The sequence below is a fragment of the Paludifilum halophilum genome (assembly GCF_002245355.1).
Lineage (GTDB): Bacteria > Bacillota > Bacilli > Thermoactinomycetales > DSM-45169 > Paludifilum > Paludifilum halophilum.
This window is the reverse complement of sequence record NZ_NOWF01000009.1, coordinates 115,344-173,014: the sequence shown is the minus strand read 5'-3', so window position 1 is coordinate 173,014 and position 57,671 is coordinate 115,344. Positions and strand designations below refer to the sequence as shown.

At 50.6% G+C, this 57,671-nt stretch carries 50 protein-coding genes, 8 tRNA genes and 1 pseudogene (2 of these 59 cut by a window edge); 41 read left to right on the top strand and 18 right to left on the bottom strand.

All coding sequences use genetic code 11. The features are described from left to right. The 26 genes from CHM34_RS14960 to CHM34_RS14830 form a co-directional block, all read left to right on the top strand. A tRNA-Thr gene (locus CHM34_RS14960) sits at positions 1–75 on the top strand (it extends 1 nt beyond the left edge of the window). 3 nt (positions 76–78) lie between these two features. Next, positions 79–154: transfer RNA gene (locus CHM34_RS14955), tRNA-Glu, on the top strand. 8 nt (positions 155–162) lie between these two features. After that, a tRNA-Val gene (locus tag CHM34_RS14950) sits at positions 163–238 on the top strand. Between the two features lie 14 nt (positions 239–252). Continuing rightward, positions 253–337 (top strand) — tRNA-Tyr (locus tag CHM34_RS14945). A gap of 3 nt (positions 338–340) precedes the next feature. Next, a tRNA-Gln gene (locus tag CHM34_RS14940) sits at positions 341–415 on the top strand. A gap of 4 nt (positions 416–419) precedes the next feature. After that, positions 420–495 (top strand) — tRNA-Lys (locus tag CHM34_RS14935). 26 nt (positions 496–521) lie between these two features. Next, positions 522–597 (top strand) — tRNA-Lys (locus CHM34_RS14930). An 18-nt stretch (positions 598–615) separates the two neighbouring features. Continuing rightward, positions 616–690: transfer RNA gene (locus CHM34_RS14925), tRNA-Gly, on the top strand. Between the two features lie 400 nt (positions 691–1,090). After that, positions 1,091–1,972 carry an arginase gene (rocF, locus tag CHM34_RS14920; protein WP_094265420.1) on the top strand — a complete coding sequence of 294 codons (882 nt, stop codon included), beginning with the start codon at positions 1,091–1,093 and terminating at the stop codon, positions 1,970–1,972. Between the two features lie 421 nt (positions 1,973–2,393). Further along, complete coding sequence (gene ppc, locus CHM34_RS14915) at positions 2,394–5,183, top strand: phosphoenolpyruvate carboxylase (protein ID WP_094265400.1); 2,790 nt, start codon at positions 2,394–2,396, stop codon at positions 5,181–5,183. A 413-nt stretch (positions 5,184–5,596) separates the two neighbouring features. Next, positions 5,597–6,097 carry a sigma-70 family RNA polymerase sigma factor gene (locus CHM34_RS14910; protein WP_094265399.1) on the top strand — a complete coding sequence of 167 codons (501 nt, stop codon included), beginning with the start codon at positions 5,597–5,599 and terminating at the stop codon, positions 6,095–6,097. A gap of 416 nt (positions 6,098–6,513) precedes the next feature. After that, positions 6,514–7,317, top strand: a complete 804-nt coding sequence (gene cdaA / locus CHM34_RS14900; protein WP_094265419.1) for a diadenylate cyclase CdaA — start codon at positions 6,514–6,516, stop codon at positions 7,315–7,317. Next, positions 7,310–8,506 (top strand): CdaR family protein, encoded by a 1,197-nt coding sequence (locus tag CHM34_RS14895; protein ID WP_094265397.1) that lies wholly within the window; start codon positions 7,310–7,312, stop codon positions 8,504–8,506. The genes cdaA and CHM34_RS14895 overlap by 8 nt, the downstream gene beginning before the upstream one ends. 24 nt (positions 8,507–8,530) lie before the next feature. Then, complete coding sequence (gene glmM, locus CHM34_RS14890; protein WP_094265396.1) at positions 8,531–9,892, top strand: phosphoglucosamine mutase; 1,362 nt, start codon at positions 8,531–8,533, stop codon at positions 9,890–9,892. Positions 9,893–10,446: 554 nt separating this feature from the next. Continuing rightward, positions 10,447–12,273: a glutamine--fructose-6-phosphate transaminase (isomerizing) gene (gene glmS, locus CHM34_RS14880; protein WP_094265394.1), complete on the top strand. Its 1,827-nt coding sequence runs from the start codon at positions 10,447–10,449 to the stop codon at positions 12,271–12,273. A gap of 217 nt (positions 12,274–12,490) precedes the next feature. After that, positions 12,491–12,886 (top strand): VOC family protein, encoded by a 396-nt coding sequence (locus CHM34_RS14875; protein WP_094265393.1) that lies wholly within the window; start codon positions 12,491–12,493, stop codon positions 12,884–12,886. Positions 12,887–13,085: 199 nt separating this feature from the next. Beyond that, a complete protein-coding gene (locus tag CHM34_RS14870; protein ID WP_240512044.1) occupies positions 13,086–13,925 on the top strand; it encodes a M23 family metallopeptidase in 840 nt (279 codons plus the stop codon). Between the two features lie 363 nt (positions 13,926–14,288). Further along, complete coding sequence (locus tag CHM34_RS14865; RefSeq protein ID WP_094265392.1) at positions 14,289–15,230, top strand: aminoglycoside phosphotransferase family protein; 942 nt, start codon at positions 14,289–14,291, stop codon at positions 15,228–15,230. Between the two features lie 195 nt (positions 15,231–15,425). Further along, complete coding sequence (locus tag CHM34_RS14860; RefSeq protein ID WP_094265391.1) at positions 15,426–17,549, top strand: MMPL family transporter; 2,124 nt, start codon at positions 15,426–15,428, stop codon at positions 17,547–17,549. A 211-nt stretch (positions 17,550–17,760) separates the two neighbouring features. Then, entirely contained in the window at positions 17,761–19,821 is a 2,061-nt protein-coding gene (locus CHM34_RS14855; RefSeq protein ID WP_169713764.1) for a BglG family transcription antiterminator, read from the top strand. Positions 19,822–19,835: 14 nt separating this feature from the next. Then, entirely contained in the window at positions 19,836–20,324 is a 489-nt protein-coding gene (locus CHM34_RS14850; RefSeq protein ID WP_094265389.1) for a PTS sugar transporter subunit IIA, read from the top strand. Further along, positions 20,321–20,602: a PTS sugar transporter subunit IIB gene (locus CHM34_RS14845; protein WP_094265388.1), complete on the top strand. Its 282-nt coding sequence runs from the start codon at positions 20,321–20,323 to the stop codon at positions 20,600–20,602. Before CHM34_RS14850 ends, CHM34_RS14845 begins: the two co-directional genes overlap by 4 nt. A gap of 52 nt (positions 20,603–20,654) precedes the next feature. After that, the gene (locus CHM34_RS14840; RefSeq protein WP_094265387.1) at positions 20,655–21,920 is read left to right on the top strand and encodes a PTS galactitol transporter subunit IIC; all 1,266 of its coding nucleotides are present in this window, start codon (positions 20,655–20,657) and stop codon (positions 21,918–21,920) included. A 33-nt stretch (positions 21,921–21,953) separates the two neighbouring features. Beyond that, positions 21,954–23,003 (top strand): zinc-binding dehydrogenase, encoded by a 1,050-nt coding sequence (locus CHM34_RS14835; protein ID WP_094265386.1) that lies wholly within the window; start codon positions 21,954–21,956, stop codon positions 23,001–23,003. A 43-nt stretch (positions 23,004–23,046) separates the two neighbouring features. Next, a complete protein-coding gene (locus CHM34_RS19390; protein WP_169713763.1) occupies positions 23,047–23,202 on the top strand; it encodes a hypothetical protein in 156 nt (51 codons plus the stop codon). A gap of 23 nt (positions 23,203–23,225) precedes the next feature. Continuing rightward, complete coding sequence (locus tag CHM34_RS14830) at positions 23,226–24,272, top strand: galactitol-1-phosphate 5-dehydrogenase (RefSeq protein ID WP_094265385.1); 1,047 nt, start codon at positions 23,226–23,228, stop codon at positions 24,270–24,272. A gap of 144 nt (positions 24,273–24,416) precedes the next feature. Here the strand turns inward: CHM34_RS14830 and CHM34_RS14825 are convergent, their stop codons facing one another. Beyond that, positions 24,417–26,336 (bottom strand): FtsX-like permease family protein, encoded by a 1,920-nt coding sequence (locus CHM34_RS14825; protein WP_094265384.1) that lies wholly within the window; start codon positions 26,334–26,336, stop codon positions 24,417–24,419. After that, positions 26,311–27,080 (bottom strand): annotated as a pseudogene (locus CHM34_RS14820) (ABC transporter ATP-binding protein). The gene CHM34_RS14825 and the pseudogene CHM34_RS14820 overlap by 26 nt, the downstream one beginning before the upstream one ends. A 175-nt stretch (positions 27,081–27,255) precedes the next feature. On the opposite strand from CHM34_RS14820, the gene CHM34_RS14815 reads away from it, so the two are divergent. Continuing rightward, positions 27,256–27,525: a DUF3951 domain-containing protein gene (locus CHM34_RS14815; protein WP_094265383.1), complete on the top strand. Its 270-nt coding sequence runs from the start codon at positions 27,256–27,258 to the stop codon at positions 27,523–27,525. On the opposite strand, the gene CHM34_RS14810 is transcribed toward CHM34_RS14815, so the two are convergent. Next, positions 27,480–29,006: an SAVED domain-containing protein gene (locus CHM34_RS14810; RefSeq protein WP_169713762.1), complete on the bottom strand. Its 1,527-nt coding sequence runs from the start codon at positions 29,004–29,006 to the stop codon at positions 27,480–27,482. The genes CHM34_RS14815 and CHM34_RS14810 overlap by 46 nt on opposite strands. 287 nt (positions 29,007–29,293) lie before the next feature. Between CHM34_RS14810 and CHM34_RS14805 the strand changes: the two genes are divergently transcribed. The 4 genes from CHM34_RS14805 to CHM34_RS14790 are packed head-to-tail and all read left to right on the top strand — an operon-like array spanning position 29,294 to position 32,749. After that, on the top strand, positions 29,294–29,758 hold the full coding sequence (locus tag CHM34_RS14805) for a MarR family winged helix-turn-helix transcriptional regulator (protein WP_094265381.1): 465 nt from the start codon (positions 29,294–29,296) through the stop codon (positions 29,756–29,758). After that, the gene (locus tag CHM34_RS14800; RefSeq protein ID WP_094265380.1) at positions 29,755–30,426 is read left to right on the top strand and encodes an HlyD family secretion protein; all 672 of its coding nucleotides are present in this window, start codon (positions 29,755–29,757) and stop codon (positions 30,424–30,426) included. Before CHM34_RS14805 ends, CHM34_RS14800 begins: the two co-directional genes overlap by 4 nt. 29 nt (positions 30,427–30,455) lie before the next feature. Beyond that, positions 30,456–31,094 (top strand): biotin/lipoyl-containing protein, encoded by a 639-nt coding sequence (locus tag CHM34_RS14795; RefSeq protein WP_094265379.1) that lies wholly within the window; start codon positions 30,456–30,458, stop codon positions 31,092–31,094. Between the two features lie 47 nt (positions 31,095–31,141). Further along, positions 31,142–32,749: a DHA2 family efflux MFS transporter permease subunit gene (locus CHM34_RS14790; protein ID WP_240512043.1), complete on the top strand. Its 1,608-nt coding sequence runs from the start codon at positions 31,142–31,144 to the stop codon at positions 32,747–32,749. 146 nt (positions 32,750–32,895) lie between these two features. Here the strand turns inward: CHM34_RS14790 and CHM34_RS14785 are convergent, their stop codons facing one another. The 8 genes from CHM34_RS14785 to yhfZ all read right to left on the bottom strand — a co-directional run bounded on the left by CHM34_RS14785 (position 32,896) and on the right by yhfZ (position 40,510). Beyond that, a complete protein-coding gene (locus CHM34_RS14785) occupies positions 32,896–34,119 on the bottom strand; it encodes a phosphopentomutase (RefSeq protein ID WP_094265378.1) in 1,224 nt (407 codons plus the stop codon). A 17-nt stretch (positions 34,120–34,136) separates the two neighbouring features. Next, positions 34,137–35,303, bottom strand: coding sequence for an alanine racemase (locus CHM34_RS14780; protein WP_094265377.1), 1,167 nt, complete (start codon positions 35,301–35,303; stop codon positions 34,137–34,139). Position 35,304: 1 nt separating this feature from the next. After that, complete coding sequence (locus CHM34_RS14775; RefSeq protein ID WP_094265416.1) at positions 35,305–36,414, bottom strand: aminotransferase class I/II-fold pyridoxal phosphate-dependent enzyme; 1,110 nt, start codon at positions 36,412–36,414, stop codon at positions 35,305–35,307. 18 nt (positions 36,415–36,432) lie between these two features. Then, positions 36,433–37,350: a phosphotriesterase family protein gene (locus tag CHM34_RS14770; protein ID WP_094265376.1), complete on the bottom strand. Its 918-nt coding sequence runs from the start codon at positions 37,348–37,350 to the stop codon at positions 36,433–36,435. Between the two features lie 34 nt (positions 37,351–37,384). Further along, the gene (locus CHM34_RS14765) at positions 37,385–38,701 is read right to left on the bottom strand and encodes a YhfT family protein (protein ID WP_094265375.1); all 1,317 of its coding nucleotides are present in this window, start codon (positions 38,699–38,701) and stop codon (positions 37,385–37,387) included. A gap of 23 nt (positions 38,702–38,724) precedes the next feature. Further along, entirely contained in the window at positions 38,725–39,096 is a 372-nt protein-coding gene (locus CHM34_RS14760) for a DUF2620 domain-containing protein (protein WP_094265374.1), read from the bottom strand. Positions 39,097–39,187: 91 nt separating this feature from the next. Beyond that, positions 39,188–39,559 carry a PRD domain-containing protein gene (locus CHM34_RS14755; protein ID WP_094265373.1) on the bottom strand — a complete coding sequence of 124 codons (372 nt, stop codon included), beginning with the start codon at positions 39,557–39,559 and terminating at the stop codon, positions 39,188–39,190. Positions 39,560–39,577: 18 nt separating this feature from the next. Next, entirely contained in the window at positions 39,578–40,510 is a 933-nt protein-coding gene (gene yhfZ, locus CHM34_RS14750; protein WP_094265372.1) for a GntR family transcriptional regulator YhfZ, read from the bottom strand. 416 nt (positions 40,511–40,926) lie between these two features. On the opposite strand from yhfZ, the gene CHM34_RS14740 reads away from it, so the two are divergent. Continuing rightward, positions 40,927–41,763, top strand: coding sequence for a YihY/virulence factor BrkB family protein (locus tag CHM34_RS14740; protein WP_094265370.1), 837 nt, complete (start codon positions 40,927–40,929; stop codon positions 41,761–41,763). 38 nt (positions 41,764–41,801) lie between these two features. After that, the gene (gene pcp, locus CHM34_RS14735) at positions 41,802–42,449 is read left to right on the top strand and encodes a pyroglutamyl-peptidase I (protein ID WP_094265369.1); all 648 of its coding nucleotides are present in this window, start codon (positions 41,802–41,804) and stop codon (positions 42,447–42,449) included. Positions 42,450–42,508: 59 nt separating this feature from the next. On the opposite strand, the gene CHM34_RS14730 is transcribed toward pcp, so the two are convergent. Beyond that, complete coding sequence (locus CHM34_RS14730; RefSeq protein WP_094265368.1) at positions 42,509–42,880, bottom strand: DUF423 domain-containing protein; 372 nt, start codon at positions 42,878–42,880, stop codon at positions 42,509–42,511. Positions 42,881–43,318: 438 nt separating this feature from the next. Between CHM34_RS14730 and CHM34_RS14725 the strand changes: the two genes are divergently transcribed. Then, a complete protein-coding gene (locus tag CHM34_RS14725) occupies positions 43,319–45,256 on the top strand; it encodes a heavy metal translocating P-type ATPase (protein ID WP_240512042.1) in 1,938 nt (645 codons plus the stop codon). 162 nt (positions 45,257–45,418) lie between these two features. Here the strand turns inward: CHM34_RS14725 and CHM34_RS14720 are convergent, their stop codons facing one another. Next, on the bottom strand, positions 45,419–46,222 hold the full coding sequence (locus CHM34_RS14720; RefSeq protein WP_094265366.1) for a M23 family metallopeptidase: 804 nt from the start codon (positions 46,220–46,222) through the stop codon (positions 45,419–45,421). Positions 46,223–46,707: 485 nt separating this feature from the next. On the opposite strand from CHM34_RS14720, the gene CHM34_RS14715 reads away from it, so the two are divergent. Then, positions 46,708–46,920, top strand: a complete 213-nt coding sequence (locus CHM34_RS14715; RefSeq protein ID WP_169713761.1) for a CBS domain-containing protein — start codon at positions 46,708–46,710, stop codon at positions 46,918–46,920. A gap of 171 nt (positions 46,921–47,091) precedes the next feature. Here the strand turns inward: CHM34_RS14715 and CHM34_RS14710 are convergent, their stop codons facing one another. The 3 genes from CHM34_RS14710 to CHM34_RS14695 form a co-directional block, all read right to left on the bottom strand. Continuing rightward, complete coding sequence (locus CHM34_RS14710) at positions 47,092–47,466, bottom strand: hypothetical protein (RefSeq protein ID WP_094265364.1); 375 nt, start codon at positions 47,464–47,466, stop codon at positions 47,092–47,094. 1,142 nt (positions 47,467–48,608) lie between these two features. Further along, a complete protein-coding gene (locus tag CHM34_RS14700; RefSeq protein ID WP_094265362.1) occupies positions 48,609–49,949 on the bottom strand; it encodes a 6-phospho-beta-glucosidase in 1,341 nt (446 codons plus the stop codon). Between the two features lie 37 nt (positions 49,950–49,986). Next, the gene (locus CHM34_RS14695) at positions 49,987–51,276 is read right to left on the bottom strand and encodes a PTS sugar transporter subunit IIC (protein ID WP_094265361.1); all 1,290 of its coding nucleotides are present in this window, start codon (positions 51,274–51,276) and stop codon (positions 49,987–49,989) included. A 127-nt stretch (positions 51,277–51,403) separates the two neighbouring features. On the opposite strand from CHM34_RS14695, the gene CHM34_RS14690 reads away from it, so the two are divergent. The 5 genes from CHM34_RS14690 to CHM34_RS14670 all read left to right on the top strand — a co-directional run bounded on the left by CHM34_RS14690 (position 51,404) and on the right by CHM34_RS14670 (position 55,006). Then, positions 51,404–52,147 (top strand): GntR family transcriptional regulator, encoded by a 744-nt coding sequence (locus CHM34_RS14690; protein WP_094265360.1) that lies wholly within the window; start codon positions 51,404–51,406, stop codon positions 52,145–52,147. A 132-nt stretch (positions 52,148–52,279) separates the two neighbouring features. Next, complete coding sequence (locus CHM34_RS14685) at positions 52,280–52,582, top strand: PTS sugar transporter subunit IIB (RefSeq protein ID WP_094265359.1); 303 nt, start codon at positions 52,280–52,282, stop codon at positions 52,580–52,582. 49 nt (positions 52,583–52,631) lie between these two features. Further along, on the top strand, positions 52,632–52,955 hold the full coding sequence (locus CHM34_RS14680; protein ID WP_094265358.1) for a PTS lactose/cellobiose transporter subunit IIA: 324 nt from the start codon (positions 52,632–52,634) through the stop codon (positions 52,953–52,955). Between the two features lie 47 nt (positions 52,956–53,002). After that, positions 53,003–54,091, top strand: a complete 1,089-nt coding sequence (locus CHM34_RS14675) for a DUF871 domain-containing protein (RefSeq protein ID WP_094265357.1) — start codon at positions 53,003–53,005, stop codon at positions 54,089–54,091. A gap of 9 nt (positions 54,092–54,100) precedes the next feature. Further along, a complete protein-coding gene (locus CHM34_RS14670) occupies positions 54,101–55,006 on the top strand; it encodes a BadF/BadG/BcrA/BcrD ATPase family protein (protein WP_169713760.1) in 906 nt (301 codons plus the stop codon). A 188-nt stretch (positions 55,007–55,194) separates the two neighbouring features. On the opposite strand, the gene CHM34_RS14665 is transcribed toward CHM34_RS14670, so the two are convergent. Both CHM34_RS14665 and CHM34_RS14660 read right to left on the bottom strand, forming a co-directional pair. Beyond that, positions 55,195–55,986, bottom strand: a complete 792-nt coding sequence (locus CHM34_RS14665) for a 5'-nucleotidase, lipoprotein e(P4) family (RefSeq protein WP_094265355.1) — start codon at positions 55,984–55,986, stop codon at positions 55,195–55,197. A gap of 270 nt (positions 55,987–56,256) precedes the next feature. Next, positions 56,257–56,718, bottom strand: coding sequence for a hypothetical protein (locus CHM34_RS14660; RefSeq protein ID WP_169713759.1), 462 nt, complete (start codon positions 56,716–56,718; stop codon positions 56,257–56,259). 465 nt (positions 56,719–57,183) lie between these two features. On the opposite strand from CHM34_RS14660, the gene CHM34_RS14650 reads away from it, so the two are divergent. Continuing rightward, positions 57,184–57,671 carry the beginning of an ABC transporter ATP-binding protein gene (locus CHM34_RS14650; protein WP_094265415.1) on the top strand. 586 nt of this gene lie beyond the right edge of the window, so only the first 488 of its 1,074 coding nucleotides appear in the window; the start codon lies at positions 57,184–57,186; its stop codon lies off the right edge, out of view.

Genomic DNA, 57,671 nt, shown 5'->3' with positions numbered 1-57,671 from the left:
CTCCCATAGCTCAGTCGGCAGAGCGCTTCCATGGTAAGGAAGAGGTCACCAGTTCGAGCCTGGTTGGGAGCTCCACACGGCCCGTTGGTGAAGCGGTTAACACACCAGCCTTTCACGCTGGCATGCAGGGGTTCGAATCCCCTACGGGTCACCAGATTGATTGGACGGTTAGCTCAGTTGGGAGAGCACCTGCCTTACAAGCAGGGGGTCGCAGGTTCGAGCCCTGCACCGTCCACCATTATAAAAACATTCGGAGGGATAGCGAAGTGGCCAAACGCAGCAGACTGTAAATCTGCCGGCTCTGCCTTCGTAGGTTCGAATCCTACTCCCTCCACCACAATGGGGCGTAGCCAAGCGGTAAGGCAACGGACTTTGACTCCGTGATGCGCAGGTTCGATCCCTGCCGCCCCAGCCAATACGAGCCATTAGCTCAGTTGGCAGAGCACCTGACTTTTAATCAGGGTGTCGCAGGTTCGAATCCTGCATGGCTCACCATGTTTTCCTTTATGCACCCGTGATTCGGGTCATTAGCTCAGCTGGCAGAGCACCTGACTCTTAATCAGGATGTCGCAGGTTCGAATCCTGCATGACCCACCATCCTGTACATATAAACATGCGGAAGTGGCTCAGGGGTAGAGCATCGCCTTGCCAAGGCGAGGGTCGCGGGTTCGAATCCCGTCTTCCGCTCCAAGGCAAAACACCTGTCATAAGACAGGTGTTTTTTGTTGTGACAGATTTTCCCCGTATTCCATCCCTGACGATGTTGTAAAGGGATCGTGTAAGCACGTCCATCCTGAATATCCATACATCTCTTCGTTGGAGGTAAAAGGGAAAAACCGTTCTTCGGTGAGCAAATGGGCCGATTTGTACTGGTTGTCATCATCAATCAAATCCTTTATCTTTCTATATATTCATTATTCCTTAATATTAATCAGTTTTACTTATATGAATGAGAAATTAGCTATTTTGGTGTGAAATATAGCTTTTTTGCCGAAAAATAGCGAGTTCCTATGATAAAATGAAGAGAGAAAGAATCAAGTTTAAGTAGGAAGAGGGATTCAACGTGGAGAAGAATCACCAGCCGATTTCGATGATCGGGGTACCGATGGACATGGGAGCGGATCGACGGGGTGTGGATATGGGCCCCAGCGCCATCCGTTATGCTTCGGTCAAAGAAAAACTGAACTCCCTGGGTTATGAAGTGGAAGACTTGGGGAATCTTCAAGTCCCCACACCTGAATCGTATTCCGTGGGACAGCAACAGCTCAAATATCTACGGGAGATTGCTTCGGTTAATCGGGAATTGGCCGATCAAGTATCCGAAATTAAAAACCGGAGGCGTTTTCCCCTGATTCTCGGTGGGGACCACAGTATCGCGATCGGAACGGTCGCCGGTGTCGCCAAACATCACAAAAAAATGGGCTTGATCTGGTTTGACGCCCATGGTGATTTGAATACGGCGGAAACTTCCCCTTCCGGAAATATTCACGGTATGCCTCTTTCAGTCAGCCTTGGACTAGGCCATCCGGATCTGGTAGAGATCGGCGGATTTCAGCCCAAAGTACAGCCGGAAAATATCGTTATCATCGGTGCTCGTCAACTGGACGAGGGTGAACGAAAACTCATCCGGGATCGGGGAATCAAAGTCTTTACGATGCATGATATCGACCGTTTGGGCATGGGACCCATCATGGAGGAGACGCTTAAAATCGTATCCGACGGAACGGACGGTGTCCATCTTAGTTTGGATTTGGACGGGATCGACCCCAATGAAGCACCGGGAGTCGGAACTCCGGTGGCAGGTGGCATGACTTACCGGGAAAGCCATCTGGCAATGGAATTATTGGCAGAATCGGAAGTGCTTACTTCGGCCGAATTTGTTGAAGTCAATCCGATTCTGGATACGGAAAATAAAACGGCCAATATGGCTGTCGCCCTGATCGGATCCGTGTTTGGGGAAAAGACCTTATAACACTCGTCCTTGTAAAGGGAGAGGAAAGCGTTTTCGTAGGAGGCTTTTGACACGAAAGAGAACATCTCTCTTTGGTACCGTTCGTCGATGAGCTGAGCGATTTGCGGCTTCAGTGTGACCGCAAATCGCTCAGCTTTTTGATAGACCCTTTAAATCGACTGAAAAGGTCGGTTTTTAAGTATTCAACCGTTGTAAGCGCATCCATAGGGACAGATCGTTCGAGAAGGCCGTATTCCGTACTGTTGACTGGATTTCTTCACTTTTCATATCTGATATAATCAACCGAAAGGCATGTTTATTCCGGTACTCGTTTTTTCATCCGTTTCGTCGGAGATCAGACCTTATTTCGCGAATCGATGGAATTTTCGGATCAAAGGAAAAGATCGGTTGGAAAAATCAATGGAAGAGGTGATCTTCTTACATGAGTAACAATCTACGTACTCCCGAGTTGGAAAAAGATCTCCCACTGCGAAAGGATGTCCGTTTTCTGGGGAATATCCTGGGTGAAGTCCTAGTAAAGCAGGGCGGCCAGGAATTATTGGATCGGGTCGAAGAGATCCGCGAGTGCACCAAACAGATTCGCCATTCTTACGAGCCAGAACAACTGGATCGGTTCAAAAAACGGATCCGAGAGTTGTCCCCGAAAATGAGGCGGGATGTGATCCGGGCCTTTGCCCTTTATTTCCAACTGGTCAACATTGCCGAGCAAAATCACCGAATCCGTCGACATCGGGAATACCGACGGGCCGGGAGCGACCGCGCACAACCCTATTCCATTGAAATTGCGGTCCGCGGCATGAAAGAGCAAGGGATGACTGCCGATGAAGTGGAACAGATCTTGCAACATCTTTCGCTGGAATTGGTGATTACGGCTCATCCCACCGAAGCCATGCGCCGGACAACCCTGGATATTCACCACCGCATCGCGGAGGATGTCGCCCGTTTGGATCATCCGTTGCTGACTGAAGAAGAGAAGGAAGACATCCGGGATCAGCTCCTGGGCGAGGTTCTTACCCTGTGGCAGAGCGATGAACTGCGTCATCGGAAGCCGACAGTAACCGATGAGGTCCGAAACGGTCTTTATTATTTGGATGAAACGCTGTTCGATGTTCTGCCGGAGGTTCACCGGGAAATGGAAAATGCTTTGTCCCGTCATTTTCCGGAACGGGATTGGCATGTTCCCAGCTATTTGAAATTCGGTTCCTGGATCGGGGGAGACCGGGACGGAAACCCCTGGGTGACTCCTGAAGTGACCTGGAAGACCCTGGAGATGCAACGGAACCTGGTTATTTGTAAATACGAACAGTCACTGGAAAACTTGATTAAAAAGCTGAGTCACTCCACCCGGATTGTCGATGTTTCCGAAGAACTGCTTCAGTCTCTGGAACGGGATGAGACAGAAGTGATTCTTCGGGAGGATGCCGGTGAAGGGGAATGGAGAAATGATGATGAGCCCTATCGCAAAAAATGCACCTATATATGGGCGCGGTTGCGGCACACCCGCCTCGGACAAAAAGAACGTGGAATCTATGTAAATGTGGAGGATTTCCTAGAGGACCTGCGGGTTATCGACCGGAGCCTTCGAACCCATCAAGCCCAAGCAATCGCTGATTCCGACCTGGCTTTGTTGATTCGGCAGGTGGAGCTGTTCGGCTTTCATCTGGTTACCCTGGATATTCGTCAGGACAGCGGGGAGCATGAGAGTGCCCTGACGGAAATTCTCGCTTCCTTAGGGATTTCTGACAACTATGCCGAACTGTCGGAGGAGGAGAAAATCGCCCTTCTCACAGAACTGTTGGCGGATCCTCGTCCTTTAACCTCCTCTTTTATGACATTCTCCGAGGATACGAAAAAATGTCTGGATCTTTTCGCCACGATTGTTCGGGCTAAAGAGGAATTCGGGGATGAATCGATCCGAAATTATCTCATCAGTATGACCCGGGGAACCAGCGACTTGTTAGAAGTGGTCCTCTTTGCGAAAGAGGTCGGCCTTTATCGCCAGACAGGAGGAGAAAAGAGCTCTTCCCTCCATGTGGTTCCCCTACTGGAAACCATTGACGATTTGCATCGGGCCAAAGAGATCATGGAGGCGTATTATCGCCATCCCTGTTACGTACCGGCCGGTCCGAAAGATCATCCCGTTCAGGAAATCATGCTGGGATACTCCGACAGCAACAAAGACGGCGGCATGTTAACCGCCAATTGGGAGCTGTATCGGGCTCAGCAGGACTTATACCGGATGTCCGGGGAATACGGCCTCAGTGTCCGTTTCTTCCACGGACGAGGCGGCGCTTTGGGACGAGGGGGAGGACCGCTGAATCTCAGCATTCAGGCTCAGCCTCCGGAAACCCTGGGCGGCGGTGTGAAGATTACGGAACAGGGAGAAGTCCTTTCTTCCCGCTATGCTCTGAAACCCATCGCCTATCGCAGTTTGGAGCAGGCTTCTTCGGCGTTGCTCACCTCCGCCGCGACCAATTTTTCCGGAACCACCCGTTCGCCAAAGGCCGAATGGATCGAAGTGCTGGAGGAGATTTCGCAGTACTCTCTGAAGATATACCAAGAGCTCCTCTTTGAAGAACCTCACTTTTTGACTTACTTTAATGAAGCGACTCCCCTTCCGGAAATCGGGGAATTGAAGATCGGTTCCCGCCCGACCCGGCGCAAAAACAGCCATGCCTTTGAAAACTTGCGGGCGATTCCCTGGGTTTTTTCCTGGACGCAGAGCCGAAATCTGTTTCCGGCTTGGTATGCGGCGGGAAGCGGTCTGCAGAGCATGATCGCCAAAAAGGAAAACGGATTGGAAACTCTGCAGGAAATGTACCGTTCCTGGTTCTTCTTCCGGTCTTTAATCGACAACCTGCAGATGGCCCTGGCCAAAGCGGATCTGGTGATTGCCCGGGAGTATTCCACTCTGACCCGGGATTCACAGGTCAGAAGACGGATCTTTCAACGAATTGAAGAAGAATATCTGCGGACAAAACAAGTGGTTTTGTCGATCACAGGGCAGAATGAGATTCTGGATCACAACCCTGTGATTCAGGAATCGATCCGTCTGCGCAACCCGTACGTGGATCCCCTCAGCTATATCCAGGTTTATCTTCTGGGAGAAATGCGATCCGAATCGGAGGCTTCCACGAACCATGATGAGCAGTTGGCACAAGTGTTGCTTACCATTAATGGAATCGCGGCAGGGTTACGTAATACGGGTTAAGGGTCGTCCCGGGCACCAGCTATGGTCAGACAGATCCAAGGTGAGGCATAGTCTTTTTGGTCTGTTTTTGAACCAAAAACACCAGCATTTACGAGAAAATGTAGAAAATTGACGACTGATCGGATAAAATAGCAGTAGAAAAAACGCGCATATCCCTGTTCCGGAAAGGTACTGAAGCAAACCAAGCCACAGGGAACATGACCGCCGGACGGAATGCGCGAAACCGAAACTGCGTCGCCGGATCGTCATCATCTCACGAAAGGCTTCCTGCGGGAAGCTTTCTTTCTTTGAAAAGGGTGTCGCCGGTTCAGATATTTTGTCAGAGGAACTCAAGCATGACCAGGGATTGAGGAGAATAGTGGAGAAGAAAGAATTGGAGCTGATCCGAAAAGCTTGGGCCGGCTTTTGAAAAACTGGTTCAACCGTATCGACAACGGGTTTATTCGCTGGCTTATCAAAAATTGAATCACGCTCAGGAAGCTGAGGATATCGTCCAGGAAACCATTCTGCGGGTATACGTCCATTTGAAACGTTATAACTGTCGACACAAATTTTCCACATGGGTGTACCGGATCGCTTCCAACTTGTGCATCGACCGGATTCGCAAGAAAAAAGCGGTTTTTTACCTGGACTCCCCGGTAGACACAGATACTCGTGACGATTGGTATCAGCGTTTGTCCATTTCTGTCGAGACTCCTGAGGAATCCCTGCTGAAGCGGGAAAGGCGCACCGAATTACTCCGGGCAGTGGGACAACTTCCTCCCAATTACCGGTCCGTCATCTTTCTTCGTTATATGCGTCATCTTCCCTTATCCGATATTGGCAGAATGCTGCATTTGCCTGTCAATACCGTCAAGACACGGGTTCACCGAGGGAGAGAAGCCCTTAAGCACCAGTTGGCCGCTTCCATGTGAAGGGTCTTTCGCCTGGATCATCCTCCTTTTTACCATGATCCGTTAGGCCGTTATCCATCCATCTATTCTCACCGGTGAAAGGAGTGTCTGGGTTCCCATTGGACAGGGGAAGAGCGATTCGCGTACTGCTTATGTTGTTGGTTTTTATTTTCGCTTACCTTTATGGAAGCCCTTCTTTTGTCCATTGGCTTGGCGGGATCGTGGCTACTGTCCTTTGGCTGTGGTTCGGATTTGCCTTTATGAATCGGTATTTCCGGTAGCGAATGAGGACCGCGGCTCCGGCGCGAAAGAATTTCTTTCGTGTCGGGGCATTTCTTTTTTTCTGCTGTTGTCGCATAATGATGGTAAGGAAGGAAAAACGATCGGAGGAAGCATACTAAGGAAAGGATCGGACTGAGAGGGGCCCAGTGTAAGTGATGGACGGAATCGCTCAGTACATCAGTGACATCGTTGATGTTTTAATCGTGACCTATGTCATCTATAAATTATTGATGTTGCTGCGGGGGACCCGGGCAGTTCAACTGTTGAAGGGTATCTCCGTGGTGATCGCTGTTTGGATGATCAGCAGCTTTTTTCAGTTGTCGACGCTGCAGTGGCTGATGGAAAACCTTTTTTCCTTAGGCGTGATCACGGTCATCATCATTTTTCAGCCGGAGTTGCGCCGCGCTTTGGAGCAGTTGGGGCGTGGACGGATCTTTAACCGGCATAACCAGGTAGACGAACAGGTTATTACTCAAATGGTCGGAGACATTGTTAAAGCCGTCTCCCATCTGTCCAAAAGGAGGATCGGGGCACTGATCCTGATCGAGCGCCAAACGGGTCTGTCAGATTACATTGAAACAGGGATCCGGCTGGATGCCAAGTTGGGTTCCGAACTGATGATCAATATCTTTGAGCCCAACACTCCGTTGCATGATGGAGCGGTTGTCATCCGTAACAGACAGATTACAGCCGCTGGTTGCTATCTGCCATTGTCTGAGAATCCCTTTATCAGTAAAGAGTTGGGCACTCGTCACCGGGCCGGTATGGGTATCAGTGAAGTTTCCGACGCGATCAGTGTAATCGTGTCGGAAGAAACGGGCCACATTTCCCTGGCCATTTACGGAAAGCTGGAGCGGGGGCTGACGGAGGAAGAGCTAATTTCCCGGTTGTATGAAGAACTGAAACCCCCCGATAAAAACACGGGTTTTTGGCATCGCAGGGGGGAGAAGAATGGATAAGTGGCTGCAGAACAACAACGTGATCAAGCTGGTAGCCCTCGTCCTGGCGATCATGTTGTGGTTTTCAGTGAACGATGCTTCTCTGCCCCTGCCCCGGGACCGGGAATCCACTACGATTAAAAATGTAACCTTGGAAGCCCGATACGACGAGAGGCGGTATGAGATTGTGGAACTGCCGGATCAGGTGGATCTCTATGTCCAGGGGGATTCTTTTGCCATCAACCGGATTTCTCCGGATCGTTACGAAGCGTACGTGGATCTGAGGAAGCTGGGGCCCGGTTCCCACAAAGGGATTCCGGTTCAGGTGGACGGACTGCCCCGGGGACTGGATGTGGATGTTCGGCCGGGCAAAGTGGACGTGGTGATTGAGAAGAAACAACAAAAGGAAATGCCGGTGGATGTGGAGGTGATCGGAACCCCCGACGAGGATTATAAGTTGGGTGAACCCATTGCTCAGCCGGGCAAAGTACTGATTCGCGGCTCCGAGTCTTTGCTGGAGCAGGTAACCGCTGTGAAAGCGGTTATCAACGCTGAAGGAGCCAAGGAAACGATTGAGCAGTCTGTCTCGTTACAAGTATACGGGGAAAACGGAACGATCTCCGAGGCGGAAGTGAAACCGGAAGTCGTGGATGTGACCTTGCCGGTGGCCAGTCCCAATACGGTCGTCCCGCTCAAGGCGGAGATCGACCGAAATCCGCCGAAGGGCTATGCCGTCGAAGATGTAAACCTTGACACCGACGAAGTGACGGTTTACGGGTCCAAGGGATACATCCAGGAGCTGGAATACTATCCTGCGCCACCGTTGGACCTGTCCAAGGCCAAAAGCGACCGCACATACAAACTTCTGATGCCGATCGATGACGGTGCCGTCAAAGTGGAGCCGGAGAATGTCGAGATTTCGGTGGATATCGTGAAAGGGGAGGAAAAGGAGCTGCGGGATGTTCCTGTTCAAGTAAAAGGTTTGGAACAAGAATCCACAGCTCAGATCGCCAGTGATGAGAGCATTGACTTGACGCTGTTCGGCGCTCCTTCTCTTCTGAAAAAGATCGGCAAGGCGGATGCGGAAGCTTATATCGATGTGTCCAACCTGTCCCCCGGAAAACACAAGGTTCCAGTGCAAGTCAATCTGCCGACCTATATTCGTCTGAGGGGAGAAGCACCCGAGGCAGAGGTGCGCATATCCAGATAGAGAGTCGTTGTGAGGAGGAAAACCATGGGGAAATATTTTGGAACAGACGGGGTCCGGGGAGTGGCCAATCGGGAATTGACCCCGGAACTGGCCTATCAACTGGGACGTTTTGGCGCTTATGTCCTGACGAAAGATCGTCAGCCATCCGATGGTAAAGCAAGGGTGGTGGTGGGCCGTGATACCCGTTTATCCGGGAAGATGCTGGAGTCGGCCCTGATCTCCGGGCTGCTTTCCGTCGGAGTGGACGCTCTGCGTCTCGGTGTTATCTCCACCCCGGGAGTGGCTTATCTGACACAGGAGTTGGAGGCGAGTGCCGGAATCATGATTTCCGCCTCCCACAATCCCTTTGAAGATAACGGAATCAAGTTTTTCGGATCCAACGGTTTTAAATTGTCCGATGAGTTGGAGGATGCGATTGAGGAGCTTTTGAATGGCGGGGCGGATTCGTTGCCTCGTCCCGAAGGAGCGGGAATCGGACGGGTGGAAGATCGCTTGGACGCTTCCCGTTTATACCTGTCTCATCTCCGTTCCACCATTCAGACCGACTTGTGCGGGATGGATATCGTGGTTGACTGCGCCAACGGAGCCGCATCCCAGCTGGCTCCCGCCTTGCTCCGCGACCTCGGGGCCGATGTGACCGCTCTTCATATCGATCCCGACGGAACCAACATCAATGTCCAATGCGGCTCTACCCGCCCGGAACGTTTGCAGCGGGAAGTGGTTCAACGCCAATCGCATCTGGGATTGGCCTTCGACGGTGATGCGGATCGCCTGATCGCCGTCGATGAGAATGGGGAGCTGGTGGACGGTGACCAAATTCTTTGTATCTGCGGAAGCTATATGAAGGAAAAAGGGGAACTGAAGGGAAACGCTGTCGTCACCACCGTGATGAGCAACATCGGCTTTTTCAAGGCCCTGGAGAAACTGGACATCCAAGCCAAAAAGACACGAGTCGGGGACCGCTATGTGATGGAAGCGATGCGTGAAGAGGGATACAACCTCGGAGGAGAGCAGTCGGGCCATATCATCTTCCTGGATCACAACACGACAGGGGATGGGATGTTGACCGCACTGCAGCTCTTGCGAGTCGTGAAGGAAAAAGGAATCACCTTGAGTGAACTGGCTCGGACGATGCGGAAATATCCGCAGATTCTGCTCAATGTCCAGGTCAGTGAAAAAGAGGGGTGGGAGCGGAATCCGGCGATCAAGCGGGAGATTGAGGCAGTAGAGAAAGAGCTGGGCAGTGAGGGACGCGTGCTGGTTCGTCCTTCCGGTACGGAACCCCTGATCCGGGTGATGGCAGAGGGCCCCGACGCCACTGAGCTGGAACGTCATGTCCATCGGATCGCTGATGTCATCCGGGATGAATTGGCCGTACAAGCGTAGTTATTGAGGGGCCCTCTGAGATCCGGCCGGAGAGCTCCGGTCGGATCCCGTTTATAAATTCTGCCTTTACAAATGAAGTTTTGTTGCATAGGATGGAAAGGAGTCCTTTTTTGAAGGAGGTGGTGTGTGAAAAGTTGGAAAAGGGCTTTTCGTGTTGTAAAGCGCCAGGACTGTGGCTCGGGCTTGGGCCGCAGTTGACGAGGTGGAGGACGATCGAGTCTTCGGCGGATACCTCCCGGCTCGGCACCGGAGCCGACGAGCCGAAACACAAAGGAGCGGGGCGACCTGTTCTACAAAAGTTTCGGTGCGGTGCGTTTTATAGACAAAGGGACGAATATTTGGAAGCCCGTTCCGGATGCGGATACGGCACGATATGAGCGGAAAATGAAACGATCCCATTTGATTTGAATTCGGAATGCAATATCCGCAAAAGAGAAAGCGGCACAATTTTCCCTGTGCAGATAAACAAAACAACGACGGGGGCGCCGCTTTCAGGGAACGGGTATGCTTGAATGCGGCGGCCCCCGATTTTTTTAGGGGGTTTGGTGAAACCAATGTGCGGAATCGTTGGATATATCGGGCCCAAACAGGCCCAGAACATCTTGTTGGAAGGTTTGCGCAAACTGGAATACCGCGGTTATGACTCCGCCGGATTGGCGGTTTACCAGGACGGCCGGCTGAATGTGCGAAAAACCAAGGGAGCGCTTTCCGCCTTGGAAGGGCGTCTGAACGGATCTCCGCTGTCCGGGGAAGTCGGGGTCGGCCACACCCGGTGGGCGACTCACGGGAAACCTTCCGACGAAAATTCCCATCCTCATGTGGATCAACAGCGGCGGTTTTCCGTTGTCCATAACGGGATTATCGAGAATTATATGGAACTGAAGGAAGAGTTGGCGGAAAAGGGGTATTCGTTCACTTCGGAAACGGATACCGAAGTGATCGCCCACTTGATGGCGGACCTGGATGATGGGGATGTGGTGTCCACGGTGCGTAAAGCCGTACGCCGTATGAAAGGAGCCTATGCCCTCGCCATCGCCAGCGTTAGTGAACCGGATAAACTGGTGGCGGTTCGTTTGGCCAGTCCCTTAATCGTCGGGGTGGGTGAAGGGGAAAACTTCATCGCCTCCGATATCCCCGCCATCCTGCAACACACCCGTAATGTGTATGTGCTGGAGGACGGGGAGATGGCTGTCATCACCCGGGACGGGGTGGAGTTGTCCACCACCGGCGGCCAACCGGTGAATCGGGAGATGCTTCGGGTGACCTGGGACGCTGTTACGGCGGAAAAAGGCGGTTACGATCATTTCATGTTGAAAGAGATCCACGAGCAACCGAAAGCGATCCGGGACACCTTGGCCGGACGGCTTAAAGACGACTCCGTCGATCTGTCCTGGGAGCTCTCCGGTTTATCCGATGACCTGAAACAAATCGATAAAATCCATTTTGTCGCCTGTGGTACCGCTTATCACGCCGGACTGATCGGAAAATCGGTCGTAGAGAAGGTCGCCCGCATTCCGGTTGAAGTGGACGTGGCCTCGGAATACCGGTATCGCGACCCGATTTTGACACCGAGTACCCTGGTCGTCGTCATCAGCCAGTCCGGGGAAACGGCGGATACCCTGGCCGCCTTGCGGGAAGCGAAAAAGGCGGGTTCCAAGGTGCTGGGCATCACCAACGTTGTCGGCAGCAGCGTGGCCCGGGAAGCGGACGAAGTGTTGATGACCTGGGCCGGCCCGGAAATCGCTGTCGCCTCCACCAAGGCCTACACAACCCAGCTGATTGCGATCTATCTGTTCAGTCTCTACTTGGCCCGACTTCGGGGCACCTGGAGCGAGGAAGAGCTGAAACGGGCGACAGCGGCCATCTCCGCCCTGCCGGAGCAGGTACAACGGATTCTGGATGCACCGGAGGCGATCCAGCGTTTTGCCCGATCCATCGCTGAGCACGAGGACCTGTTTTTTATCGGCCGCGGATTGGATCACGCTGTCGTCAAGGAAGGCTCTCTCAAACTGAAGGAGATTTCCTATATTCATTCTGACGCCTATGCCGCCGGGGAATTGAAACACGGCACGCTGGCCCTGATCGAGGACGGTGTACCGGTTATCGCTCTGGCCACTCAACCGTCTGTTTACGAAAAGATGGTCTCCAATATCATTGAAGTGAAAGCCCGAGGCGCACGCGTGCTCGGCCTTGGCCTGGAAGGGGACACAGAATTGGCCAAATCCGTGGATGAGACGATCACCATCCCGGAAACTTTGCCCCTGTTCACCCCTGTCCTCGCCGTCACTCCGCTCCAGCTCCTGGCCTATTACACCAGTATCGCCCGGGGATTGGATGTGGATAAACCGCGCAACTTGGCGAAGAGCGTCACTGTGGAGTAAACCGTTTCGTTCATGTGACTCATGTCCAGCGGGAATAAAATGGTCTTTTGGCTGTTGCTAGAGTTCATCATAGCAACAGCCTTTTTTTAGATCCAAATAAAATGGTTTACTTCATCGAATCAATCCGGTATCATTTACCATATAAATTCGAAAATAATTTCATGAAAACTATTATTTTCCATTACTCGACTGACCATCGATCAAGAGTTGATTCATAATAAAAAAGGTTACACCCTTCCTCATGTTCCAAGGCCATGCGGAAGAAGCGATGAATGAATACACTTCTTTGTTTGAGGATTCGAAAATAATCCGTATCACTCGTTATGGAGCAAATGAAGCGGGTGAAGAGGGAAGTGTGATGCAAGCGACCTTTTCAATAAAGGGGCAGGAATTGATGTGTATTGACAGTCATGTGAAGCATGAATTTACGTTTACACCTTCGTTTTCCTTGTTTATCACGTGTGATACGGAAGAGGAAATCAACCGACTGTATGAAAAATTATCTGAAGGCGGAGAGGTTCTCATGCCGTTAGATGATTATTCCTTTAGTCGAAAATTTGGTTGGGTCGTCGATCGTTTTGGCGTTTCGTGGCAATTGAATCTCCCAAGCTAATATCTCATCGACCCACTACCCCGGCAGAGGATAAAAGCAGAACGAAGTTGCCTGAAGGGTGCGAGATCATGCTTTGAATTCAAGGAGTGATCTCTGAATGGGTGAGGCGATCCCAATGAATATGATGATTTTGATCATGGCATTTGCGTATGTTATTGTACCGATTCTGTTTTTTATTGAACTGTGGCGTGGGAAATTTGTGAGTCGGCGATCATGGCTTCTTTATACGGTGATGGTTGGATTGTTCACCATCTATCTTTTTTTTATCGGACACTGGGATTTCTTCAGTTATTATTTGCGGATCATGGTTATGGTCCTATTCTTCATCATGGCCCTTCGGTCTTACTTCAAGGTAAAACATTTGCCCCGGCGGGGTCCCCGAAAAAGATGGCGGTACAGGTTATCACTCTTATTATATACGGTTCTTTCCGCATATTTCGGTCTGGCGGTCCTGGCGGCATGGAGCGGTTATTTTTATGACGGGAAGCCCGTTCGTTTACAATTTCCTTTAAAAGATGGCGTTTATTATACCGGTCATGGTGGGAATGCCACGGTGATTAATTATCACAATGCTTACCCACCGCAAGCTTTTGCCTTGGATATCGTCCGATTAAACCGCTTCGGGACAAGAGCCGCAGGCCTAGCCCCTGATGAATGGGAACGCTTTGTGATATACGGTGACGTCATTTATAGTCCTTGTACAGGAAAGGTGACCGAAGCAAAGGATGGATTAAAACAAATGGTTCCTTTTGAAATGGGTGAGAAGACGCAGGAGTATCGGAAGAAGCATGCGGCCGGTAACCATGTCATCATCCGCTGCCAAGGGGTCGATATTCTGATGGCTCACATGATTCCCGGGAGTGTAGCTGTTAAAAAAGGCGAGCCGGTGGAGGTCGGTGATCCAATCGGCAAAGTCGGCAACTCCGGCAATACATCAGAGCCGCATTTACATATCCATGCGGAAAGGGATGGAAAAGGGGTTCCCATGACATTTGAAGACCGTTTTTTAAAGCGGAACAGTTTGATGTTTTCCGAGTAGCACAGGTTTAGGATTACGAGGCGTATCCCCCATTGATTAATAAACATCCTTTTCCCACTCACAGGTGATCGTAAGTTGTTCGTCCTTTAATTGAGCTGTCCATTTCCCATTCATTTTTATCATCAAACTTCTGACAATAGACAGATTCAAGCCAGCATGATGACTCGACCGTGTCTGATCAGCCATATAAAACCGATTACATAGTATCTCCACATCTTTTTCCGGTAGGTTATGGTGGATAAAATACTTGAATCTTGCTCTCTCAGCTCAATGGAAACATTTTTTTGGCGTGAGTCATGGCATTGGACATTGAGATTCCCATTTCCATGTGTAATCGATGCAAAAAAGGGGGAAAAACCCATTATGCATTCAATGAGGAAGATGTTGAAAAAGCATTATAATATAGACGCCGAAAACATCCTCCCGAAACAGGGCGGATGGGCATCACTCGCCTATCAAGTATATGATTATAAAGCCTGTTATTTCTTAAAGGTATATGAAAAAAACAGAGCATCCACACCGAAGTTGACAGCCCTGATTGATCAATATGTTCCAGTGATGGAGTGGCTTATACATCATAGTAATTTGAAAGGCAAGATCCCCGTTCCCCACTTAACCCGGGGCGGGGATTACAAGTGTGAAGATGAGTATGGGATTTATTTGCTGTATGATTATATAAAAGGAGAAACCATCGGGAATCGAGACTTAACCGATGACCAAGTTTTCCAACTGTCAAACATCGTAACAGAGCTTCATGTATATGGGGAAGACATACCCATGGAAACGGATGATCTGAGAGATCATTTCGATGTCCCGTTTTTGCAATCATTGAAGCAAACGTTGAACAAGGAGCGCGACGCTTTACCAAATGATATAAGGGTGTTGATTCATCCTTACATGAAACAGATCCATGATCTGGTTATTACCGTTGATAAGTTATCTGTACGCTTGAAAAATAGTGATTTGAGACGGGCCTTATGCCATACGGATCTGCACTATTGGAATTTGATGCAATCCGGGCAGCAATTGATGTTGATTGACTGGGAAGGGTTGAGGTTAGCACCTGTTGAAGCTGATTTGATGTTCTTGGTCTACAAGCCGTACTATAGTGAATTTTTGCGTATATATCGAAGGACACATAAACATTTTTCGCCGAATCCAATGGCCTTACGATTTTACCAAGGAAAGCGAAAGTTGGAAGATGTGTGGGAGTTGATTGAACAACTTTTATTGGACCAACAAGAAGAGCAAGAAAGAAGGGTTACAAAGGGTCTTTTGAAGGAAGCGCTAAGAGATACGAGTTGAGGTTCACACCATGAAGGGCCCGGACACAAGCGGAAAAAAGGGCGGTTTCATCGGCGTTACTGTAAATTCCGCTCCAACACTGAGGGCATAAAATTCCTCAGTATTTTTATTATTATTCTGTATGGGATCGAGGGATCAGCTTTTTTCGCTTATCGGACATTTCATGTTTTAAGTCTATATAAACAGGAGGTAAACATGAAGATCCTTTTACAGGCTATCACCGATCGTATTGCTACAAAAAAGGGAATGTGGATGACTTTAGCCATTTGGCTGGTTGTAACTGTGCTTCTGGCGGTCTTTGCGCCCAGTGCAAAAGATTATGAAGTAACCCGTATTGATTCTTTGCCGGAAGATGCCCAGTCTGTGATCGCTCAAAAGAAAGTGGACCAATATTTTAAGGAAGGTGACGGAACTCCGGCGATTTTGGTGTTTCAGTCAACGGAGGGCAAAATTGCATTCAAGGATTTGGAAAATGTTTTAAAACAAATCGAAAATGAAAATATAGAAGGGATGGAACCAGTCGTTTCTTTGTCATCCCTGCCTCCGGAGGCGGCAGCAGGTTTTTTTTCCGATGATCAGACGACTGCCCTGATCCCGTTATCCTTCCATCCGTCATTGGAGAATCAGGAAATCAAACATGCGACCGAACAACTGCTGGCTGTGGTAGAAGGCTCCTCAAATTTAAATCTGTATGTAACCGGTCCAGCCGGGATTGCGACAGACTCTCTCGAACTTTTTTCAAGAGCGGATTTCGTTTTGATCGCATCAACGATCATCCTGATTTTGGTCCTGTTGATGGTCATTTATCGTTCGCCTTTGTTGGCTTTTATCCCACTTTTGGCAGCGGCGTTTGTGTACGAAGGGGTCATGCAGCTATTGGGAATCATGGGTAGTGCGGGGCTTGCACTCAGCAGACAAACGATTTCCATCATGTCCATTTTGTTATTTGCTGCTGTCATCGATTATTCTTTGTTTATTTTTTCCCGTTATCGTGAGGAACTCAAAGAATACGAAGATAAGTTTGAATCCATGAAAAGAGCGATGCGTGAGACAGGAATGCCGGTATTTTTTTCCGGCGGGACGGTACTGGCGGCCATGCTGGTTTTGTTTATTGCCCAATCGGGTGATTATCGAAATTTCGCTCCTACATTCGCCGTAACCATGGCTGTCATCATGCTCGCATCCATGACGCTGGTCCCTGCTTTGTTTATCCTATTCGGAAGAAAATCGTTTTGGCCTAAGGTGCCAAAAGTCGGGGACGCAAAGGTCAAAACAAATTCTTTCTGGAATAAAGTAGGCCGGATCGTCGTCGAAAGACCGGGAATGTCAGTGGCTGCCATCAGCCTTATACTCCTTGCATCCGCTAGCAACGTGTTCAATATGCAATATGAATTTGACACAATGCAGTCTTTCCCCGAAGATATGCCTTCACGTCAAGGATATCAAATTTTAGGAGATCAATTTGCGAAGGGGGACTTGGCGCCTTCCACCATACTTCTGGAATCATCGAAGACCGTGACAAAGGAGGAACAAGAGAGTTTAAGAAAAGAACTGGCTGAACAACCGCTTGTCAGCAATGTTCGAATCAACGGCACGGCTGAAAATAACCGGGTCATCAATTACAGACTGACTTTTGAAGCAAGCCCATATGCGTTGGAAACCATCAATGCCATGGAAGACATGATCCATCACGCGGAGCCCATCGTTGATAGCAGTGATGTGGAAGGCAAGTTATACTTTGCCGGAGAAACAGCAGCCCAAGTGGATGACCGTTCGATAAACAATCAAGATACGGTTGTCATTGTACTGTTCGAAACCCTTCTGATTTTTGGGATGTTGATGGTTCTCACTCGATCATTTAAGCTGCCGGTTTATATGATGGGGACTATTTTGGTTTCCTTTTTTGCCGCTTTAGGTCTGGGCATGTTTTTGACGCAACTGCTTTTTGACATCGATACCATCAGCAACCGTGTACCTCTTTATTCGTTTGTTTTCTTAGTCGCTCTCGGTATTGACTATAACATCATGTTCATCTCAAGGTTCCAGGAGGAACGAAAAAAACATTCCATTAAGAAATCGGTAGAAAGGGCGGTGGCTAATACCGGTGGTGTGATTTCTTCCGCCGGGGTCATATTGGCGGCAACCTTTGCCGTATTAATGACACAGCCGATTCAATTACTATTTGTTTTTGGTTTTATTGTGGCTGTCGGTATATTACTGGATACCTTCCTCATCAGAGGGGTTTTACTGCCGGGACTGCTCGTTTTACTTGAAAAAGATCAGGTGAACCATAAACCCTTTAGTTGGAGTCGGGATTAAAGGGGCACATTTTTTCAATTGATTGCAGAAGAGGGCCGGGAATATCCCGGCTTTTTTACATTCATTTGGATACAGATGGCTCTGGACATCGGGCTCGAGTCGCCGCTCGATCACAACGTGTGACAAATTTAAAGCGAAAGAGTGCGATGAAAACGCATACAAAGGTGTGAACCTAGATGCTACAATGATGGGTGAAGGGAGGGAAAACGTCATGGATCTTGATCGCCGGAGTACCAATTTACTGAATGAAGTTGTTTTGAATCCCGGCTTAAAGAGTCATGATCTTCAGCGTAAGCATGATTTGAATCGAAGGCAGTTAAAATATAGTTTCGACAAAATCAATGACTGGCTGGATTCAAAAAACCTCCCCAAAATCGGGCGAACGAGGCAAGGAACATTTGAGATCAGTCCTGTACTTGTCTCCACGTTTCTCAAAGATCATGCCCCTGTTCAAGGAACCATACCATCGGAGCAAGAACGCGTTCTTGTCATCCTCCTCATGTTGCTCAGCCGTGAAGAAGAGCTTTCCCTTCTCCATTTCACGTGTATATTGAATTTTAGCAAAAATACAGTCCTGAATGATTTAAAAAAGGCTCAAATGAATGTGAACAGATATGGTCTTGAGATTCGGTATTCCAGACTTCATGGTTATCTTCTCGAGGGAAAAGAGTTTTCCACACGACAGTTGCTGATCAAAACGATAAACCAGTGCCTTTCTTTGACAAATGGAAAGCGTTATCTGGAAATGGCGGCGGGTCTTTCAGAGGGGGAGATTGATCGATTTCGCCAAAAAATCGAAGACGTAGAAAGCGAGTTGGGGCTTAAATTTACCGATGACAAAATGGAATCCATGCCTTATATTCTTGCCCTCACACTGAAACGGATCCAGCAAAAGAAAACCATCGAACCCTTCTACGTTCATTACGATGAACTTTCAGATACCAAAGAGTACCGTGCAACAGAACTCATTCTGAATGATGTTGGATATATACCGAATGTGGAACGGCTTTTTATCACACTTCATCTGCTGACGACCAATATATACTTCTCTGAGAATTGGACAGAGGATTTCATTCCGAATTTAAGGAAAGCCCTAGGAGAGACGCTTGAATTATTTGAGAAACGATCCTGTATTTTTCTAAAAAACAAGGAACAATTGCTTAATAAACTGATGTTACATATGAAACCGGCTTATTATCGAATTAAATATCGTTTAACCGATGTCCATGAAATGCATCAAACCGTCAGCTCCGAGTTTTCCGAACTCCATCATATTACTCGACAAGCGATCCAGCCTTTACAGGATTTTTTCGGTCAACCGATTCCTGAACATGAGGCGATGTATTTAAGCATGTTATTCGGCGGTTGGCTAACCAAACAAGGGGACAGTTTGCAAAAAAAGATAAAGGCAGTCGTGGTTTGTCCAAAAGGAGTTTCCATTTCAAGGCTGATGTTCGGTCAATTGAATGAGTTGTTTCCTGAATTTGTTTTCCTGGAATCCTTGTCGATCCGCGAGTTTATGACTTACCCCCTATCTTATGACATCGTCTTCTCATCGGTTTATGTGGAAACGGAAAAGAAGTTGTTCATCATTTCACCCCTGATGGATGAAAGGGAAAAATATCGTCTCCGAAAACAAGTGATGATCGAGACCAGCGGATTTGTTCCGACGGATGTACAGCTTGATCAGTTAATCCAGATTATCGGGAAACATGCGTCCATAAAGAATAAGAAAGCTTTAACAGTCGAGCTGGGTCGCTTTCTCGAGCCGGAAAACGGTTCTTCTCCAGGGCCGTGGCCGGAGGCGGAAACACCGGAACTATCGGACTTTTTGCATGAAGGAACCATCCAGAAAAAGCGAAAGGCGGAATCCTGGCATGATGCTGTGCAGATGGCCGCCGACCCATTGCTTGCGAATCAGAGCATTCAGCCTTCTTATATCGAGGCAATCCATTCATTAGAGGAGCAGGATCCATATATCATCATCGGATCCGGGTTTGCGATTCCGCATGCCGATCCGGAGAAAGGTGTTCATCGTGTGGCCATGAGTCTTCTTCAATTGGAAGAAGGTGTTCGGTACGCGGGCAATCATGTGATTCACACCATTGTGGTGATTGCCGCACCGGATAAATATCAACATTTAAAGGCACTCCGACAACTGGTGCAGCTGGCACAGGACAAGGAAAAAGCACTTGCGATTCGCCAAGCAAAATCCGTTTCAGATATGGCTTCTCTGATTGAAACGCATGCGGCAGAAAATAAAACGACGTAAAAGAGGTCATGGAAATGAGTACATTGTTGATTGATCAATCATTGATTTTGCAAAATATTAAAGCAAATACAAAAGAAGAGGTTTTAACATTGATGGCTTCTAACATGCGGGAACAGGGAGTGGTAAAAGAAAGCTACATTCAGGCTATCATTGACCGGGAAAAGATCTATCCCACAGGACTTCCCACCCAAGGGGTTTCCGTAGCGATCCCCCATACCGACAGAGTACATGTGAATAAAAAAAGTTTGAGTGTCGGTGTCCTCACTGAACCGGTTCACTTTGTCCTCATGGGTGAAGATGATCGCACAACCCCCGTTAAACTCGTTTTTATGTTGGCTATGGATGAGGATCATGCACAACTTTCGCTTTTGCAAAAGCTAATGAGTGTTTTTCAAAACGCAGAGTGTCTATCCTATCTCGCTGCCGAGGAGGATAAAGCAAAAATCATTGCCATGTTAAATCATGCTCTCGAGTTGCCTGAAAAAGGAGATGAAAAAATATGAAAAAACGTGTATTGGTGGCATGCGGAGCTGGAATTGCAACGTCGACGATTGTTAATGATGCGATTGAAAACATGTGTAGAGAACACAGTATTGATGCTGAAGTTTTACAGGTTAAGGTATCGGACATTCCGTCCCACAAAGATTCCGCCGATTTGTTGGTGACAACGACAATCGTGAAGGAGAGCTATCCCTTTCCGGTCATTAATGCACGTTCATTCTTAACCGGCATCGGTGTTGAGGATATTAAGAAACAGATTTTGGAGGAGCTTAAAAAATAGAATCCGTTGCTCTTAACACCAAAGGAGAATCTCGTACAAAGGGGGCATTCTCATGGATGGAGTGATTGAAGGGTTTCAATCCTTTCTTGATCTAGGTCCCACTGTTCTATTGCCTGTCGCTATCTTTCTATTAGGACTTATTTTTGGCCAAAAAATCGGAAAAGCTTTTCGTTCGGCTGTTACGATCGGTGTTGCCTTTGTCGGTATTTTTCTGGTTGTCGATTTGCTGGTTAATAATCTGGGGCCCGCATCCAAGGCGATGGTCAAGCGAATCGGTGTGGAATTAAATATTATTGATGTCGGCTGGCCTGCGGCGGCGACGATTTCGTGGGCCAGTCCGGTAGCCGCTTTCATCATTCCACTGGCGCTGTTGGTCAATGTTTTGATGCTTCTAACAAAAACGACGAAAACGATGAATGTGGATATATGGAATTTTTGGCATTTTACATTTATCGGTTCAATCGTCTATTTCCTCTCTGGTGGAAGTCTTGTTCAAGCCTTAATTGCCGCCGTTCTTTTTGAGATTGTTTGCTTGAAGATCGCCGATTGGACAGCCCCCATGTTGGAAAAATATTTTGAACTTCCCGGTATCTCTGTAGCTACCGGCAGTACCATATCATATGCGATCCTCGGTGTTCCTATGGTGCGGCTCCTCGATAAAATTCCGTTTATCAGGAGGCTGAATGCCGATCCTGAAGCCATCCAACGGCGTTTCGGAATATTCGGTGAATCCCTTTTTGTCGGGCTGTTTTTGGGCATTATGCTGGGTATTCTGGCGGGGTATAACATTGGCGATACCCTGAACATCGGAATATCCATGGCCGCCGTGATGCTCCTGATGCCACGTATGGTTAAGATTTTGATGGAAGGCCTCATGCCGATCTCACAATCCGCCCGAGAGTTCTTACAGAAGCGCTTTGGAGCAAAGGATATTTACATCGGTTTGGATGCGGCGGTTGCGATCGGACATCCATCTGTCATTGCGACTGCCCTGATTCTGGTGCCGATTACGGTGGTTCTTGCCATCATCCTCCCCGGTAACAATGTGTTGCCCTTTGGTGATTTGGCGACGATCCCCTTTATTGTCGCCTTTATCGTGGGAGCGGCACGGGGCAACATCGTTCATTCGGTGATTGTGGGTTCGGTTATGATTGCACTCTCGCTTTATATGGCGACAGATATTGCAGGGGTTCATACAGAAATGGCGAATAATGCCCAGTTCAGTATGCCGGAAGGGACCAGTCTGATTTCAAGTATTGACCAGGGCGGGAACCTTGTCAACTATGTGATCTACCGAATGTTCTCATTCATCAATTGATGCGGTAATGGAGTAAGCAGGGAGGGGATTTCAATGAAAGCGCTGGTGAAAGAAAAGCCCGGTTATGGGAATCTGCATCTGACAAATGTGGAGGAGCCTTCTGTCGGTCGGGACCAGGTTAAGATTGAGGTGAAATATGCCGGGATTTGTGGTTCCGATTTGCACACATATGAAGGTTATTATCGAGTGAATGCTCCGGTGACTCTCGGTCACGAATTTTCAGGAGTCGTCGTGGAAGTGGGCTCTGATGTGACTGGATTTCAAATCGGGGATCGAGTGACCTCGGAAACCACTTTTTATGTTTGCGGAAAGTGCCGTTATTGCAAGACCGGCGACTATAACCTTTGTGATCATCGGAAAGGGCTTGGTACGCAAGTGAACGGCGGTTTTGCCAAGTATCTGGTAGCCAAAGGCAGCCATGTGCATAAGCTTCCGGATAACGTAGATACGGTATCCGCTTCACTGACAGAACCGCTTGCTTGCGCTCACCACGCCATTCAGAAAACAACGATTCGTCCGGGCCATGTTGCAGTCGTACTCGGGCCGGGTCCGATTGGACTTTTAACCGCACAGATTGCAAAAGCATATGGAGCTAAGGTTGTGATCACCGGTTTGGATCACGACCAAATACGCCTCAACAAGGCGATAGAGCTGGGAATCGACCGAGCTGTAAACATTCAGAAAGAGAATGTGGATCGCATTGTAAAGAAGTGGACGGACGGGTATGGAGCTGATCTTGTTTTTGAATGTACAGGTGCGGTGTCTGCCGCCAGTATGGGATTGGACTTAATCGCCAAGAAGGGTGAATATGTACAAGTCGGCATTTTCCCTGAAGCAAAGATTGAAATCGACTTTGCAAAAATCATTCAAAAGGAAATTCGCATCATCGGTACTCGCAGTCAAAAATCCGCGGACTGGAACCCGTCTCTTGAAATGATCAATCAAGGCCGTGTAAACACGAAAGCCTTAATTACCCATCAATTCACGATTGCTGAATGGGATAAAGGCTATCAGGCCATTAAAGACGGAAAAGCGATCAAGGTTTCCCTCGTGCCGGTTGAAGAGGAAACGGCCGCTGGTTAGCTAAAATCTTACCGTTTGTACGGGGCCGGAGGTGTAGACGGATATGGTTCAATCTTTAGTGGATACCATGTTAGGTCCTTATGGAAAAATGATCAGCGATTGGTACCTGGACCGTCAAGTCGTGATCAATACCTTCATTGTTCTGATCGGTATATATCGGTTATTCAAAAGGCGGAAGAATCCATCGACGGCCGCTTAATCGCGGAAAAAGGAGTATGAACGATGAATGCCTTGAAATTGTATGGAGTGGGTGATCTTCGCCATGAACAGGTAAAGCCCCCGGTGATCGATGAAGAAAATGAGGTAATCATCCGTGTAAAAGCGGCCGGCATTTGCGGATCCGATCTCTCACGGTACAGAAAGCTGGGTCCTTATATAGAGGGGATGGTATGGGGCCATGAATTTACCGGGGTGGTTGAAACGGTTGGGAAAGAGGTCACGCATGTTTCTCCCGGCGACCGTATTGCTGCCTGTCCGGCCATCGTCTGCGGAAAGTGTGAACCCTGTTTGAAAGGGGTTCCTTCTCAATGTATGAATCTGACGGTGATGGGATCTAGACAGCCTGGATGCTTTGCGGAATTTACAAAACTTCCGGCTGCAAACGTATGGCCTCTCCCGGATGCTATATCGGATGATATGGCCGCACTGATTGAGCCTTCGGCCGTTGCCGTTCATGGCTTATACCGGACTGACTTACGACCCGGTGGAAGTATGGCTGTGCTGGGATGCGGGAATATCGGACTGCTTTCCATTCAATGGGCAAGACTTTTTGGTGCCAAAACCGTCTATGCGATCGATATGGACCCTGAGAAACTGTCCGTAGCCAAACAGATGGGAGCCGATGTGATCATCAACCCGCAGGAAAAATCAGCCTATGAACAATTGATGGAATACACAGATCAAAAAGGGGTGGATGTGGCTGTGGAATCCGCCGGTTCCCCCTTTACTTCTGCTGAAGTACTTGCCCTTCCCTGTAAAGGGGGAGAGGTGGTCTTCATGGGCATTCCATACGAAGGTGTACGCATCGAACGGTTCTTTTTTGAAAGGATTGTCCGTAACGAGCTGAGGGTATACGGCTCTTGGAATGCCGTATCGGCCCCGTTCCCCGGGAAAGAGTGGACAACGACCCTTCACATGATGCGTACGGGTCAGCTCAATGTTAGACCCATGATTACACATCGCCTTCCACTGAGAGAGGGAGTGCAAGTATTTGAAGATATGCTTCATAAGAGAGATTTTTTTGGAAAAGTACTGTTGTATCCCGAGTGATTTTTATGGACAACCGGCCCACCTGACTCAAGATGTGGAAGCGGCAGAGGGAAGTTCAAGCGCAACATGGACAGAGTTTTAATGACCCACCCCATCAAAAAGGCACCCCGGAAGGTGCCTTTTTTGAAACTCATCTTCGATTTTTTATACCATGACCCGTTTCAGCTGTGCCAAATACCGGGACCGGACGACGAGGAAGTAGATCAGTTGCAGGATGAAGAAGGCGCCGATGGCGGTCAGGGAAGGTTGCCACATGTTGACGAAAGCGAAGCTTTCCTGTAACGCTCTTAAGACAATCACGGTTTGTATAGCGGCTACGGTGAAGGGAACGAAGAAGAGAAGACCTACTTGCACAGTGCCGGCCTGTCTCATTTCCTTCAGGTTCATGCCGATCTTGGAAATGGTCCGGTATTGCAGCTGATCCTGTTTCAAATCGGTGTACAGCCGGAAATAGAGGAAACTGGCCGTGGAAATGGAAAAGATCGCCGCGATGAACATCCCGATCAGTTGCATGACTGAATTCAGCTCTTTGATCATTTGGAATTGGGCCCCTGAGGAATACAAGAAACCGACGGCTTCAGGATTATATTGGGGATGAAGTTTCTTTTCCAACTCCCGGCCGAGTTTGACCTCCTGATCATTGGGGGTTTCGTTTTCCCGCCATTGAGGGACGGCATAGGCGGCTGTGACCTCTTCCGATCCTTTATCGGCCTGTTGAAAGGCGGAATCGGGTATGACCAGGACGCTGACACCGAAGATCGCCTGCTCTTTTTGGTCGATGATTTGCAGGGGAAGCTCTTCTCCCTTTTTCGTAACGATTGATAAACGGTCAGGCTTTTCCGTGCTCAAGGGTGAGGGTCGATAGAAAAAAACAGCTTCATCATCTTTCAATTTCAGCGATTTCCAATCCATGACCTTGGCAATGCGATTGTAAGCGGATTGAGAGATCGCTTTCTGCGGTTTATTGGTCTTACGGAATTGAATAAGAGCGCTTTTCACCGTGACCGATTCGTATGTCACTTGTTCAAGATCCAGGGTCTTCTCGATCTGTTGACGGGCGTTTGTGAGCGCTTCTTTTTCCTTCTTTTGTTCCTCGTTGTAAATGCTATAGGTGAAAGGAAAGGAATTGTTTTGGTAAATTTGCTTGTTGGTCATCTCAAAGGCGAAGACGACCCCGACGGCGGTGCAGGCTACTGCAGTGATGATCGTCACTAGGAAGAACATCCGCGCGTTATCCTTCACCTTGTAAGACAGCTCCGACAGCCATACCAACCGTGTTCCCCTCCAGAAGAAACGGCGGTTTTTCTTCAACAGGCGGATCAGATGTACGCTGAGCTGGGTATACATGAAGTAGGTACCGATCGTACCCAGGACCAGAGAGGTTAATAAGTTAAAATTATTCAATTCTTGGTATAAGAGAAGATAACAAGTAGCTGCCAACGACCCCGCCGACAAAAGGGACAACAGAATAGACGCTTTTGGCTCGGTTTTCGGCTTGCTGGCGCTTTGCAGGAGTTCGATCACCCGATTATTGCGGATCAATAATGTGGTGAGAGACGAGATCACCAAAAACAAGATCAGGAAGGCGGCACCGGTCAGGCCGATGGCTCTCCACGGGAGATAGAAGGGCAATCCTTTTTCCAACTCCAGGACTTGAGCGCTTAAAAGAAGGAAAAGTTTGGAGAGCATCATCCCGGTTGCGATTCCTGTGACAACGGACAGAAGTCCGATCATCATATTTTCCAGGAATACCATGCGGTTTAATTGCCCTCGTGAACTGCCCAAAATGGTTAAAATCCCGAACTCTTTTTTGCGCACTTTGAGAAAGGCACTGACCGAGTATAGAACGAACAGGAATGAAAAAACAAAGATGATATATTCCGCCGCCTGCATGCCTGTTTGGGTCATTTGTCCGAGTTCGCCGCTTTCGGTGATGTCCGGATGAAAAATGAGTACGGCATAGGAGAAAAAGACCATCACAGCAAAGGCACTGCTCAGAAAATAGGCGGTGTAAGCCCGCATGTTGCGCCGGACATTGTTAAGAGCGAACTGACGAAAGGTCATGGGCGTTCCCTCCTAACAGTGACAGGACATCGACGATTTGTTGGAAGAAAGTTTGCCGGTGGTCTCCCCGGTGGATTTCATTGTACAGTTGGCCGTCTTTGATGAAGATCACTCGGTGGCAGAAGCTGGCGGCTGTAGGATCGTGGGTGACGAGCATCATGGTTGTACCGTCATTTCGGTTGATTTTCTCCATGGTCTCCATCACGTCCCTGGAGGATTTGGAATCCAGGTTCCCCGTCGGCTCGTCGGCCAGCAACAGAGAGGGTTCGTGGATGATCGCCCGAGCGACGGCGGCCCTTTGTTTTTGTCCGCCGGAAACCTCATAGGTTCGATGGTCCAGGATGGATGTGATCCCCAATTTTTCCGCCACCGTGTGGAGTTTTTGATCCATCTCCTTGATCCCCTTCTTGTCCAGGGTGAGGGGAGGACGATGTTTTCCCCCAATGTCAGGGTATCCAGCAGGTTAAAATCCTGAAAGACGAAGCCCAGGCGCCGCCGTCGAAAAGTGGCCAGAGCGTGCTTTTTCAGGGTATGGGGATTCTTTCCGTTGATCAGTACTTCCCCGGAGGTGGGGGTGTCGATGGTGGAGACCATGTTGAGCAGTGTGGTCTTTCCGCTGCCTGACGGGCCCATAATCCCTACAAACTCTCCCTGCTCGATGGAAAGGTCGATATCGGAAAGGGCGCGGTAGGACACTTTGCCTCCGTACACTTTGCTCAGTTTGTTCACCTTCAGCATCTCCATGTCTGTCTTTCCCTTCTTTCTTGTGGAATGGTTCCGTCTATCGGGACATCTTTACTGTAACGGAACCCCTCCTATCGAATCGATCGAATCAGATGAATCCAACCTTACTCCTTTGTAAGGTTGGCAACCGGCGTTTGAAAGATGAAACGGACAGAGGCAAAAAAGAAAACCCTCTTTGGAGAGAGGGTTTACCACGGTTTCCTTTTCAGCACTCATTATCGTACTCATCGGGATCGTTCTTTACAAATCCATCATTCGAAGGAAAAACGTTCACGCTTTCTATACTCCATTCGACTATCTCACCGGCCAAACCGGAGTTCTGTTTCATGATGAAAAAGAAGAGAAAGAAGATGATGATCCAGGTGATGACCAGGATAAAAGCAAGAGATCCAATGGAGATCATTGGTCGGGACGGGAGGCGGGCGGAAATGATAAGGATGGTTGATAGGCACTGGGCAGTTGGTTGTTAAAATCATATTCGTAAAGCTTGCATGAGCCGAATCGGATGGCTTCTTGTCCGAGGTAAAACATCAGCGCAATGGGTCCTGCATAGAAAAAGTGCAACTGTCCCTCGCGCTCTTCCGATGTTCGGCGCCTGATGATTTCTCTCATCTCTTCTGCTAACCTCTTGGCATGGGTACCATCTTTGACCGCATGACCGCTGTTTCTGTCCCCGACCCGGAAGGAAAAAAGCCGTCGGACAGGGATGTTCGCTCGATCCAGGTACATACGCACATCGTCGGTAATATCCATGGTGATTCCGATTGCCAAAGCGACATCCTTCGACGAGGAGTCGATGATATCCGATTTCTCGGCGGTTAATGCCGGATCATCCCGGTCTTCCTTCGAGGGATTCCATCGCCAGCTCACCCCATATTGCACCGGTGCCACATCGATCCCCGTTTTGGAGTGAAGGATGTACCCGGCGGAAAAAGCAATGGATAAGTGGGTTTCCATGTGTAAGTCATAACGTTCTCCCTTTTTGAAGGAGAACAATTTTCTTTTCAGCTCCGGATAAATGTGCTCCGACCAAGACCTGGGATCTTTGATATGGCGGCCGTTGAAATGTTGCTTGAAATCGATGATCTCATCCGTCTCATCTTCCATGTTTCCGGGTCGCTGATCAAAACTGCGAATCCCCACTTTCACAGTCGGGGGCTCGGGGTTGAATCCCCTCCACAAACCTTGATGGACACAAAATTTTTGAAGCTCTTCTTTTGTGAAACATTTTTGTTGACGTTTCAGTAAACTATCGATGAGGCTGATATACGGATGGGTGAGTTTGTCGTTCCTCACCGGTTGAAGGCCGGCGGATGAAAGGAAGGCATTCAGCTTTTTCCGCATATCGTCCAATGAACCGGCGTTGTCCTGGATGCGGAAGAAGCGCAAAAGGGCTTCTAACTCTTCTTTATTGATTCCGAGATGTTTCATCCAACAGGTATAAATTTTTCCCATCCGGCTTTTGGGCCCGCCGGCAAATAGTCGATCCAGCCGGATTTCGCCTTCACGGTTGGAGATCAGTTTGGATAATGGATCATTCGGATCGATGCGTTGGGAAGTCACTAGATGAAACCGGTTGTTTCGTCGGTTTTCGATGGATTGTTGATAGGCTTTATACAGTCTTTCCAGGATGGAGTATTCTTTCGCCCCAATCAAGCTCGGCTTTGTTAAATTTTCGTATGTTATATGTTCCCCTTGCACCACTCGATATTTCACTTGATAATAGTCCGCTTCGACGGACTGTCCAAAGGCATCCAATTCAGGGGTGTCATGAAAAACGGCGATGTCATCAAAGGACTTATATGCATCATCTTCAAAACCCACTTTTTTGACTCCTGTATCGTAAAACAACTGGCAGGCCTGCAACCAAAAAAAATACGCCTGATAGTCATCCCCATCTTTTCGAGCGATAACGGCATTGCTCACAGGGATCAGCTCCTTATTCCGGTTTCTGTCTTTGATCATAGCATGAAATTTTCTATCTCGACAGATTTTTCATCAAAATAGGCGAACGATATCACCATACCTTTGCACCCAAAGGGCACAAGTCTCGCCCAGGGTTGCATCCATCCGCCATGATAAATGGCGGTTTTTTTATGGGATTGGATATGATTTCGACATTGACATTTGGTATACGAATGGATTAAACTTAAAACATTCGTATACGAAATTTTTGCCTTGCCAAGGATAATGGAAGAGAAAGGGGTGGAGTCATGCAGAAAGAAGAACGAATCGATGAATTGATCTTTCTCTTGCGCCGGAGCACTCGGGCGTTGAAGCAGAGAGCGTTCCAAGAGTTAAAGAAATATGATCTGACGGTTCCGCAAAGTGCGATCCTGCGGACGTTAGGCTTTGAGGGACGGCAGTCCCTGGCCGATCTGAGTGAGAAAGCCGGGATGACCACCAGTTCCGTCAGCGGGATTGTGGATCGATTGGAACATTCCGAATTGGTTCAACGGCAACGGGATGACAAGGATCGGCGGGTCGTCTGGATCGATTTGACTCCGAAAGGTCGGGAGCTGGTTGACCGGGTTCCGGCACTCAATACGGAATCCTTTAAAAACATCCTCCGTCAAATGGATCCGGAGGATGCAGAACTTCTGGTTATTCAGCTCCGTAAATTCCTTCAAGTATTGGAGGAGGGTGCCGACTCTTCGCCGGAGGGGGATCCATCATGAAGCGCAAGGGATGGATAACCTTGTTTGTGCTGGTATTTTTGGCGGCCGCTGTAGGAGGCGGAACGTATTATGCTCACCGGCAGGCCAGCTATATCATCACGGATAATGCCCGGGTGGAGGCGGAGACGGTCACCATCACACCGGAGGCCACCGGCAGACTGAGTCAGTGGAAAGTAAAAACTGGCGACCGGGTGAAGGCGAATGATGTCCTGGGGGTCCAAAAAAATTCCCGAATGCAGACGACGGGTCAACAACCGGGTGAACAGGAGGAGCTGTCTTCCCGCCAGATTCGTTCCCCGATCGACGGCGTCGTGATCCGGTCCAGGGCTGTCTCGGGACAGGCGGCGGTTTCGGGGATGCCCCTGGCTATGGTGGCGGATCTTTCGCATCCCTATATTCAGGCTTATATCGACGAGGATCAAATCCGGGAAGTTCATAAAGATCAGTCCGTGGATGTTTCCCTGGATGCTTATCCGGACACAGCCTTCAGCGGGACGGTCAGCCGGATCGGAACTGTGGCGGGTAACCCTTCTGGAGACTCATCGCTCCGTTCGTCCGGTTCTTCCGCCGCGGAAGTGCAGCGAGTGCCGGTACGGGTTCGGCTCGATGGTTGGGAGGGGAAACGGGCGATTCCAGGTATGAATGCGACGGTATCCATCCACCGTTAACGGAATAACCGAAAGGAGGAGCAGCTGAAGTGAAAACGTCTCGTCTCATCCTGATCAATGTCGTGCTTTTGCTGATTATTGTCGGTGCCAGCCTGGGCGGGTACTACTATTATTATCAACAGACTCATTTTGTAAAGACGGATGATGCCCAGGTTCAAGGGGGTCTTATGACACTCTCCGCCAGTACCCCGGGCCAACTGGTTCGTTGGAAAGGAAAAGAAGGGAGCACCTTTCAAAAAGGGGATGTGATCGGTCAGGTGAAGGGAGCTGACGGTCAAACCTCCGATATCAAGGCGCCGAAGGACGGTACGATCGTGCAGAACCAAGGGAAGAAAGGACAAATGATCACTCCGGGTCAGCCCCTCGGCAGCTTGGTGGATATGGACGAACTTTACATTGTGGCCAATATCGAAGAAACAGAGATTCAGGATGTCAAAGAGGGAGCCGAAGTCGATATCTCGATCGATGCGCAATCCGATACCACGATAAAAGGTCAAGTGGAACAGACCGGACTCGCTACGGTCTCCACCTTTTCCTTGATGCCCCAGCAAAATGCCAGCGGGGATTACACCAAGGTGGTGCAACGGATTCCGGTTCACATTTCCATGGATGAATACCCGGAGGGTCTCGTCCCCGGAATGAACGCCACCGTTTCTATTGATCGGTGAATCGGTTCCGCTGGACCGCCATTGAAAGAGAAAGGAGGTTCCAGCCTGTGAGTGCGCAAAATCCCCCGAATCAAAACCAAGGTTTAGCTGGGTACATTCCTTTGTTGGCGGTCTGTATGATGGGAATGTTTTTGGCGATTCTCAACCAGACCCTGCTGAACGTAGCCATTCCCCGTTTGATCAATGACTTCGGTGTCACTGCCAACACCGCTCAATGGTTGATGACCGGGTACATGCTCGTCAACGGGGTCCTGATTCCCATTTCCGCCTATCTGATGGAGACCTTCGGCACGAGAAAACTATTCACTGTTTCCTTGTTATTCTTTACCGTGGGTTCCTTTTTGTGCGGGATCGCCCCCAACTTTCCGGTGATGCTGACCGGGCGCTTAATTCAGTCTGTGGGGGCGGGGGTTTTGATGCCTCTGGTGATGAATGTCATCCTGTTTGTCTTTCCCCCGGAACTGAGAGGCCGGGGGATGGGCATCCTCGGAATCGGGATGATGTTTGCTCCGGCTGTGGGTCCGACACTGTCCGGCTGGGTGATTGAACAATTTTCCTGGCGGATTCTCTTCCATGGGATGGTCGTCTTGGGGGTCATCTCCATCATCCTGGCGGCTCTCTTGATGAAAAATGTCGGTACCCGGCGCAAAATTCCCCTGGATCTGTACGGGATCATCACATCCGTCATCGGTTTCGGCGGAATCTTGTACGGGTTCAGCGAAGCGGGCAACAACGGTTGGGACAGTGCTACGGTCGTTTCCAGTCTGGTCATCGGCGCTTTTTCACTGGTTTTGTTTGTGATCCGCCAACTGAGCGTGGAGGAACCGTTACTCGACTTTCGGGTGTTTAAGTACGACATGTTCACCCTGTCCGTGATCATTAACGCCATCATTACGATGGCTCTGTATGCCGGTATGTTTTTATTGCCGATCTACTTACAAAACCTGCGCGGGTTTACTCCGCTTGAATCCGGGTTGTTGATGTTGCCGGGGGCTGTGGTGATGGGATTGATGTCACCCGTTTCAGGGGCGTTGTTTGATCGGTTCGGTCCGCGTCCCCTGGCCATTGTCGGATTGACGGTTACGGCGGTGACCACGTTCCAGTTTACCCATATTACCTTGGAGACCGGATACAGCCATGTCATCCTGCTTTACACCGTCAGGGCCTTCGGGATGTCTCTGTTGATGATGCCTATTATGACAGCCGGATTGAACCAACTTCCGGAACAATCCAACAGTCACGGCAATGCCATGACCAACACGATGCGGCAAGTCTCCGGTTCCGTCGGTACTGCTTTGCTGACAACCATTTACACCACACAGATGAATGCGCACGCCGGAAAACTGAGCGAACAAATGACCTTGTTTGATGCGGGATTCAGTCAAACATATCTGAGCCGTCTTCAGCAGTTTGCCGAAACCGTCGGGTTGCCGGCTGACTCCTCCCGGGAAGCGTTGAACATGCTTCTCACGGGAGAAGCCCAGAAACAGGCGGCGGTGATGGGGATCAACGATGCTTTTCTATGGGCGACCGGATTTACCATCCTGGGTTTGATCCTCAGTTTCTTCCTCCGTGATGTACGGAAGGATCGTTCGCCGCATTCGAAGGAGCGACCGGAAGCACAGCCGACCAAGATGGAGCAACCAGCTTCTTGATCATCACCGAACCCATGGTCTCTGCTGAGTCCATGGGTTCTTTCATTGACAGCCGCATAAAACCGGACGGATTAGAGCGTGTCCGGTCAATCGCCGAAAGTCTCGCCGCGGTCGCTTCGCTCCCGGGTCTCGCTATGCCCCGTGCTTTAGGGTGACGGTTTTTCTTTCGGGATGGCATGGTAGAATCCGGTTCCGTTTTCCGGGGATGGGACTTCGAAGAATTGGGCCAGGGTGGCGGCCAGGTCGGACAGGGTGGATCGTTCGCCGAGGGAAACGGCGGTCTGGTTTTTGCCGTAGGCCAGGAGGAAGGTTTTTTCCCGAGTATGTTGACTGTGGCCGATGGTGGGATCATTACCGTGGTCGGCGCTGATCAACAGCAGGTCTTCGTGTTCCATCTCCTCCAGGACGGATTTCAGGTATCTGTCAACCTGCATGATGGTATAGGCGTATCGGTCGACATCTTGGGCGTGTCCCGCCAGGTCTGTCTCTTGGACAGTGGCGGCCACCAGGCCCTGCTCCATGTCCCTTAGACGGGACAACAAGGTTTCCATCACCCGGTCGGTTTTGACTCCGGGGTAGGCACCGGCTCCGTCACAGGTGATCACATCTTGCATTTTACCGATCAGGTCCACCTTCCAACCATTTCGGATCAGAATACCGGGGATTTGCCGGCCGGAATCGACACCGTATCCCAGGTGCCGGGCTTGATATCCCTTCCGATAAATTCCGGATTTAGGGGAATGGACTCCGATCAGACCGTCGTATCGACGTTCGATGCTGTGAAGGAGTTGCTCGGGGCTGACATTTTTTCCTCCGAGGGCGATCACCCGGTTCACCCGGACTTTCCGGCGGACAATCTGTCCGATCCGCAGAACCTCTTCGAAGGGGATATGATCCAGGGCGCCGCTGACGTTGTAAATTTGCCCGTAATCGGTTTCCATGTTGTCTCCGATCACAACGGCGCCCTCCACCCAGAGAAAAGGCCGATCCGGTTCGGGAATTTCAACCCGATATCCTTTGTTTTCCAAGGATTTTTTTACCGGTTTCATGACTTGAATAAAAGGCTGTAACACAGGGGTACGGGGACGGGTGCCCATGATTTCCTGATGGCCGGCGTAGCTGTCCGCTCCCTCGTGTTGCAGTCGGAACGTTCCCCAGCTGGCCATTTCTCCGGTTGTTTCAAGTCGGGGATGATTTAGCAGGCGATTGATCCCCAACCATTCCAGACAGGGAATGTCCATCGATTCTGCACGGTCGAGAATATGGCGGAACGTATGGGCTCCCTGATCTTGAGGACGTCTTTTCGGAACATCGTCCATGGCCCCGACGCCCAAGCTGTCCAGGATCAGCAGAATGGCCCTTTTTTTCATGGTCATCCCACCTTTGCTCAACGGATTTGTTTCCCCGAACTGTCATACAAGCCCCGGATTTGAGGACGCCCGGTTTGTAGTCCGGATATGACTGCCACTTCACTGCGGGTGACAAAAATTTGCGTGCGAAAAGCATAGACGACAGTGTCCCCTACTTCCACCGGTCCGTCGGGTTGCAGGCCCGTATAGTAGTCGATGGCATCCGGAGCGAGATCCAGCGTTCGAGCCGGTCGTGTCTTCATCCGGTCGAAGGTTTTTCCCACCAAGGCTTCTTGAACCCGGGAACGGCGATAATGGCCTCCACTGTAGGCGTAGGCGATTTTTTCATCGATATGGGAGATTTCACTGATATAAACCATGGCGGGAATTTCTTTTTGCCCCGGGTGTCGGTGCAGGGGAGTGGTTCCCGTCAAAGCGTGGCCGGGTTCTCCATGGGTCGCCCCCATCTTCTTCAGCAGGGGCAATGTGGTATAGGCGGTTACGCTGGGGGCATTGATCTGTTTCAAGGGATGCTTTTGTTTTTGTTCCAGCTTTCGGGCACACCGTAAGAGCGTTTGAGCATTGGGTGTGGGAACTGCCTTTTGCCCGTCGTACAGGAGACAGGGAAAGGCGGTGACTCCGGCGAGAGAGACGCCGGGGAGCGACTCGATCCCCCGGAGTTCGGCGAGAAGCTCGGTCTCACGAAATCCGCCCCACTGTCCTTCATAGACTACATCCCCTTCACCCGTGACCTTCAACAGGATTTCCTGTACCCGCCCCTGTTTTTGGGCGGCCCGGGAAATTTCCGCCGCTTTTTCTACGGAATAGACGGTTATCACTTCCGGACGGCATGAGACTACTTCCTCCACCATCGAAGAGGGGATTTGAACCAGATGCCCGACATTTCCCAGCTCGATCCCGGCTTTGGCCAAATGAAGGGCTTCCCAGGGATCCACGGCAACGGCTTTGTGGATTCCGTTTTTTGCGATCGCTTGGGCCGCTTCAGGGTTGCGCCCGATCTGCTTGGTCATCATGTAAAGTTGAATACCGTGATATCGCGCGGCTTTTGCCAGGCATCGGGTGTTGTATTCGATCGCATCCAGATCGAGGACGTAAGTGTTGGGCCGGATTTTTCCCGTTCGGTGCCAGTGAACGGCCCATTCGATCAATTGCGGATTTCGGGATATAGTGACTGGAAGAAACATGTCAGCCCCTCTCCCCGGTTTCATCAGCGATGGCCCTTTTCAGAATCTCCAGGGTCAAGTCTGCTCCGGCGCGCATCGGGTTGATGCGGATTCCGGTCTTTGCCAGCTCCGGCCGGGTTTCCAAAAACGTCCCTGATACCCGATAGATCATCGGAAGGATTTCAAACCGGGATTCTGCGCCGACGGGGTAGACAGCCGCCCCGTATTTTTCACTGGCTTTGATCACTTCCGGGGCGATCGGCCGATCCAGTTCGACGATCACGTTTTTGGATTGGGAATGGGTGATGACCGCCTGTTTGATCCCGGAAATGCGGCCGCTGTTCAGCATCCGATGCAGGCGGTTGACTTGCTCCGTCTGGACAGCGATGGCGACCGGGGCTGTCACCAGGGATCGAAGCAGTTCCATCGCTTCATATCCCTGTACCTGTCCTCCGCCGGAGTAATTGCGACGCCGGATGGTTTTTACGGCTTCCTCATTTCCGACTACGATTCCAATTCCCGGGGGTCCCAGAAGTTTGAACCCGGAAAAACAGGAGTAGGAAGCTCCCAGCTCCACTCCGATGTGAGGTACCTTACATGCGGTGTAGTTGTCGTCGACCACGACAGGCAGGTCGGGGCGAACCCGACGAACCATACCGATAGTCGTTTTCAGGTCGTAGGTATCATTTGGCTGTTGCCGGGAGTGTTGAACATAGAACAAGCGGGATCGGCGGTCCTCCTGCAAAAAGCGGTGGAGGGAGTCTGAATCGTTGAAATCGACGGTCCGGAATTTCAGCCCCATCATACGGAAGGTTTCCCGTGTGGTGGTGTAGACAGGTGCGGTATGGACGATCAGGGAGTCCCCCGGTTCCAGGAGGGCGCTCAATAGGGAACGGATCGCTCCGGTTCCGGCTCCCCGAGCCAAAGCGCAGGCCTGGGACTGAAACAGATGGGCCAGCACTTGCTCCACCTTGGCTGTCTGAACCGGCCTTCCTGTCGCCGGAACGACACCGACGTCCCCTTGTCGGAAAAATTCATGGCCGCTGAATTCCCGGGCAATGGCGCTAACCAGCCGAAACTGCAATTCTTTGGCTTGATCGATCGTCATATCATCCAAGATCGACGGCTTCATCATCCTGTTCCCCCTCTTTCAGGCAAAAGCGAGAAAGCGTTGTGGATTGTGTACCATCATGGCTTCGATTTCTTTCCGACTGACCCCCTGTCGTCTTAGTTCCGGTAAAAAGGTACTGAAGAGATATTCATAGCCGAAACCGCCGTTCACTTTCCAATAGGATTGTTTCGTAATGTCGCAGGAGAGCATCAACTGATTCCCGTATCCCCGGTCCAACAGCCGGAGCAGATCTTCGATGCGGTCATGGTCGGATCGGTAGTGGTTTTTTCCGATAGTGTCAAATTGGATGTAGCATCCGGTTCGGAGCAGTGCATCATGCTCTTCCCGGTTCCCGTTCAGATCTTGGTGTCCGATGGATATCTTGGCGGTATTGGCGCCGGTTTGGGTGAACAACCGCAGTTGGGCCGGCCCCATCGTCCCCAATTCACAGTGGGTACTCAAAGGAGCCCCGGTCGCTTTTTGCCCCTGAATTGCCGCCCGGAATACCTTTTCTTCATGTTCGGTGATTTCGTTCAGGCTGGAGCCGATTTCGGCGATGATTCCGGCCCGGATCTGTGTATCTCGGATCCCCTCTGTCAGTTCGGAGATGAATATTTCCGACAGTTCCTCTTCACTTTTTTGGAATACTTCTTCGGTGTAATAGGTTTGCTTATAATAGCCGGTGGATGCCACGATCGGGATTCCGTGCCGTTTCGATAAGGTTTTTAAAGAGCGAACTTCTCGGCCCATTCCGCGGTTGGTCACTTCGACAATCCCGCCGCAACCGACTTTCCTCAAACGGTTCAGTTCCCGGTTCAAGAAGGCAGAATCGTACAGGACGGCATTACGGTCTCCCCGGATGCGGGAAAGGTCCAGAACCATGTGCTCGTGGATCATAGCGGGCCCGAAGCGGTCCGGGGGGATGTCGCCGGTGACGGTCCGGATTTGTTGACTCACGGTGTCATCTCCTTTCCGGTTCAAGTCGGTGAACTTAACCGGCTGCCGGTGTGAACAGTTGCAGCAGGTAGAGCAGATTGAGAATCAATCCGGTGAGGATCGCGGCCAAGGGCGAAGCGGCCAACCGCACCACCGGTCGGCCCAGGACTTCATTGAGAGCGTAGAGAGCGACGAAGATGCTGAATCCGGTGAACTCGCCCATTTTTACGACGGCAAGGGTCGAACCCAGGAGCAGCGCAATTTCCATCACCTGGGTGATCGCTGTTCGGATGCTGTCGGAAGCCTCCCGCAGGGAAGGGAATTTTTCCAGGGCTTTCCCCGCTTTGGACAGGATGAGGACCTCCAGGGAAATCATCAAGGCGCCTCCAATCGCTGCGAAGACGGCGTTGGGTGCCAGGTAGGCAATGGGGAAGATGAAGGTGAGACCGACGACACCATAGACCCCGGTGGTTAATGCAGTGGTGACGATCAGAGGGACAAATCCGATCCCCCGTAAAAAATCGGCGAGAGCCGCTTGTTGAATCAAGGCTTGCGTATGGGAGGGATCTGCGGCGGAGTAGGCTTTTTGCAGAGTGAAGATGGAGACCTCAGAACCGGCAAAGTAGCCCAGATTGGCCATGGCGGCGATCAGCGCTCCAGTGACGGCGAAGAAGGGCAACCCCTGAAGAATCCGTCGGGTGCGCTTTTCAAAAATGGAATGAACTCCCTTTTCGGAGGATGTTTTTCCCCTGTCTTTCCACAGAGCGAACAGAGCCAGCAACAGTGTACCGACAAAGAGTTGCCCCGCTTCTGGGAGCAGATGGATATCCTCTGGAAGGATCCAGTTTAACTCAACCATTTGACGGACTAGTAGAATGATGACTGCGGAGAAAGCTCCTTTTTTCCAGCCGAACTGGTAGGTGATGGCCAGGATGGGGAAAAGGGCAAAACCGGCCAGAACGGGAGAACTCAACTCACCCAGTGCCCCGATGAAGTCGATGGGGAAAACAGTCAGGGCGGAGTGGACGACGGATATCCCCGCCACCACGGCTACGCCCCACGTTCCTCCCAACAGGGCGGCTAACCAGGCTCGAGTGGCGAAGACGCCCAGAATATCCGTGGGAAGAAACAGGAGCCAGGGATTTAACAGTTGGGTAGACAGGGTGAAGGCGATCCCCACCGATGCAATAAACCCGACACTTAGCCCGAAGGAGATGGAGGCCAGCTCCGGGCGTTTCATCCGGCCTTCGATAAATTCGGGCATAATCGGGCGGATCCCGTCATGGAAGACAGCTCGCCCATAGTAGGAGAGAAGTGCGGTCGTGGCGGTGGATAGAGCCACCAGAACCATTTTTAACAAGGAGAATTCCATGCCTCTTCCTCCTCCATCATTTCTCAGCGGATGGATGATGACTGCAGAATGCTTTGTATGATCATGGGAACCGCCTCTTCTATCGCTTCCACAGACATTCCGAAGGCGATTTTACCTTCCCGGACCAGCCTTTCGATTTCCGAGGGCCTCGGTCGGCCCCCCGCTTTGGCGACAGTGGAGCACTTCGTGTAGCCCAAAAGGCCGATGGCGACAGAAAGAGCGGCGCCGCCCCCGCTATGGCAGGCACCCAGGTAATAATCCGCCTTTCCTGCTTGAACCATCTTGGATGCTTCAAAGTCCGAAGAAATCGTCGTTTCCACTTGTTCACCGCCTGTCTCTTTCACCGCTTTTCGAATTTCCTCTTTGCGCAGTCCGCCGATAGCGATTCGAATCATTGGAATCCTCCTTCTTATGATAAAAAATTATGAAAATTACGGATGAGGGGAGAGGTGGACACTGTGATCGGTCCAAACCAATGAGTGTTTTTTACATACGGTTCTTTCTCACTAATGTCATATACAAAGTGATAAATCCGATCTCAGCTTTTGTAGCGGAATGTTCCGTCTGTCCGAGGCAACGTTGGAGAAGACGGTCGGATTGGCGGTAGAGGTCCGGGTTGTCGGTCACCAATTCTTCCACTTGTTTGTTGGTTTCTGTGATCGCTTTCCCATTTTTGATACGTTCGACGGCGATGGCCAAGTGGCTGGTGAAGGGCCCGATACTGTCACTGTCGGGATGGATGGATCCTTCCCGAATGAGTCGGTTGAGATTTTTCCGGACCTTATCGTAAATGTCCGGTTGGATCTGGCGGCTGTCCAGGAGCAGATCCAGCCGCTTTTTGACTTCTTCCGGCAGCATAGCGGTATCCTCCTACAGCTAATAATGCGGAAGGGTCTTCCCTTCCAGGACGGATTGTTGTGTTTGGATGATCGGCTTCAGCGGAAGTTCCTTCAGGATCGCCCATACTTCCTCCCCCGGGCGGCGGGTCAACAGTGTCGCCTCAGAAAGCAGGCGGCTCATGGACTGGGCACTTTCCGACCGGAAAGTGCCCAGTCCCCACTTGGAAGTAGGCGGGATTTCGTCCAGATTCCAGACGGCGGCGTCGATTTCCCCGTTTTCCAACTGCGGAAAAAGCTGCATGTAGTTGACTTCGATCCATTGGATATCCAATCCCCGGCATTCGGCCCGGGTCAAATCGGACTGATCCGGGGAGGAGGGGTCGATGCCCACCCGCATTCCCGGCCGGATTCGATCCTCGGATTGATCAGCGAACAAAATCCCGTGGCGGTTTACATAGGTTTTTTCGCCGAAGGCTTGTAACACGGACAAATCGATCGATTCCTGACAGGTTTTTTCAGCGGCCCAACGGGAGACGATCGCAAAGTCGAAACGGCGGTTGCGAACCGCTTCGATCCGACGATGGGCCCCTCGCATATGAGCGATGTGGAAGGGAATATTCATCAGCTGAAAGGACTCCACCAGTCCTGTGGCCAACCCTTCATAGCGCCGCGAGTAAGGCAGGGGCATCACTCCGACCAAAGCGTTTCGACCGGCAATCTCCCAGAGCAAGGTTTGATCCTTGTTCGTCAAAAACGTGCCCAAGTGGCCTCGGGGATCCAACTGAACGGCTCCGCTTTCCTCCAGTAGTTTTAAGGCTCCCTGAACAGTCCCCCGCGCCGTTCTGAGAGCGTTTACAAAATCATCAATCCGCGGAAGACGGCTTCCGATGGGAAGACCGATCAACTGTCGGGCAATTTGTTGGGCGATTTTTCCGTTTTTCGTGTAGATACGTTCCAATGGTGAGTTCATCGATTAAATCTCCAATTTTCAATATATTGTACTTTGAATATACGGGCCATATAGATATTTGTCAATAGGGAATAATGGGATAAATCTGAAAAGTGATTCCCCGATTTGTAATCGAGGTTATACAAGGAAAATGAAGGGTGACGGTTGAAGTTTGATAGGATCCTTGTATTTGGCGGTGTTTCTTTATCCTGTTTTCCCTCACCGGATGAAGGCGGACGTGGTTCGGTATCGAGGCGGATGGGAACAAATCCGGGTTGGAAAGAGTCTCGCATGTTTGAGGCGAGCAGGCATAGGATGTTATTTGGATCTCTGTTTTTTTACGGAAGCGTGCAACGGTAAAGGAGGATAGACGTTTCCAAAGAAAGGGAAAAGTAGAGATGTCGACGGGAACGATGGTCGGATGAGAGGGTGTCGCCATGAGTCAGTGGAAAAAGATCAAATCCATTATCAAAAGAGTATTCGCATCGGTTTTTAATGAGGGTATATTCGATTTGGCAGCGGCTTTGGCCTATTATTTTTTGCTTTCCATCTTCCCCCTTCTCATCTTTCTGGTGGCGCTGTTGCCCTACCTCTCCATCGATACGGACCAGGCGATCCGGTTTGTCAAGGATATTGTTCCGGAACAGGCGGCCCGGTCCATTGACCAGCCGATCCGGGAGGTTGTGGAGCAGCGTCGGGGAGGTATCCTTTCCACCAGTCTGTTGGCCACCTTGTGGATCGCTTCCAATGCAGTGGGAGGGATCATTCGTACGTTGAACGTGGCGTATCAAGTGGATGAGACTCGCTCAATCATCCAGGTAAAGTTGTTGTCCATCGCTATGACGATCGCTTTTGTGCTGGTGTTTACGCTTATGCTGGTTTTACCGGTATTCGGTCAGTTGATTTTCAGTTTTGTTCAACGGTTGGTTCCACTTCCCGCCGAAACGGTGATGCTGTTCAGCCTCTTTCGGTGGCTGGTGGTGTTTGTGATCATTACCTTGGTTTTGATCGGCATTTACCAAACCGCCCCCAATGTCACCCTCCCGTTGCGGGAAGTGACAGTGGGAGCATTGGTAGCTACCGGGGGGTGGCAGTTGATTTCCCTGGGCTTTTCCTATTACGTCAATAACTTCAGCCATTATTCCGCCACTTACGGTAGTTTGGGCGGAGTGATCGTATTGATGATCTGGTTTTATCTGGCGGGCTTAATCCTGGTTTTCGGAGGGGTGGTTAATGCATCCATCCACCAACAGCGGCTGAATAGACAAAGGTAATCCCACTGGAAAAATCAGAGGGAAATGGGGGAAAGCGCATGGAAAAAACGGTGCTGGTGACGGGGTTCGATCCTTTTGGGGGAGATGAAGTCAATCCGTCGTTGGAAGCGGTGAAGAGGCTGGAGGGAGTGGTTGTGGACGGGGTGCGTGTCACCTCTCTGGGGATCCCGACGGTTTTTGGACACTCCCGCCGTGTGCTGACGGAGGGGATTGAAGAAATACGACCTCATATCGTGATCGGTGTCGGCCAAGCCGGGGGTCGTGCCCGGATGACACCGGAACGGATCGCCATTAATGTGGATGATGCCCGAATCCCGGACAATATCGGGCGGCAACCCGTCGATGAACCGGTGGAAGTGGACGGCCCGGCGGCGTATTGGTCGACTCTTCCCGTCAAACGGATGGTCCAACGGATGAGGGAAGCGGGAGTTCCGGCGGCGGTTTCCCACTCGGCGGGGACATTCGTTTGCAACCATCTGTTTTACGGGTTGATGCATGATTTGTCCCGGGCCGGATCGAATATCCGGGGCGGATTCATCCATATTCCCTATTTGCCGGAGCAGACCGTTCACAGAGAAGCTCCCAGCATGTCTCTAGAGATGATCGTGGACGGTTTGAAGGCGGCTATTGCGGCGGTGGCGGAAGAAGGGGAAGATGTCAAGGAAGTCGGAGGAGCGCTTTGTTGACTATTGAAAAAGGGATCGAAAAAGCCCGTATCGGAAAAGAGATACGGGCTTTTTTCCATTTACAGGTATTTAACAGCTGCGATGGCGATACAAATCCATCCGGCGAGGAAAGAGACTCCGCCGATGGGGGTGATGGCACCCAGGACGGTGACATTCGTTAGAGCCATCACGTACAGACTGCCGGCGAACAGAACGATTCCCGCCAGGATCAGCCAGCCACCGGCGCTTACCAAGGAAACGGCCCCGATGCGTCCGGCTAAGAGCCCGATCAACAATAACCCCAAGGCGTGAGCCATGTGGTACTGGGCTCCAGTTTGCCAGTTGGCCAGCATCCGCTCCGAGACTTTCCCTTCCAGGCCGTGAGCCCCGAAAGCGCCGAAGGCGATACTTAAAAACATATTGACAGCTCCCAAGAGGATCCAAAGCTTCATTTTCTTCACTCCTTTCGCGATCCGGTTCTTCGTCGGTACAGGCATTGCGGTTTATTGCATAGTGTCCGGTTTGGAAAGGGGGTCGGCGATTCCGGTGCATCCATCCCTTTTATTGTAGAAAATCCGACCGATCCCCGCAATCCAGGGATTGTTTTCAGACAGCGTCTCTATAAAGCGATGATGGCAAGGGGGAAAGGTTCATCACTGGGCCGATATCTATTTTTAAAAACGAGGGTGTCAGAGTACCAGCCTTTATTTATAATAGTTATAAATAAATTTCCCCGAGTTCAAGGAATTTAAGCTTGTCTAATTATAAAATGTATTTTCCGGCTTTCATGCTGTCTGCCGTCGGTGGACAGCATGAACCGTTTCAGAGGCGGATAACAATGAATTTTATTTTCATGGAAAAGGCGGATGATCGGAAAGGTGGTATCTGTCGTGGGCGAATCGATCAAGCCGGAAGAAACAGCGGCTGTGGCTCGAAATAAGCGGAAAGGGGCTTTGTCAGCAAGCCGCTGGCGGACAGAGGTGTGGCCACGTTATGGCGAAGGAATCGCCACTCTTTTCAGCGGGGGTCTGATTTTGGCCGCTTGGCTGGGAGATGGGGGATTCGGCGGAAAGGAATGGATCCTGTATCTTCTCGCTTATACGGTCGGCGGTTTTGCAAAAGCCCGGGAAGGGGTCTTGGCCCTGGTTCGCGATCGGAGACTGGATGTCAATTTGCTGATGGTAGTGGCGGGGATGGGGGCGGTCGGCATCGGTTACTGGATGGAAGGGGCCCTTCTGATTTTTATTTTTTCGCTGAGCGGTGCCCTGGAAAGAATGGCGGAATGGCGGAGCCAGCGGGATTTGTCCGCCTTGATGGCGATGGAGCCGGCGTGGGCCCGGCGAGTGGAAGGGGACAGGGAGCAGAGGGTGCCGATCGCCGACTTGCGGGTGGGAGATCGGGTGCTGGTGAAGCCCGGAGAGCGAATCCCTGCAGACGGGGTCGTGCAACAAGGGAAGTCGGAAGTGGATCAAGCGGCGATTACCGGAGAATCAGTTCCTGCGGAAAAGGGGAAAAGGAATCGGGTTTTTGCGGGGACCCTGAATGGGCAGGGCTTTCTGACAATCAAGGTATCCCGGCTCAATCGGGACAGCACTTTTGCCGGCATTTTGCGCTTGGTGGAGGAGGCGCAAACCGAAAAACCCCCTTCCCAACGAAAAATGGAGCGGTTTGAAGAAGTCTACACGGGATCGGTCATCGGTACCGCAGTCTTATGGATCCTATTGCCGCCTTTATTGGCGGGGGTCTCTTGGAATGAAAGTCTGTACCGGGGAATGGTTTTTTTGGTGGTTGCCTCTCCCTGCGCCGTCGTGGCCTCAATCATGCCGGCGGTTTTGTCGGCGATGTCCAAGGGAGCCCGGGACGGCTTGTTGTTTAAGGGAGGCGCTGAGGTTCAGGCCTTGGCCGGGATTCGAGCGATTGCTTTCGATAAAACGGGAACCCTGACTTCTGGAGAGATGAAAGTGACGGACCGGATCACTCTGGGAGATTATACAGAAAACGAACTGTTGCGGGCGGCGGCCTCGATTGAATCCCTATCGGAACATCCCGTCGCTCGAGCGATTGTCCGGGAAGCCCGTGGACAGCGAATTCCCTTGTCCCGTCCGAACACCTTCCGATCCCAAACCGGCTTTGGAGTGAAGGCGGTTTGGGAGGGGGAATGTTGGCGCATCGGGCGACCTTGTTGGCGGAAGGGAAGGGACGCATACGGGCGGAGAGAGGAAGAGCGGCTGGCAGGTGAAGGGAAAACCGTCGTACTCATTTCCAATTCCCGGGGGGCGGTGGGACTGCTCGCGTTACAGGACCGCGTGCGGCCGGAAGCGAAGAAAGTCGTCTCTCGTTTGAAGCGGTGGGGGGTTCGGGTGGTGATGTTGACCGGGGACCGGCGGACGACTGTCGAGGCGGTGGCGGAGCAAGCGGGAATCGATGAAGTTCGGGCTGAGTTGCTGCCGGAGGAAAAAGTGAAGGCCGTCAAGGAGCTGGAGGTCGCCTGTGGCCCCATCGCCATGGTGGGAGACGGGGTGAATGATGCCCCGGCCCTCGCGGCGGCTTCCGTCGGGATCGCGATGGGGGCGGCCGGCAGTGATACGGCGCTGGAGACGGCCCGCGTAGTCCTGATGAACGATGACCTGAGCAAAGCGGCTGATGCTGTCGCCCTGGGCCGACGTACTCAAGGGGTGATCCAGCAAAACCTGGCCTTTGCTCTCGCGGTAATCGGCCTGTTGATCATCGCCAATATCACCGGTCGTATGACTCTTCCGGTCGGGGTTGTCGGACACGAAGGGAGCACGTTATTGGTGATCCTGAACGGCTTGCGCGTGCTTCGCTGATCGGGTTTCGACGAAAAACGAAACGAAGAACCCCGCCCACATAGACGGGGTTCCTCATGGAATCACATTGTTGTAAAAAGGGGGGGTTTCATTGTTTCTAGGGTGATTCCAAAATCGGTTGACCTCTAATAGACAGTTGTTTGCCCTTACAAGTGGTTGTTATTAATAGGCGTTAATTTTTACATGACCGGACCTTTCACTCGGAGCCCAAATATCAAGGTTATAGGTTGCAGGTTTCATATTCGTGAAATAGGTATTGTAGCTGTTTTTACTCTGTACAGACCCGCCGAAATACTGGTACTGTGTACAATTCCCAGTACTTTGCGAGCAAAGTCGTACTTTCATTTCCTTTGCCTGACTCGCGGTGAATTCACCTGAATTCAAGGTGATATCTACATTGGAGTTTGAGCTGGTGGTAGTGACGGTTCCGTCCCATGCTCCATCATGGGTATTAAACCAATGCCCACTGCCACCGTTGTCACCTAGATAGTCAAGAGGATCAACACTATAAGACTTGTTGATATTCCAAGACGGTTGGTGAAGTTCAAAATGGAGATGTTGACCGGTGGAATCTCCCGTACTGCCCATATAGCCCAGTCGTTGGCCCTGTGAAACCGTATCCCCTACTGAAACGGTCCGACTGTCGGTTCTCATGTGTGCGTAGACCGTTTCATAAGAAGTGCCGTTGATCGTATGTTCAACAAATACAACTTCGCCATACGAAGAAGAGCGATAGGATCGGGTCACGGTGCCGGCAGCGGAAGCTTTAATCGCAACGGTGCCACCTCTGGCAATGTCGATCCCGTAGTGGTTTCCACCATAATATTGGGTGATATCACTTTCAGAGCAAGATTCGCAGGGCCAAATAAAATCGCTGGCTGCTGAAACCTTGTTCGCCCCTAAGCCCGTAAACATACCACCAAATACCAGAGTGAATACAAGAGCAATTCGTAAAACTCTTTTCATTCATATCCCCTCCTCATCTATTACTTCGTAATAGTACTACTATTTTGTGTCCATATAGCTAGTGCCCTTTCAGGCAACTTTGATCTGTCTTTCTGGAAGGAGGACCACAGGAACGGTCGGAGCTGGTTTTCTCCTTCGCTTCGTATCGACAGATGAAGGCGCTCCGTGAAAAACCGCCCCCTCCCTCGTTGGAAAACACGATCGACTTTCTCAGAAGGGGCACTAGCTCAAATTGCTCAGGATGGGTAACATTGTTACCCAATAGATCCCATCGGGGATGGGCCCTCTATTCTGAAATTTATGTCTCTTGCAAACAGGTGAAACCGCCCAATGCCTTGGTATGGAGAGGGTATAGGGCGGTTTTTGCATAGGAGAATGTAACTTCGCACTAGGTACGTTATGTAACGTTATAGGAATTTCACATACTTTCCCTCGTCCGGAATCCGGAGGGGCAACTCCTCGGCTCGGTTGCACGAGCTAAGGTGTTGAAAGCACTAAAGGAAAACCGAGGCAAGGACCCCGTTTCCTTTCTCCTTCCTGAGAAAATTTACCGCATCTCAGAAAAGGCGACTTTGGCCGAAGCGCTAAAAAAGATGAACCAGCTGGAAGTGACATACCTATTGGTTTGCCGGGACCAAACCCCGATCGGTGTGATCGGAAACGCGGATATTATACGGGCTTACCGGGATGTCTGTTAACCGGAACCTTCAGAGATCAGCGGTGCGAAACGGGGTGGAAAAAAGCATCCATCATAGGGCCTCACTGAACGATTTCGGGAAAATGTACACTACATTCAACAAAACCGCCCGAATTCCCGGTGTGAAACAAAAAACACCGGCTCAATTCGCGAGCCGGTGTTTTTTGATGTATTAATAGTCATGAATAAAGGTTTTCCACTCCGAGTACCATTTCACGTTATCATCGTAAGCTCTCCACTCCGCCAGGAATCCACTGCGTGTCCAAAGACCAATGAGTGTTCCAAGGCTTTTATACTGACCACTATATTCTACCGTAATAGGTTTATCATCGTAAAATGCGATGTTGTAGCCATTAAAGGGATTGGTTTCATAGTAGTAGTTGTAATAGAATTGATCTTCCTTATTCCCGACGCCTTTCATTTCTACATTCTCATCACCTTTCCAGGTGAACCCAATGGAAATAGAGCTAGGGTATCCTACAGTAAAACTGTAAGATTGATCCTGATTCATCTCTAACGCTTGAGTATCCGGTTGCCATGTTTGCAAAATATCTTCTTGATAGTAATTGTCGAGGGAACCTTGATATCCTACGACATTACAACTGCATAGTTCATTTATATATTATAGGGATTTTTTTACATGGTTCATTGTAGTAGAATCATTTAAAATAGTAAATAAAGATAATAAATTCGGTTTAAATCTTGTGTTTATTGAGGTGGTATGGTGAAAGAAATTGTCGTTGGATGCGTTGCTTTCCTATCTGGAATCCTGTTATTTGGCTTCCGTATGGTGGCTGGAGCCGTTTTGGGAACTCAGCCTAGTGATGGTTACGATTCGGGACTGGATTATTTGGATATTTGGCCTCTGGCCATCAGTATCGTTTTGGTCCTAGTTGGAATTTTTATGATCGTGAGCGGTTTAAAGAGTAAGAGGAAGTAAAAGAGTTATAGACGGAATTGAATGGGCCCCAATCAAGGGGCTTTTTTTCTTGGCCACAAAGAACGATCCACAGAGTCATCTAGGCAGACGGAAGTATCCTTATGTCATAGTGGTTTTTCAGGATCTCGTTTAACACCTTGGTCCTTCTTCTCCCTTGCTATCCTCGCTGTCGAGGTAGAGGACCTCTTTAAACGGATTCTTATTTGTAGATAATTTTTTACTGTACATTGAATGAACCGATGGGGTTGGCTTGGTCTCTACCCCCAGAAGCGTTGTGATTTAACGTTCGATTCAAGAAGAGGAGGGGAGCGTTTACCCGAATTAGCGACTTTGCACCCACGGGCACCACAGAATTGATGGGCTAGCGCCCGAAGTAAAGGACGCTGTCCTGCCCAGCGGAGAATCAGCCTGCAAGGGCGTGTACGCAAAAGCCTCTTTATGTTGCATCCGCAGGTATTTGCCCCTGCCCGCAGCAGGAAGATTCGGAGCGGCCAGTCCCTACATCTCTGCAGGACAGCATAGTGAGACCTGAGAGGGTAACAGAAAACAAGGTAGCCACTCTTAAATTTGGTTGGGGAGAATATGATCAAGTTCGTCCCCTTTATAGGGGAAGGAGGGCTAATGGCCATCCGATCCGGCGGGGGATGTGAACGGTCGCGAGATCGAATGCCATGACCCCTGCTTAAAAATACGATTTAAAAATGAATGCAAAAGAACCCCGGATTCCAGATCCGGGGCTTTTTCATGGTTCAAGCCATGGTTTTCTTTTGTGTATCCGCAAACGGGGGAAGGTGATCCCGGTGGGCTTTCAGCATGTCATCCAGGATCTTCTTGGCTGTCTCGTCGGAATCAACCAGGGGATTGATCGTCATGGCCAGGAGGGCTGTTGAGTAATCCCCGGTGACCGCCGCTTTTGCCGCTGTCCGCTCAAAGGATTTAATCTGTTGCACAAGTCCGAATACGGCGACGGGCAGTTCGCCTACGGTAACCGGTTTGGGTCCATCCCGGGTGATGACACAATCGACCTCCACCGCGGAATCGGCGGGAATGCCTGAGATGGCTCCGTTATTCCGTACATTGACCGTCTGGATGTCCCGCCGGTCGTTGTAGATGGAGTCGATCAAACGGCAGGCCGCTTCGCTGTAATAGGCTCCGCCCCGCTCTTCCAGTTGCTTCGGCTTTACATCCAGGCTTTCTTCTTGGTACACCTCGAACAGTTCCTGCTCCAGCCGGTGGACGACTTGGGCGCGGGTAGTTCCCGAGGAACGGTATTTTTCCAGTTCTTCTTCCAGCATCTCCCGGGTCTTGTAGTAGTAGCGGTGGTAAGGGCAGGGAATGGCGCCGAGGGCTTGCAGGAATTCCGGCTCCCATCCCAGACCGGCGATGTTTTTCATGGAGAATTGATCGCCCTTTTCTCCCATCAGCCGGAGAACGGTGTCGGTGATCGCTTCTCCGTCCAGATAAACGTTGAGTCCGAACACCATATGGTTCAAGCCGGCGAGGTCGAGACGGACCCGTTCCGGATCTACGTTGAGCATTTCGGCGATATTCATCTTCATTCCGATGGGAACGTTGCACAGGCCGACTGTTTTTTGAATGGAGCTGTAGCGGAGTACCGCTTCCGTCACCATTCCGGCGGGATTGGTGAAGTTGATCAGCCAAGCATCGGGACAGAGTTCCACCATATCCCGACAGATGTCCAGGATCACCGGAATCGTTCTCAAACCTTTGAACAATCCTCCCGGCCCGTTGGTTTCCTGTCCGATCACTCCGTATTTCAGCGGGATGCTTTCGTCCTTTTCCCGGGCGGCCAGTTGGCCAACGCGGAACTGAGTCGTGACGAAGTCCGCTCCGGTAAGGGCTTCCCGGCGGTTCAAGGTTAGGTGGATTTTGATCGGGAGACCGGCTTTTTTGACCATGCGTTTGGCCAGGTTGCCGACGATGGTCAGCTTTTCCTCCCCTTCCGGGACATCCACGAGCCACAACTCCCGCACGGGCAGGGTGTCGTAACGTTGGATCAAGCCCTCCACCAGCTCTGGTGTATAGCTGGAGCCTCCGCCGATGGTTACCATTTTCAAACCGTCTGCCATAGAAAGACCCTCCTCATGTTATACAACATTTCGCCGATTAAGCAGTTTGTGTTTCCGACTTTCCGTCCCCGGTCTCTTCCTTGAGCATTTTCTTTTCGTACATTTTATAGAACGGCCAGTAGACGAGTCCGGAGAGAACGATGTTGATCAGGACGAGTACAATCGCGCGCCAGTCACCGCCGGTGGCCATATATGCGCCAACGGGTCCCGGCAGGGTCCAGGGGACCATAACGGCAATCCGGTTGACCAGGTCGAAGGTATAAGCCAGATACGTTGTAATCGTACACAGGATCGGAGCCAGCATGAAGGGGATGAACAGGATGGGATTCATCACCATCGGTGCTCCGAAGATGACCGGTTCGTTGATATTGAAGATCCCGGGGACGATCGAGAAGCGGCCGACTTGCTTCAAATAGGCGGATCGGGAGAAACACATAAACAAGGTGAGGGCGATCGTCGTCCCTGAACCGCCGATCCAGACGAACCACTGGAAAAAGGGTTCCACGATGATGTTGGGCAGGGGATTTCCCGCCGCGGCGGCGGCGGAGTTTTCATCCAACAGGGCATACCAGATCGGGTAAAACGCGGTTCCGATCACAGCCACTCCGTGGATGCCGGCCCCCCATAGCAACATAATGAATATAACCGGAATCAACGCTCCGAGAAAATTGTTTCCCGCAAAAGCGGTCAGCGGTTGGAAGATGGCCGCTATCACTTCGTGAACGTCGATATCCAATAAGACGCGTACAATCCACACAACCAGGACGATCACGGATGCGGGAACCAGCGCCTCAAAGGAACGGGCCACAGAAGAGGGAACGGATTCCGGCAGCTTGATCATAAAGCCGGATTTTTTAATCAGGCGCAGGGTTTCGACGGCGAGTAACATGGCCAGGATAGAGACGAACAGCCCGGATCCGCCGAGGTTTTCCATCGGGATGACATAGCCCAGGGGGTCCTCCTTCGGGGTCTCCACATGGACCGGGATCGTGACCATCAGGAAGGCGGCAGTGGTCAAAAGCCCGCCGGAGAGGCCGTCCAAGTCATAGGATCGAGCCAGGCTTTGGCCCATCCCGAAAGCGGCATACAGGGCCATCAATCCCAGCGTGAGACGGAAGGGGACTAGAATATCCTCCGTATAAGGTTCTACCATATCAGCGAGAGACGGGATTGGAGGGTTTGCGATAATTAAGAAAAATGCGCCTACAATAACCAAAGGTAGAGTAGCGACAATCCCGTCGCGGATGGCCCGGAGATGCCTTTGCTCGGACAACCGGGCCATCGGCGGCATCAGGGTTCGTTCAATCCAGGTTAAAAACTTTTCCAACGGACTCCCTCCTCTATGGAGTAAGGTAGCGCTTTCATCATAATACACTAGACTACTAGTTGTCTATACCTTTATAATATTAAGAGGATTGCGTTGGATGGCGGATGAAAAGAGGTGAGATGATGTCATGATAGACAAGCATTCGCCGATGCCTATTTATTATCAGATCGAGGAAGCGATCAAAGAACGGATCGATAAAGGTGAATGGCGGGAAGGGGATATGATCCCTTCGGAAAGAGAATTCTCCGAAATGTATCATATCAGTCGGATGACAGTTCGTCAGGCGGTCACGAACTTGGTCAGTGATGGGTATCTCATTCGGCAGATCGGCAGGGGCACCTTTGTCGCTCGTCGAAAAATCCAACAAAAATTGTTCGGTCTCACCAGTTTTACAGAGGATATGAAAGGGCGGGGGATGAAGCCGGGGACTCGATTGCTCGATTTCCGCACGGTATCCGCCTCCGGCCCGATCGCCGAACAGTTGCAAATCCCCGACGGAGGGGAGATGTACGAGATCAAACGCGTACGTTCCGCCGACGATCTTCCGATGGCTCTGGAAATCACGTACCTGTCCGAGGATCTCGTTCGGGGGTTAACAGAGGAGGATGTTTACGGCTCGCTCTATGGTTATGTGGAAAAGGAACTGGGGATGACGATCGGTTATGCGACACAGGAACTGGAGTCGTCGGTGGCGAGGGAAGCGGAAAGCCGGACATTGGGTATCGCTGAAGGGGCCCCTTTGCTATTGATCAAACGGTTCAGTTATTTGGAGGATGAGACCCCGCTGGAAATCGTTTATTCCGCATACCGAGGCGATCGGTACAAATTTGTTGTGGGTATGCATCGAAATCGGACGGATTCGAATGGCTAAAGGTATAGACAACTAGATAATTTTGTATTATTATGAAATGGTGAAGTCATCTGTATTTGCGCTCTTTTTTGTATGCGTTTACACAAACTGATGGTTTAAAAACGGAAGGGAATCAAAGGGGGCTGTTACTCGATGAAAGTTCTCATGGTATGTTCGGGCGGTATGTCCAGCGCCATTGTGGTAAAGGCGATCAAGGAGGCGGCGGAGAAGGAAGGATTCGATCTGGAAATCAAAGCAGTAGGAACCACTGAATTTGAAAATGAGCTTCCCGGCCATGATATGGGTTTGGTTGCTCCTCAGGTGAAACACCAATACGAGACATTGAAGGGAATCGGAGACCGGTTGAACATCCCGGTGGAATTGATCCCGCCGATGGGGTACACCCCGATCGGAGCTCCTAAAGTATTGGAACAGATTAAAAAGACCCGAGCTTGATCTTCAGCTTTTCGGATAGTTCCTTACATTCTTGCAGGGGGAGGTCCACATGGAAACGACCCATATCGAGCAGGATATTTTCGAGATCATCACGCATGCAGGAAACGCTAGGGGATTGGCCTATGATGCTTTGAAAGCGGCGGAGGATTTTCAGTTTGATCGAGCGGACAGTCTGATCAAAGACTCGGAAGAGGAACTGGGGAAAGCTCACGAGACTCAAACGCGGCTGATTCAATCCGAGATCAACGGGTCGCAATATGAAAAGTCCTTGTTGCTCATTCATGCCCAGGACCATCTGATGACAGCGGCCAGTGAACAGAAGTTGGTGGAACACATGATACGCATCGTCAAAAAACTGAAGGAAGAGGGCTGACCCTTGCCGCGCATCGACTCTTTCTTAAAGGATAGGAGCGTTTCGACATGAAACAGCTGGGTATTTCCATTTATCCGGAGCATTCTTCCGCCGAACAGGATCGGGCATATATCCGACAGGCTCATGGTTACGGATTTCGGCGCATTTTTACCTGTCTCCTCTCCGCGGAGGGAAACAAAGAGCGGGTGATGGATCGGTTCCGAGAGACGGTTCAGTTTGCCCGCGAGTTGGATATGCAGGTCCTGGTGGATGTTGCCCCCCGGGTGTTTGATCAATTGGGGATTTCTTATCAGGATCTCTCCTTTTTCCGTGATCTGGGTGTCTGCGGAATTCGGCTGGATATCGGGTTTACGGGGCATGAAGAGGCGATGATGACCCATAATCCCTACGATTTGAAGATTGAAATCAATATGAGTGGCGGCCCCAAGGGAATGGAAAACATCCTCAGTTTCAAGCCGAATCGCGATCGGTTGATCGGGAGTCATAACTTTTATCCCCACCGGTATACCGGATTGTCCTACGATCATTTCATCCGATGCAGCCGTTCCTTTAAGGAGGAGGGACTCCGAACCGCCGCCTTCATCAATTCCCAGGCGGCCACTTTCGGCCCCTGGCCGGTCACGGAAGGGTTGTGCACTTTGGAGATCCACCGGGAGCTACCTTCGGTGACACAGGCAAAACATTTGTTCGCTACGGGGCTGATCGATGATGTGATGATCGCCAACGCCTACGCTTCGGAGGAAGAGTTGAAGGCATTAAGCGAAATCGATCCCGGGATGCTCACCTTTCAGGTGGAGTTGGAGGAGGCGACGACAGACCTGGAGCGGAAAATCATCCTGGAAGAGCCTCACTTCAACCGCGGGGACGTATCGGACTATGTCGTCCGTTCCACTCAGAGCCGTGTCAAGTACAAAGATGAAGCCTTTCCCCCTCATGACACCCGGGAGATTCGGCCAGGGGATATCTTGATCGACAACCAGGCATACGGTCAGTACAAAGGGGAGCTCCAGATCGCCCGTAAGGCGATGAAGAATGAAGGTAAAACCAACGTGGTGGGGCGCATGATCGAGGAGGAACGTTTTCTGTTACAGCTTTTGGAACCCTGGGAACCGTTTCGGTTCGCTCTGAAAAAGTAGGTGTCATCCGTGAAATATGTGATCGGAGTGGACGGAGGCGGTACCAAGACAGAGGCTGTCGCCTTTGATGGGGATGGGGAAGAATGGAGCCGGGGGGTCTCCGGGTTCGGCAATCTGGTGGTGGATCCCGAGCAGGCGGCCCAAAATATCGAAGAAGCGATCGATCGGTGCCGGGAACCGCTGAAGGGTTTGGATTGCGCCTATATCTATCTCGGCTTGGCGGGGATTGAGGGAACGCCTCACCGAGCGGATTTGGAACAGCGGTTGAAGGAACGATTCCGTACGAGGATTTCACTGGCCAACGATGCGATGATCGCCCATGCCGCGTCTCTGGAAGGAAAGGACGGCATTCTGACGATTTCCGGGACAGGTTCGATCAGTTGGGGTGTCTGCCGGGGAAGAGTCGCTTTCACTGGTGGCTGGGGTCATTTGTTGGGGGACGAGGGAAGCGGTTATTGGATCGCAATCGAGGCCTTCAGGCAGATGATTCGGGAGGAGGAAGAGAGTCGGACCCGCGGCCCCTTGAGCCGGGCCCTCCTCCGAAGGTTGGACATTGACCGGGTCCATGATATCAAGACTTTGATCTATGAATCATCCAAGGCAGAAATCGCTGCGGTCGTCCCCATCGTGGCCGAGGAGGCGGATGGAGGTGATCCCTTTTCCCGTTCTCTCCTGGAACGGGCCGGCCGGGAATTGGCCGAACAGACCGTCCGTCTTCACCGGAAGCTGGATTTTCAGCGCCGAGTAGCCATCGGGCTGAAGGGAGGCGTTCTTCTTTCCGTCTCACCGGTGAGAGAGGCTTTCGTTCAATGGGTAAAGGAATCGATTCCACAGGCGGATTTTGTGGAACAAGATGTTCCTTCAACGAAAGGAGCTTATTTTTTAGCGATCCAGGAGCTGCAGAAGCACGGGTAGTACCGAAAGGTTTATCCGCTGGTTGGTGGACATCTCCCGGGCCCAGTCCCGAAGTCAATTACACGTATGATTTTGGAATCAGCCGTGTTCATTTCAAGCCATCCTTCATATTTGTTCCGGATCGTAAAATCCCCCCCCTCCAAGGATGAGGGGGGGATTTTGGTTGATCTTGATCTTGGGGACAACACTTACTTCCAACTTTCCAATTCGGCATGGGTCCACTCGTTATAAGTGGGGTTGGGAAGGATGATAAATCGATCCCCAAATTCGTCCTTCATTTTTTCAACAGCCGCGTTTCGGTCTTCGGATGACTCACCGGAAAATTCGTCGGAGAAGTCGTGAAGGGTATCACCGATCAGCAATGCGATATCATAATTTTCTTTTTTAATGGCGCCGCGCCGTTCTTTTTTGGACGGACCTTTAAGACGGACGTTATCTTTGGTTGCCTGAGGAAGGTCCAATTTTTTCAGATTTTTGATGGTCGCTTCCTCATTTTCGACGACCCGGTTGGAAACATAAAAAATCTTGACCCCTTTTTGGTCGGCATGATTTAAGAACTCTTTGGATCCGGGAATAAGGTCCGCGCTTGCCGCTTTTACCCAAGTGTCCCATTCTTCCCCCCATTCGGTGTAGTCAAAGCCTTCTTTGACACCCATAGCCAGGTGAGGGGTATTATCCAGTACCGTTTCGTCTAAATCGATGACAATGGCCGGTTTTTGATCGCCCTTTTTGTTTTCCAGATATTCATCCAGACGTTTTTTCGCCATATTGTAGGCTTGTACTTGTAAAGCGTGGGCCTCTGCGCTTTTTTGTTGGTAGAGGACGGCCATCTCATATTTTTTTGCGGGATTGGGATCGGGGTCCGCCTGATTCTCCCCGTCTGTGTTTTTTCCGTTTTCCGTGTGGTTGGCACATCCGACCGCTACCAGCAATAAAGCGGTCATCAGTATCAGAATCTGTGTCAATCGTCGTTTCTTCAAGTCGTTCAACACTCCTTGCCATTCATGTGCTTGGGTAATGAAAATAAGTCCATGATGTACAGCCTTCTTGTATGGGAAGAGCGATATTCATGATACAATCTAACATACTTTTAGATGTATATAAAATGTGAACAGAGAACGGATCAAATCGATCAAAGTAGCCCGAAGAGGAAAAAAACCGTTTTTCCAAGCACCTGTGCCGCCATGCGGCGAGGTTGGTGGAAAAACGGTTCTGATGGCGATTTTGATGTTGCCGGGTGTGGATCCGCTTTAAACGATTTGAAAAGTGACGAACACAATGATCACCAGCATTGCCAAGAGACTGAAGTTGAGTAAGCCGATATAACGCTTAACGGTGGAGGCCATGGTGGACTCGTCTTTTTCGCTTTGCACTTTTTTCAACAGTTTGCCGCCATAAAGGGGCAGACCGATGATATACAACAGGACGAACAGGCTGCCGAAACGCTCTTTAACAGTTAACCACAAGGGTTGATCCGCCCCCCAGGTTCCGGTGACCAGCATGTACATTCCCGCCGCCAGGGCCAGGACAGCCACCGGTACCATCATTCGAACGTTGAGGTTGTGAACGTTTTCCAGGCTTTTACTCATGGAGATTCCGGACTGGTGCAATGCCGTCGATTTGCGAAGCCATACGGCCATTACGGTCAATCCGCCGAACCAGGTGGCAATGCTTAAAATGTGAACAAAAAGAGCAATTTTATAACCGATCATCATGCTTCCCCATTTCTTTCTGGATTGAATGTCGATCACAGGGCCCCTTCAAAGTCACTTTGATCGGTTTGATCCCTTGCCGAGGCGGTCGGTCGGGCTGGCAGGCGTCCCCGATTTCTTGCAAAAAACGCATAGAGAGACCGGGTGGCGAGACTGGTACTGAAATGAGTGCAAAGGATCTCCGCCGGCCTATCACCCTCCCGACTTCGTTACCGGGCGGGGCGCAACACTTCAAATGCTCTACCGGTCTCATGGATCAAACCCTCCTGACTTATTGTACATGATTTTGATCTGTTTTTGGATTCTTCCTGCCGATTCATCCCCGATGCTCGACAAAAATTCAAAAAGATGTCATCTTCGGCATCCTGAAAAAAGGACGTTTCGTCGATACAGGAATCAGGAATGGACAAGTGATTCCTCCGAATGGATTAGGCTGACAAAGTTGACAAAAGGGCGTGATTGGGAATGATCACTTTTTCTTCGGTGTCCAAAACTTTTGAAGATGGAACGGAGGGTTTAAAATCCTTGGATTTCCGGATTCGAGAGGGGGAGTTTTTCGTCTTGATCGGACCCAGCGGATGTGGAAAGACGACGGCGCTCAAGATGATCAATCGTCTGATTGAGCCCACGACCGGAGAGATCCGAATCCGGGACCGAGAGGTCCATACGTTCAACATCCACGAACTGCGTTGGAATATCGGTTATGTACTTCAGCAGATCGCTCTGTTTCCCCATCTGACCGTCGCCGAGAATATCGCTGTCGTACCGGAGATGCGCCGATGGAGCAAGGAACGGATCCGAAAGCGGGTGGACGAATTATTGGACATGGTGGGATTAGAACCCTCTGTATTCCGGGGACGAAAGCCGGCGGAGCTCTCCGGGGGACAGCAACAACGGATCGGTGTGGTGCGGGCGCTGGCGGGCGACCCCGAGATGATTGTGATGGACGAGCC

Bases quoted from the DNA above. Each gene is read 5' to 3' on its own strand.
- CHM34_RS14755 (WP_094265373.1), bottom strand. From the start codon at position 39,559: ATGCTGCCGGAAGAAGTCAAAAAGCGGCTGGATCTGCTCCTGGACAGC.
- CHM34_RS14780 (WP_094265377.1), bottom strand. From the start codon at position 35,303: ATGTTTCTTCCAGTCACTATATCCCGAAATCCGCAATTGATCGAATGG.
- CHM34_RS14855 (WP_169713764.1), top strand. From the start codon at position 17,761: ATGGATCTTGATCGCCGGAGTACCAATTTACTGAATGAAGTTGTTTTG.
- CHM34_RS14860 (WP_094265391.1), top strand. From the start codon at position 15,426: ATGAAGATCCTTTTACAGGCTATCACCGATCGTATTGCTACAAAAAAG.
- CHM34_RS14840 (WP_094265387.1), top strand. From the start codon at position 20,655: ATGGATGGAGTGATTGAAGGGTTTCAATCCTTTCTTGATCTAGGTCCC.
- yhfZ (WP_094265372.1), bottom strand. From the start codon at position 40,510: ATGAACTCACCATTGGAACGTATCTACACGAAAAACGGAAAAATCGCC.
- CHM34_RS14775 (WP_094265416.1), bottom strand. From the start codon at position 36,414: ATGAAGCCGTCGATCTTGGATGATATGACGATCGATCAAGCCAAAGAA.
- CHM34_RS14740 (WP_094265370.1), top strand. From the start codon at position 40,927: ATGAGTCAGTGGAAAAAGATCAAATCCATTATCAAAAGAGTATTCGCA.
- CHM34_RS14845 (WP_094265388.1), top strand. From the start codon at position 20,321: ATGAAAAAACGTGTATTGGTGGCATGCGGAGCTGGAATTGCAACGTCG.
- CHM34_RS14690 (WP_094265360.1), top strand. From the start codon at position 51,404: ATGATAGACAAGCATTCGCCGATGCCTATTTATTATCAGATCGAGGAA.
- CHM34_RS14785 (WP_094265378.1), bottom strand. From the start codon at position 34,119: ATGAAAAAAAGGGCCATTCTGCTGATCCTGGACAGCTTGGGCGTCGGG.
- ppc (WP_094265400.1), top strand. From the start codon at position 2,394: ATGAGTAACAATCTACGTACTCCCGAGTTGGAAAAAGATCTCCCACTG.
- CHM34_RS14800 (WP_094265380.1), top strand. From the start codon at position 29,755: ATGAAGCGCAAGGGATGGATAACCTTGTTTGTGCTGGTATTTTTGGCG.
- CHM34_RS14700 (WP_094265362.1), bottom strand. From the start codon at position 49,949: ATGGCAGACGGTTTGAAAATGGTAACCATCGGCGGAGGCTCCAGCTAT.
- CHM34_RS14675 (WP_094265357.1), top strand. From the start codon at position 53,003: ATGAAACAGCTGGGTATTTCCATTTATCCGGAGCATTCTTCCGCCGAA.
- CHM34_RS14765 (WP_094265375.1), bottom strand. From the start codon at position 38,701: ATGGAATTCTCCTTGTTAAAAATGGTTCTGGTGGCTCTATCCACCGCC.
- pcp (WP_094265369.1), top strand. From the start codon at position 41,802: ATGGAAAAAACGGTGCTGGTGACGGGGTTCGATCCTTTTGGGGGAGAT.
- glmS (WP_094265394.1), top strand. From the start codon at position 10,447: ATGTGCGGAATCGTTGGATATATCGGGCCCAAACAGGCCCAGAACATC.
- CHM34_RS14895 (WP_094265397.1), top strand. From the start codon at position 7,310: ATGGATAAGTGGCTGCAGAACAACAACGTGATCAAGCTGGTAGCCCTC.
- CHM34_RS14830 (WP_094265385.1), top strand. From the start codon at position 23,226: ATGAATGCCTTGAAATTGTATGGAGTGGGTGATCTTCGCCATGAACAG.
- CHM34_RS14720 (WP_094265366.1), bottom strand. From the start codon at position 46,222: ATGAAAAGAGTTTTACGAATTGCTCTTGTATTCACTCTGGTATTTGGT.
- CHM34_RS14825 (WP_094265384.1), bottom strand. From the start codon at position 26,336: ATGACCTTTCGTCAGTTCGCTCTTAACAATGTCCGGCGCAACATGCGG.
- rocF (WP_094265420.1), top strand. From the start codon at position 1,091: ATGATCGGGGTACCGATGGACATGGGAGCGGATCGACGGGGTGTGGAT.
- CHM34_RS14805 (WP_094265381.1), top strand. From the start codon at position 29,294: ATGCAGAAAGAAGAACGAATCGATGAATTGATCTTTCTCTTGCGCCGG.
- CHM34_RS14680 (WP_094265358.1), top strand. From the start codon at position 52,632: ATGGAAACGACCCATATCGAGCAGGATATTTTCGAGATCATCACGCAT.
- CHM34_RS14865 (WP_094265392.1), top strand. From the start codon at position 14,289: ATGCATTCAATGAGGAAGATGTTGAAAAAGCATTATAATATAGACGCC.
- CHM34_RS14730 (WP_094265368.1), bottom strand. From the start codon at position 42,880: ATGAAGCTTTGGATCCTCTTGGGAGCTGTCAATATGTTTTTAAGTATC.
- CHM34_RS19390 (WP_169713763.1), top strand. From the start codon at position 23,047: ATGGTTCAATCTTTAGTGGATACCATGTTAGGTCCTTATGGAAAAATG.
- CHM34_RS14685 (WP_094265359.1), top strand. From the start codon at position 52,280: ATGAAAGTTCTCATGGTATGTTCGGGCGGTATGTCCAGCGCCATTGTG.
- CHM34_RS14760 (WP_094265374.1), bottom strand. From the start codon at position 39,096: ATGATTCGAATCGCTATCGGCGGACTGCGCAAAGAGGAAATTCGAAAA.
- CHM34_RS14850 (WP_094265389.1), top strand. From the start codon at position 19,836: ATGAGTACATTGTTGATTGATCAATCATTGATTTTGCAAAATATTAAA.
- cdaA (WP_094265419.1), top strand. From the start codon at position 6,514: ATGGACGGAATCGCTCAGTACATCAGTGACATCGTTGATGTTTTAATC.
- CHM34_RS14660 (WP_169713759.1), bottom strand. From the start codon at position 56,718: ATGATCGGTTATAAAATTGCTCTTTTTGTTCACATTTTAAGCATTGCC.
- CHM34_RS14835 (WP_094265386.1), top strand. From the start codon at position 21,954: ATGAAAGCGCTGGTGAAAGAAAAGCCCGGTTATGGGAATCTGCATCTG.
- glmM (WP_094265396.1), top strand. From the start codon at position 8,531: ATGGGGAAATATTTTGGAACAGACGGGGTCCGGGGAGTGGCCAATCGG.